The organism is Ralstonia sp. AU12-08 (assembly GCF_000442475.1).
GTDB classification, from domain to species: Bacteria; Pseudomonadota; Gammaproteobacteria; order Burkholderiales; family Burkholderiaceae; genus Ralstonia; species Ralstonia insidiosa.
This window is the reverse complement of the sequence record NZ_ASZV01000022.1, coordinates 1-56,715: the sequence shown is the minus strand read 5'-3', so window position 1 is coordinate 56,715 and position 56,715 is coordinate 1. Positions and strand designations below refer to the sequence as shown.

At 62.2% G+C, this 56,715-nt stretch carries 56 protein-coding genes and 1 pseudogene (1 of these 57 only partly in view); 33 read left to right on the top strand and 24 right to left on the bottom strand.

The window, feature by feature from the left end; all coding sequences use genetic code 11:
• A protein-coding gene (locus C404_RS41910) for an acyl-CoA synthetase (protein ID WP_021194773.1) crosses the window boundary here: on the top strand, window positions 1–568 show its end. Its footprint begins 1,373 nt before the window's first position; only the last 568 of its 1,941 coding nucleotides appear in the window; its start codon lies beyond the left edge, outside the window; its stop codon occupies window positions 566–568.
• A gap of 152 nt (window positions 569–720) precedes the next feature.
• Window positions 721–1,446 carry an OmpW/AlkL family protein gene (locus C404_RS41905; protein WP_021194772.1) on the top strand — a complete coding sequence of 242 codons (726 nt, stop codon included), beginning with the start codon at window positions 721–723 and terminating at the stop codon, window positions 1,444–1,446.
• A gap of 41 nt (window positions 1,447–1,487) precedes the next feature.
• Here C404_RS41905 and C404_RS41900 read toward each other — a convergent pair whose 3' ends face one another.
• Window positions 1,488–2,429 carry a LysR family transcriptional regulator gene (locus C404_RS41900; protein WP_021194771.1) on the bottom strand — a complete coding sequence of 314 codons (942 nt, stop codon included), beginning with the start codon at window positions 2,427–2,429 and terminating at the stop codon, window positions 1,488–1,490.
• A 248-nt stretch (window positions 2,430–2,677) separates the two neighbouring features.
• On the opposite strand from C404_RS41900, the gene C404_RS41895 reads away from it, so the two are divergent.
• The 11 genes from C404_RS41895 (at window position 2,678) to C404_RS41845 (ending at window position 13,653) form a co-directional block, all read left to right on the top strand.
• The gene (locus tag C404_RS41895) at window positions 2,678–3,994 is read left to right on the top strand and encodes a cation:dicarboxylate symporter family transporter (protein WP_021194770.1); all 1,317 of its coding nucleotides are present in this window, start codon (window positions 2,678–2,680) and stop codon (window positions 3,992–3,994) included.
• Between the two features lie 11 nt (window positions 3,995–4,005).
• Window positions 4,006–4,566 (top strand): carboxymuconolactone decarboxylase family protein, encoded by a 561-nt coding sequence (locus C404_RS41890; protein ID WP_021194769.1) that lies wholly within the window; start codon window positions 4,006–4,008, stop codon window positions 4,564–4,566.
• A gap of 16 nt (window positions 4,567–4,582) precedes the next feature.
• Window positions 4,583–5,416: an SDR family NAD(P)-dependent oxidoreductase gene (locus C404_RS41885; RefSeq protein WP_021194768.1), complete on the top strand. Its 834-nt coding sequence runs from the start codon at window positions 4,583–4,585 to the stop codon at window positions 5,414–5,416.
• A 2-nt stretch (window positions 5,417–5,418) separates the two neighbouring features.
• Window positions 5,419–6,240, top strand: coding sequence for an amidohydrolase family protein (locus tag C404_RS41880; protein ID WP_021194767.1), 822 nt, complete (start codon window positions 5,419–5,421; stop codon window positions 6,238–6,240).
• A 9-nt stretch (window positions 6,241–6,249) separates the two neighbouring features.
• A complete protein-coding gene (locus C404_RS41875) occupies window positions 6,250–7,551 on the top strand; it encodes an MFS transporter (protein WP_021194766.1) in 1,302 nt (433 codons plus the stop codon).
• Window positions 7,548–8,489: an SMP-30/gluconolactonase/LRE family protein gene (locus tag C404_RS41870; RefSeq protein ID WP_021194765.1), complete on the top strand. Its 942-nt coding sequence runs from the start codon at window positions 7,548–7,550 to the stop codon at window positions 8,487–8,489. Before C404_RS41875 ends, C404_RS41870 begins: the two co-directional genes overlap by 4 nt.
• Window positions 8,490–8,535: 46 nt before the next feature.
• Window positions 8,536–9,333 (top strand): substrate-binding domain-containing protein, encoded by a 798-nt coding sequence (locus C404_RS41865; RefSeq protein ID WP_021194764.1) that lies wholly within the window; start codon window positions 8,536–8,538, stop codon window positions 9,331–9,333.
• A gap of 109 nt (window positions 9,334–9,442) precedes the next feature.
• A complete protein-coding gene (locus C404_RS41860) occupies window positions 9,443–10,324 on the top strand; it encodes an alpha/beta fold hydrolase (RefSeq protein ID WP_021194763.1) in 882 nt (293 codons plus the stop codon).
• A 70-nt stretch (window positions 10,325–10,394) separates the two neighbouring features.
• Window positions 10,395–11,294 carry an alpha/beta fold hydrolase gene (locus C404_RS41855; protein WP_021194762.1) on the top strand — a complete coding sequence of 300 codons (900 nt, stop codon included), beginning with the start codon at window positions 10,395–10,397 and terminating at the stop codon, window positions 11,292–11,294.
• Window positions 11,295–11,519: 225 nt separating this feature from the next.
• The gene (locus tag C404_RS41850) at window positions 11,520–12,815 is read left to right on the top strand and encodes an MFS transporter (protein WP_021194761.1); all 1,296 of its coding nucleotides are present in this window, start codon (window positions 11,520–11,522) and stop codon (window positions 12,813–12,815) included.
• A 55-nt stretch (window positions 12,816–12,870) separates the two neighbouring features.
• Window positions 12,871–13,653, top strand: a complete 783-nt coding sequence (locus C404_RS41845; protein ID WP_021194760.1) for a substrate-binding domain-containing protein — start codon at window positions 12,871–12,873, stop codon at window positions 13,651–13,653.
• Window positions 13,654–13,689: 36 nt separating this feature from the next.
• Here C404_RS41845 and C404_RS41840 read toward each other — a convergent pair whose 3' ends face one another.
• The 3 genes from C404_RS41840 to C404_RS41830 form a co-directional block, all read right to left on the bottom strand.
• Complete coding sequence (locus C404_RS41840) at window positions 13,690–14,607, bottom strand: LysR family transcriptional regulator (protein WP_021194759.1); 918 nt, start codon at window positions 14,605–14,607, stop codon at window positions 13,690–13,692.
• A gap of 242 nt (window positions 14,608–14,849) precedes the next feature.
• Window positions 14,850–16,352 (bottom strand): GGDEF domain-containing protein, encoded by a 1,503-nt coding sequence (locus tag C404_RS41835; protein ID WP_037011631.1) that lies wholly within the window; start codon window positions 16,350–16,352, stop codon window positions 14,850–14,852.
• Between the two features lie 207 nt (window positions 16,353–16,559).
• Complete coding sequence (locus C404_RS41830) at window positions 16,560–17,480, bottom strand: LysR family transcriptional regulator (protein WP_021194757.1); 921 nt, start codon at window positions 17,478–17,480, stop codon at window positions 16,560–16,562.
• An 81-nt stretch (window positions 17,481–17,561) separates the two neighbouring features.
• On the opposite strand from C404_RS41830, the gene C404_RS41825 reads away from it, so the two are divergent.
• The 6 genes from C404_RS41825 to aroQ are packed head-to-tail and all read left to right on the top strand — an operon-like array spanning window position 17,562 to window position 21,931.
• Window positions 17,562–18,542 carry a ketopantoate reductase family protein gene (locus C404_RS41825; RefSeq protein ID WP_021194756.1) on the top strand — a complete coding sequence of 327 codons (981 nt, stop codon included), beginning with the start codon at window positions 17,562–17,564 and terminating at the stop codon, window positions 18,540–18,542.
• Entirely contained in the window at window positions 18,539–18,940 is a 402-nt protein-coding gene (locus tag C404_RS41820) for a VOC family protein (RefSeq protein WP_021194755.1), read from the top strand. Before C404_RS41825 ends, C404_RS41820 begins: the two co-directional genes overlap by 4 nt.
• Before the next feature lie 2 nt (window positions 18,941–18,942).
• Window positions 18,943–19,401, top strand: coding sequence for a MaoC family dehydratase (locus C404_RS41815; protein ID WP_031329323.1), 459 nt, complete (start codon window positions 18,943–18,945; stop codon window positions 19,399–19,401).
• Entirely contained in the window at window positions 19,401–20,627 is a 1,227-nt protein-coding gene (locus C404_RS41810) for a CaiB/BaiF CoA transferase family protein (protein WP_021194753.1), read from the top strand. The genes C404_RS41815 and C404_RS41810 overlap by 1 nt, the downstream gene beginning before the upstream one ends.
• On the top strand, window positions 20,620–21,453 hold the full coding sequence (aroE, locus tag C404_RS41805; RefSeq protein ID WP_021194752.1) for a shikimate dehydrogenase: 834 nt from the start codon (window positions 20,620–20,622) through the stop codon (window positions 21,451–21,453). Before C404_RS41810 ends, aroE begins: the two co-directional genes overlap by 8 nt.
• A gap of 34 nt (window positions 21,454–21,487) precedes the next feature.
• On the top strand, window positions 21,488–21,931 hold the full coding sequence (gene aroQ, locus C404_RS41800; RefSeq protein ID WP_021194751.1) for a type II 3-dehydroquinate dehydratase: 444 nt from the start codon (window positions 21,488–21,490) through the stop codon (window positions 21,929–21,931).
• Between the two features lie 178 nt (window positions 21,932–22,109).
• On the opposite strand, the gene C404_RS41795 is transcribed toward aroQ, so the two are convergent.
• The 4 genes from C404_RS41795 to C404_RS41780 form a co-directional block, all read right to left on the bottom strand.
• Complete coding sequence (locus tag C404_RS41795; protein ID WP_021194750.1) at window positions 22,110–22,610, bottom strand: Dps family protein; 501 nt, start codon at window positions 22,608–22,610, stop codon at window positions 22,110–22,112.
• A 76-nt stretch (window positions 22,611–22,686) separates the two neighbouring features.
• Window positions 22,687–24,126, bottom strand: a complete 1,440-nt coding sequence (locus C404_RS41790) for a catalase (protein ID WP_021194749.1) — start codon at window positions 24,124–24,126, stop codon at window positions 22,687–22,689.
• Window positions 24,127–24,213: 87 nt separating this feature from the next.
• Window positions 24,214–25,269, bottom strand: a complete 1,056-nt coding sequence (locus C404_RS41785; RefSeq protein WP_232317479.1) for a porin — start codon at window positions 25,267–25,269, stop codon at window positions 24,214–24,216.
• Window positions 25,270–25,405: 136 nt separating this feature from the next.
• On the bottom strand, window positions 25,406–26,113 hold the full coding sequence (locus C404_RS41780) for a YoaK family protein (protein WP_031329321.1): 708 nt from the start codon (window positions 26,111–26,113) through the stop codon (window positions 25,406–25,408).
• 242 nt (window positions 26,114–26,355) lie between these two features.
• Between C404_RS41780 and C404_RS0129920 the strand changes: the two genes are divergently transcribed.
• Window positions 26,356–27,261: a helix-turn-helix domain-containing protein gene (locus tag C404_RS0129920; protein WP_031329320.1), complete on the top strand. Its 906-nt coding sequence runs from the start codon at window positions 26,356–26,358 to the stop codon at window positions 27,259–27,261.
• A gap of 9 nt (window positions 27,262–27,270) precedes the next feature.
• On the opposite strand, the gene C404_RS41775 is transcribed toward C404_RS0129920, so the two are convergent.
• The 7 genes from C404_RS41775 to C404_RS41745 form a co-directional block, all read right to left on the bottom strand.
• On the bottom strand, window positions 27,271–28,965 hold the full coding sequence (locus C404_RS41775) for a GAF domain-containing sensor histidine kinase (protein WP_021194745.1): 1,695 nt from the start codon (window positions 28,963–28,965) through the stop codon (window positions 27,271–27,273).
• Between the two features lie 5 nt (window positions 28,966–28,970).
• On the bottom strand, window positions 28,971–29,363 hold the full coding sequence (locus tag C404_RS41770; protein ID WP_021194744.1) for a response regulator transcription factor: 393 nt from the start codon (window positions 29,361–29,363) through the stop codon (window positions 28,971–28,973).
• Window positions 29,364–29,496: 133 nt separating this feature from the next.
• Window positions 29,497–29,775, bottom strand: a complete 279-nt coding sequence (locus tag C404_RS41765) for a DUF1427 family protein (RefSeq protein ID WP_021194743.1) — start codon at window positions 29,773–29,775, stop codon at window positions 29,497–29,499.
• Window positions 29,772–30,206: a DoxX family protein gene (locus C404_RS41760; protein ID WP_021194742.1), complete on the bottom strand. Its 435-nt coding sequence runs from the start codon at window positions 30,204–30,206 to the stop codon at window positions 29,772–29,774. Before C404_RS41760 ends, C404_RS41765 begins: the two co-directional genes overlap by 4 nt.
• Before the next feature lie 13 nt (window positions 30,207–30,219).
• A complete protein-coding gene (locus C404_RS41755) occupies window positions 30,220–32,073 on the bottom strand; it encodes an amidohydrolase (RefSeq protein ID WP_021194741.1) in 1,854 nt (617 codons plus the stop codon).
• Window positions 32,074–32,156: 83 nt separating this feature from the next.
• On the bottom strand, window positions 32,157–32,978 hold the full coding sequence (locus C404_RS41750; RefSeq protein ID WP_031329317.1) for an alpha/beta fold hydrolase: 822 nt from the start codon (window positions 32,976–32,978) through the stop codon (window positions 32,157–32,159).
• Between the two features lie 210 nt (window positions 32,979–33,188).
• A complete protein-coding gene (locus C404_RS41745; RefSeq protein WP_021194739.1) occupies window positions 33,189–33,875 on the bottom strand; it encodes a hydrolase in 687 nt (228 codons plus the stop codon).
• Window positions 33,876–34,199: 324 nt separating this feature from the next.
• On the opposite strand from C404_RS41745, the gene C404_RS41740 reads away from it, so the two are divergent.
• From C404_RS41740 to C404_RS41725, 4 genes are all read left to right on the top strand, one after another.
• Window positions 34,200–34,871, top strand: a complete 672-nt coding sequence (locus C404_RS41740; protein ID WP_021194738.1) for a response regulator transcription factor — start codon at window positions 34,200–34,202, stop codon at window positions 34,869–34,871.
• Window positions 34,872–35,040: 169 nt separating this feature from the next.
• Window positions 35,041–40,608 (top strand): trifunctional serine/threonine-protein kinase/ATP-binding protein/sensor histidine kinase, encoded by a 5,568-nt coding sequence (locus C404_RS41735; protein WP_049286178.1) that lies wholly within the window; start codon window positions 35,041–35,043, stop codon window positions 40,606–40,608.
• Window positions 40,605–41,009, top strand: coding sequence for a hypothetical protein (locus tag C404_RS41730; RefSeq protein WP_021194736.1), 405 nt, complete (start codon window positions 40,605–40,607; stop codon window positions 41,007–41,009). Before C404_RS41735 ends, C404_RS41730 begins: the two co-directional genes overlap by 4 nt.
• Window positions 41,010–41,144: 135 nt before the next feature.
• Entirely contained in the window at window positions 41,145–41,711 is a 567-nt protein-coding gene (locus tag C404_RS41725) for an antibiotic biosynthesis monooxygenase (RefSeq protein WP_021194735.1), read from the top strand.
• A 111-nt stretch (window positions 41,712–41,822) separates the two neighbouring features.
• On the opposite strand, the gene C404_RS41720 is transcribed toward C404_RS41725, so the two are convergent.
• Together C404_RS41720 and C404_RS41715 are read right to left on the bottom strand one after the other, a co-directional pair.
• Entirely contained in the window at window positions 41,823–42,449 is a 627-nt protein-coding gene (locus C404_RS41720; protein ID WP_021194734.1) for a hydrolase, read from the bottom strand.
• 273 nt (window positions 42,450–42,722) lie between these two features.
• Complete coding sequence (locus C404_RS41715; RefSeq protein WP_021194733.1) at window positions 42,723–43,421, bottom strand: hydrolase; 699 nt, start codon at window positions 43,419–43,421, stop codon at window positions 42,723–42,725.
• A 175-nt stretch (window positions 43,422–43,596) separates the two neighbouring features.
• On the opposite strand from C404_RS41715, the gene C404_RS59970 reads away from it, so the two are divergent.
• Window positions 43,597–43,887 carry a hypothetical protein gene (locus C404_RS59970; RefSeq protein ID WP_152524440.1) on the top strand — a complete coding sequence of 97 codons (291 nt, stop codon included), beginning with the start codon at window positions 43,597–43,599 and terminating at the stop codon, window positions 43,885–43,887.
• Between the two features lie 79 nt (window positions 43,888–43,966).
• Here C404_RS59970 and C404_RS41705 read toward each other — a convergent pair whose 3' ends face one another.
• The 6 genes from C404_RS41705 to C404_RS41680 all read right to left on the bottom strand — a co-directional run bounded on the left by C404_RS41705 (window position 43,967) and on the right by C404_RS41680 (window position 48,557).
• Window positions 43,967–44,347, bottom strand: a complete 381-nt coding sequence (locus C404_RS41705; RefSeq protein WP_021194731.1) for an OsmC family protein — start codon at window positions 44,345–44,347, stop codon at window positions 43,967–43,969.
• A 217-nt stretch (window positions 44,348–44,564) separates the two neighbouring features.
• Window positions 44,565–44,912 (bottom strand): cupin domain-containing protein, encoded by a 348-nt coding sequence (locus C404_RS41700; protein WP_021194730.1) that lies wholly within the window; start codon window positions 44,910–44,912, stop codon window positions 44,565–44,567.
• A 10-nt stretch (window positions 44,913–44,922) separates the two neighbouring features.
• Window positions 44,923–45,918: a quinone oxidoreductase family protein gene (locus C404_RS41695; protein WP_021194729.1), complete on the bottom strand. Its 996-nt coding sequence runs from the start codon at window positions 45,916–45,918 to the stop codon at window positions 44,923–44,925.
• A 54-nt stretch (window positions 45,919–45,972) separates the two neighbouring features.
• Complete coding sequence (locus C404_RS41690) at window positions 45,973–46,863, bottom strand: 3-keto-5-aminohexanoate cleavage protein (RefSeq protein ID WP_021194728.1); 891 nt, start codon at window positions 46,861–46,863, stop codon at window positions 45,973–45,975.
• Between the two features lie 11 nt (window positions 46,864–46,874).
• Window positions 46,875–47,645, bottom strand: coding sequence for an SDR family NAD(P)-dependent oxidoreductase (locus C404_RS41685; protein WP_021194727.1), 771 nt, complete (start codon window positions 47,643–47,645; stop codon window positions 46,875–46,877).
• Window positions 47,646–47,675: 30 nt separating this feature from the next.
• Window positions 47,676–48,557 carry a dioxygenase family protein gene (locus C404_RS41680; protein WP_031329315.1) on the bottom strand — a complete coding sequence of 294 codons (882 nt, stop codon included), beginning with the start codon at window positions 48,555–48,557 and terminating at the stop codon, window positions 47,676–47,678.
• Between the two features lie 165 nt (window positions 48,558–48,722).
• On the opposite strand from C404_RS41680, the gene C404_RS41675 reads away from it, so the two are divergent.
• Together C404_RS41675 and C404_RS41670 are read left to right on the top strand one after the other, a co-directional pair.
• Window positions 48,723–49,733, top strand: a complete 1,011-nt coding sequence (locus tag C404_RS41675) for a LacI family DNA-binding transcriptional regulator (protein ID WP_021194725.1) — start codon at window positions 48,723–48,725, stop codon at window positions 49,731–49,733.
• Between the two features lie 35 nt (window positions 49,734–49,768).
• Window positions 49,769–50,308 carry a gamma carbonic anhydrase family protein gene (locus C404_RS41670; RefSeq protein WP_021194724.1) on the top strand — a complete coding sequence of 180 codons (540 nt, stop codon included), beginning with the start codon at window positions 49,769–49,771 and terminating at the stop codon, window positions 50,306–50,308.
• A 78-nt stretch (window positions 50,309–50,386) separates the two neighbouring features.
• On the opposite strand, the gene C404_RS41665 is transcribed toward C404_RS41670, so the two are convergent.
• The gene (locus tag C404_RS41665; protein WP_021194723.1) at window positions 50,387–51,445 is read right to left on the bottom strand and encodes a LacI family DNA-binding transcriptional regulator; all 1,059 of its coding nucleotides are present in this window, start codon (window positions 51,443–51,445) and stop codon (window positions 50,387–50,389) included.
• A 565-nt stretch (window positions 51,446–52,010) separates the two neighbouring features.
• On the opposite strand from C404_RS41665, the gene C404_RS41660 reads away from it, so the two are divergent.
• The 6 genes and pseudogenes from C404_RS41660 to C404_RS0129905 form a co-directional block, all read left to right on the top strand.
• Window positions 52,011–53,225, top strand: a complete 1,215-nt coding sequence (locus tag C404_RS41660; protein ID WP_160170175.1) for a porin — start codon at window positions 52,011–52,013, stop codon at window positions 53,223–53,225.
• 202 nt (window positions 53,226–53,427) lie between these two features.
• On the top strand, window positions 53,428–54,729 hold the full coding sequence (locus tag C404_RS41655) for a dicarboxylate/amino acid:cation symporter (protein WP_031329313.1): 1,302 nt from the start codon (window positions 53,428–53,430) through the stop codon (window positions 54,727–54,729).
• Between the two features lie 41 nt (window positions 54,730–54,770).
• Window positions 54,771–54,947: a hypothetical protein gene (locus C404_RS60665; protein ID WP_021194720.1), complete on the top strand. Its 177-nt coding sequence runs from the start codon at window positions 54,771–54,773 to the stop codon at window positions 54,945–54,947.
• Window positions 54,948–55,048: 101 nt separating this feature from the next.
• Window positions 55,049–55,252 carry a hypothetical protein gene (locus C404_RS60660; RefSeq protein ID WP_021194719.1) on the top strand — a complete coding sequence of 68 codons (204 nt, stop codon included), beginning with the start codon at window positions 55,049–55,051 and terminating at the stop codon, window positions 55,250–55,252.
• Complete coding sequence (locus tag C404_RS60655) at window positions 55,222–55,608, top strand: site-specific integrase (RefSeq protein WP_306303178.1); 387 nt, start codon at window positions 55,222–55,224, stop codon at window positions 55,606–55,608. The genes C404_RS60660 and C404_RS60655 overlap by 31 nt, the downstream gene beginning before the upstream one ends.
• A 514-nt stretch (window positions 55,609–56,122) precedes the next feature.
• A pseudogene (locus tag C404_RS0129905) lies at window positions 56,123–56,715 on the top strand (site-specific integrase); the annotation flags it as partial.

Sequence of the window (56,715 nt, the reverse complement as noted above, 5' to 3'; positions counted from 1 at the left end):
CGATACGGGCGATGGCCAGCGCTGGCTCAATACCGGTGATCTGGCTCGGCAGGACGAACAAGGCTACTTCTGGCTCACGGGCCGCAAGAAGGAGCTGATCATCCGGGGCGGCCACAACATCGATCCGCTCACCATCGAAGCGCCACTGCATCGTCACCCTGCGGTGCAGATTGCGGCTGCCGTTGGGCGCCCGGATGTGCACGCGGGCGAGCTGCCGGTTGCGTACGTGCAACTGCGTGCGGGTGCGTCTGCCACGGAAGCCGATTTGCTGGCCTTCCTGAAGGCGGAGATTGCTGAACGCGCGGCGCTGCCCCGGCAAGTCAACATCATTGAGACGATGCCCCTGACTGCGGTGGGCAAGATCTTCAAGCCGGCACTCAAGCACCGTGAAACGCGTGAAGCCTTGTCTGCGGCACTCAGCGATGCGGGTATCGCGTTTGACGCGCTGGAGGTTGCCGAGGACAAGACCAGAGGCCTCGTTGCGTCGGTCAAGCTCGACGCATCGGCATCGATTGCTGCCGCGCGTGAGGTGCTTGGCCGTTTTCCATTTCCCTTTTCCGTCAATTGAAGCGCGGGTGAGCCGAGCGTTTTTTTGACTCACCTGATCGAAGGAGGAATTCCTCGCCTGCCCACCACCGCGTGAGCGGGCGAAGTGCCCCGCGCCGCATGGCGGCGCATTCCTGCAGTTGCAGTTCCTACATTAGAAAAATCGGAGACAACATGAAGTACTCACGCGCGGCAATGCTCTTGTCGATCGCGGCGACCTCGTTCGCCCATGCGCAGTCAGCAGGGCAGTGGGTCGTCAACGCAGGCTGGATGCATCTTGCCCCTCAAGATTCCAGCCAACCGCTGACGGTGAATGCACTCGGGCAATCGGCCGTGGTGCCCGGCAGCGGGTCGACGCTGGCCAACGCCAATACCTTTGCACTCACCACGCGGTACTTCGTCACTGACCATGTGGCGCTCGAAACCGTGCTCGGCATTCCGCCCAAGCTGCACCTGAGCGGGACCGGATCGCTGGCGTCCGTCGGGGAGATGGGCACGGCGCGGGCATGGAGTCCGGCCGCGCAAGTGCAATACCACTTTGGCGAGCCGACCGCGCGTGTCAGACCGTATCTCGGCGCCGGGCTGGCCTATGTCTGGTATCGCGATATCGAGTTGAGCCGACCGTTGGCAACCGGGCAGATTCTCGCCTCGCCAGCTACCGGCTCCATGCTGGTCGGCCCGACCACGGCATCGCTCAGCAAGTCATGGGCGCCGATCGTCAATGCAGGCCTGACGTACAACATCGACGCCCATTGGTCGATTGGTGCGTCGGTGTCGTACATGTGGCTATCCACCACGGCGACGCTGACGACGCAGGCACCGGTTGGCACCGTGACGACGACATCGAAGGTGCGGATCAACCCGTTGGCGAGCTTTCTGTCGGTGGGGTACCAGTTTTAGCGGTGACATCTGTGCCGGGCGAGCCGGACGAGTCGGCTTAGTCACCGCCCATCGTCATTCGGCCACACCACATCCGCCTTCCACGATTCCGACGCAATGAATTGCTTGAGCCTGTCTTGCAGCAGGGCGGTCCAGGCAGCGGCGAAGCGGGAAGGCGGATTCTCGCGCAAGGTCGTGATCGCCACACTCGAACGGATGCCGGGACGGCCAATGCGATGCGCCACAAGTTCACCGCGCGCGATCTCCTCCTTGATCGCGATGTAGGTCAGGATCGAATAGCCAGCACCGGACTTCACCAGTTGCTTGGTCAGCGACACGCTGTCGACTTCCAGGGCGACGCGCAGGCGCACACCGTGCTGAATCGCCGCCTGTTCGACCAGGCGGCGATTGCTGTGCGGCAGGCCGGGCAGGATCAGCGGAATGCTGGCGAGGTCTCGAATCTGGTATTCGCGCTGATCGGCCTCTGAGCCGGGCGGCCCCACAAGAATCATGGGCTCGCTGAACAATGGGCGCACGTGGAACGCATCCAGCGGCGGCTGGTTGTAGACGACGGCTAGGTCAACGCGCCGATCCAGCACCCACTCCTGTAGCGAGCTGCTCAGGCCTTCTCGCACATGCAGCGATACCCGGGGCCATTGCGCCCGAAAGTCTTGGACGAGATCGGCGCCGATCAGTGCACCTATGGTCGGGGGCAGGCCAACGGCCAGATGGCCACGCTCCTCGTCCGCGCTGGCGCGTACGTCCTCACCGGTTTCGCTGAGGAGGTGCGTGATCATTTCAGCGCGCTCCAGCAGACGCGAGCCGGCTGAGGTGAGCCGAACGCCACGGCCGTGCCGAACCAGCAGCGGCACACCAATCTCCGCTTCCAGTTTTGCGATCTGTCGACTCAGCGCAGGTTGCGCGATGTACAGCTCGGCCGCCGCGCGGCTGAAACTGCCGGCACGCGCCACGCGGATGAAGCTCTTGAGTTCGCGGATGTCCATGCTTGTGTTCAGATATGCCGTAGAAGCATAGCTTTGTATGTTCACATGGTCTTTGTCAAGAAAAGGCCGTCAATCTATGCTTTCCACAAATAACAAATCACCAAACTCGTGCAGGAGACGGCTCGCCCCTCAGGCCAACAGCCAGCGGCGTTCACGTCCGGTGACGACCGACTTTCAAGCAAGACAAGTCCAGCAAGCAGGTGCCGGTGGTAACGCAGAGCCCTGAACGACTGGACGCAGGAGACACCATGAAACATCTGAAGAAGCTGCACGTGCAGGTCTTGATCGGCCTGGCGTGTGCGGTCGTTCTCGGCATCGCTGCACCCCAGTGGGCCGTTGCCATGAAACCCATCGGGCAGGCGTTCATCGCGCTGCTGAAGATGATGCTGGCTCCGATCATCTTCTGCACGCTGGTGCAGGGCTTGGCGCACGTGCGCGACCTGCGCATGCTCGGCCGCATGGGCGTGAAGTCGCTGGTGTACTTCGAAGTCGTCAGCACGGTGGCCATGGTGCTGGGCTTTGTGCTCGTCAACGTGTTCGAGCCCGGGGTGGGGCTGCACGCCACCAACCTCGCGGAAAGCGCTGATGCAGTGAAGGCCACGAGCAACGCTGGCGGCATCTCGGCCGTCAACTACTTGCTCAGCCTGATTCCACACACGCTTGTCGACGCCTTTGCTAAAGGCGACATCGTGCAGGTGCTGATCATCTCGATTCTGGCGGGCTTGGCGCTCAACTTGTCGGTGGGGCCGGATTCTGTGCTGCTGCGCGGTATGGATGAAGCGCAGAAGGTGCTGTTCCGCATGCTCGGCTTCATCATGAGGCTGGCACCGCTGGGCGCGTTCGGTGCCATGGCGGCGGCTGTGGGCAGCTATGGCGGCGTGACGCTGCTGTATCTGCTCAAGGTCATCGTGCTGTATTACGCCGCCTCGCTGCTGTTCGTGTTCGGCGTGCTCAGCTCGATCAGCTGGATGATCGGTCTGCCTTACTTCAGCGTGCTCAAGCTGATTCGCGACGAGATGCTGCTGATCTTCGGCACGGCATCAAGTGAGGTGGCCTTCCCGCGTCTGGTAGAGAAGCTGCAGCGTGCAGGCTGTGATGAAGCCGTGGTCGGCTTCGTTCTGCCCGCGGGTTATAGCTTCAACCTCGACGGCACCTCCATCTATATGGCCATCGCGGTGGGCTTTATTGCGCAGGCTACGGATACGCCATTCTCGCTGTGGCAGCAACTTGGGTTGCTCGCCATCCTGAGCCTGACCTCCAAGGGTGGCACCACGGTTGCCGGCGGCGCATTCGTCAAGCTGGCGGCCACGCTGCAATCGGTGCGCTCGCTGCCTGTGGCTGGGCTGGGCTTGCTGTTCGGCATCGACCGCGTCATGGCCATCGCCACAGCACTCGTCAACGTGGTGGGCAACACCATGGCTGTCTTCGCCATCGCCCGTTGGGAAGGCGCGTTCGATGCAGAAGCCTTCCATCGCGAGACCGGCGGACAGGCCCGTTCTTCTCTCCTCAAGCTGCAGAAGCCCGCCGCACAAGCTGCGGTCGCGCAAGACGCACTGACTCACTGAGCAAACCCAACATGCAACGCATTCCCGCCCCCGATCCTGATGCGCTGGACGCAGACCAGCGTGCCGTCTACGACGCCATTGCCAATGGCCCCCGCAAGGGTGTGCGCGGCCCGTTGGCCGTCTGGCTGCATCGCCCCCTGCTGGCCGATCGCGCGCAGGCGCTCGGACGCTACTGCCGCTACGACAGCAGCCTGCCGCCGCGCCTGTCCGAACTGGCCATCCTGTTCATGGGCCGCTACTGGCTGGCGGAGTACGAGTGGGCCGCGCACAAGCCGTTCGCGCTCGAGGCTGGTGTGTCACCAGCGGTGATCGACGCCATTCGTGACGGCAGGAAGCCCGCGTTCGAGCAGCGCGACGAGGCACTCGTCTTCGCCTTCCTTACGCAACTGCATGCAAGCCGCGAGGTGGACGACCGCCTGTACGCCGAACTGCTGGACGCCATCGGGCAGGACGGCGTGGTCGATCTGGTTGGCATCGCGGGCTACTACACGCTCATCTCCATGACCATCAAGGCATTCAACGTGCCGCCGCCTGTCGGCGCCACGCCCGAACTGCCCACGAATCTGCAATAAGCAAAAGGAATGCACTGTGCAAGCAACGACCGAATTTGAACAAACCACGGCTGCAGGCCGACTGGCAGGCAAGGTGGCCATCGTGACCGGCGCGGGCTGCGTCGGCCCGGGCTGGGGTAACGGCCGCGCCGTGGCTGTGCTGTTTGCGATGGCAGGGGCGCGCGTTTTCGCGGTCGACAAGAACCTCGATGCCATGGAGGAAACGGTGCGCCGCGTCCGCGAGGCCGGTGGTGACGTTACGCCGTACACCTGCGACGTGACTGACACCGCCGCCGTGAAAGCCATGGTCGATGCGTGCGTGGAGCAATACGGCCGCGTCGATATCTTGGTGAACAACGTGGGCGGCTCTGCTGCTGGCGGCCCTGTGGCGTTGTCGGAAGACAAGTGGGATGCGCAGGTCGCATTCAACCTCAAGAGCGTCTATCTGACCTGCAAGCACGTGCTGCCCGTGATGGAAGCGCAAGGCAGCGGCGCCATCGTCAATACGGCGTCCACGTCGGGCATCCGCTGGACGGGCTCGGCACAAGTGGCTTACGCCGCGTGCAAGGCCGGCGTGATCCAGCTCTCCAAGGTGGTGGCGGTCGAGTATGCGAAGAAGGGCATTCGCGTGAATACCGTGGTGCCGGGGCAATTGCATACGCCTATGGTGGAAGTGCGTCTGGCCGGCCAGCGCTCCGGCGGCGATGTCGACAAGCTGTTGGAAAGTCGCCTTGCTCGCATTCCGCTCGGCTTCATGGGCGACGGGCGCGATACCGCGCATGCCGCGCTGTTCCTCGCTTCGGACGAGGCGCGCTTTATTACCGGTACCGAAGTCGTGGTCGACGGCGGCATGACGGCGCGGTGCGACTGATCATGCAAGGCGAATTGAACGGCGGCGTGTGGGATTGTCATACGCACATCTACGGGCCGTGGGACGCGTTTCCGCTGCCGGCCGATGCGTCGTATCGCCCGGCGGAAGCCCCGATGACGCAACTGCTTGCGCTGCATGAGCAACTGGGGGTCACGCACGGCGTGCTGGTGCAGGCGGCGTGCTACCAGTCGGATCACCGCGCGCTGCTGGCAGCGCTGGCCATGACGAAGGGGCGTTATCGCGGCATCGCGCTGATCGACCACACCACGAGCGACGATGCCCTGCGCGAACTGCATGCGGGCGGCGTGCGTGGCATCCGCTTCAACTTCATGGGCCATCTGCCGGGCGACCGTGATCTGGGCCGCTTGCACGAACTCGCCGAGCGCGTCGGGCCGATGGGTTGGCACGTGCTGCTCCATGGGCAACTGGATCAGCTTCTGCCGGTGCTCGACGCGTGGGAAGACCTCGACGTGCCGCTGGTGATCGACCACATGGCTCGTCAGGATGCAACCCGTCCGCTGGACGAAGCTGCCATGCGCGAGCTGGAGCGTCATCTGCGTCAAGACAATAGGTGGATCAAGTTGTCTGGGGTCGACCGCGTCATGCAAGGCGCGGCACCGCCGTGGGAGGCAGCATTGCCGCTGATGAAGCGCCTGGTGCAAGCGGCACCCGACCGTGCCATCTGGGGTACCGACTGGCCCCACCCCAACATCAAGGGAGACGTGCCGGACGACAGCAGCCTGCTTGCGTTCGTGCAGGAAGTCTGCGGTCCTGAAGCCGCCGAAGCTGTGCTGGTCCATAACCCGCAGCGGCTCTATTTCTGAGGCATCGTCATGCAAGCCACCCTTATCGATGCCGCCCAGGCAGAGCGTACGGCTGAGCAAAGCGCCTGCCGCAAAGCCGCGTGGCGTCTGGTCCCGCTGCTCGCGCTTGCCTACTTCGTCAACTACCTCGACCGGACCAACGTCGGCTTTGCCGCGCTGACCATGAACCGCGACCTGGGTTTGAGCGCCGCCCAGTTTGGTCTGGCTGCCGGCATCTTCTACGTTGGCTATTGTCTGTTCGAGGTGCCGAGCAACCTGGCGCTGTATCGCTACGGCGCGCGCCGCTGGCTGGCGCGGATCATGATCACGTGGGGCCTGTTTGCCGCGGGCACCAGCCTGGCTGCCGGCCCTAATAGCTATGCGGCGATCCGCTTGCTCGCTGGTATTGGCGAGGCGGGTTTCTTTCCGGGCGTCATCTTCTATCTGACGCTGTGGTTTCCGTCGCGGTACCGCACACGCATGATGGGGTGGTTCCTCGCCGCGATTCCACTCTCATCGGTGTTCAGCGGGCCGCTGTCGGTGTCGATGCTGGAGCTGGACGGTTGGCTTGGGCTGCACGGCTGGCAGTGGCTGTTCATCCTGCAAGGGTTGCCGGCCTGTGTGCTAGGCGTGCTGTGCCTGCGCATGCTGACCGACCGTCCGGATAACGCAACGTGGCTGACAGAGGAAGAGCGCGCCGCCCTGGCGTCGGCCATCGAGCGGGAGCGCAGCACAGCGGTCGAGCATCGCCTCGGGCCCGCCCTCAAAGACGCGCGTGTCTGGCTGCTGACGGGCATCCTGTTCAGCTACATCATCGGGATTCTCGGCATTGGCGTGTGGATGCCGACCATCCTCAAGACGCATCATCTGTCGAACACGCAGGTGGGCTTTGCCACGGCGCTGCCCTATGTTGTTGGCGCCCTTGTGATGCTGGGCTGGGCACGCGTGGTGGCGCGCACGCAGCGCTACGTTCTGCATCTGGTCATGACCTGTGCGGTGGCGGCGCTGGGCTTCTTTGCGTCGGTGGCGTCCGATGCACTGGTGCCGGCCATGCTCGGGTTGACGGTGGCGGTGGTCGGGCTGTCGTCCGTGCGCACCTGCTTCTACAGCATTCCAGCCACGTTCCTCGATAAGCAGGCCGCTGCGGGCGGGCTGGCGTTCATCAACTCGGTTGGGAGCCTTGGCGGGTTGTTCGGCCCGTATATGGTGGGCTGGCTCAAAGATGCGACAGGCTCGTTCAAGGCAGGGCTGATCGGCATGGGTGCCATGTTGGTGCTGGCAACGCTGCTGTCTCTGGTGCTACTGACGCGCGTCAAGGAGGGCCAGCGATGAGCAACGATGGATGGCAACCGAGCCTGCGCACACCTGACCCGGCGGTGCGCATCCTGGACCCAAGGTTCGAGCACTACCGTTTGCCGCACGCCAAGGTCGAACGCTTGTGGACGGGCTGCCGTTGGGCAGAAGGCCCCGTCTGGTTTGGCGATGCCGGGGCGCTCTATTGGACCGACCTGCCGAACGATCGCATCCTGCGTTGGGACGAAGCGTCCGGTGCGGTGGCGACATACCGTGCGCCTTCGGACAAAGCCAACGGCCTGACGCGCGACCGGCAGGGCAGGTTGATTGCGTGCGAACACGGCCAGCGCCGCGTCACGCGCACGGAATACGACGGCAGCATCACCGTGTTGGCCTGCGAGTTCGAGGGCAGGCCGCTCAATTCGCCCAACGATGTGGTGGTCGCCAGTGATGGTGCAGTGTGGTTTACCGATCCGCCGTTTGGCCTGGTGAGCGACTACATGGGCCAGATTGCCGAGCCGCAGTTGCCGGCCAGCATTTACCGCATCGACCCACGCGATGGGCGATTGGACTGTGTTGCTGACGATGTGCTCGGGCCCAACGGGCTGGCGTTCTCGCCGGATGAGCGCACGTTGTATGTGGTTGCATCGCGTGCGCGGCCGCGCGAGATCCTCGCATTCGATGTGGTCGATGGCAAAGCGCTGGCTCATCGCCGTGTGCTGATCGATGCCGGGGACGGGGCGCCCGACGGCTTTCGCGTCGATGTGCACGGCAACCTGTGGTGTGGCTGGGGCACGGGCACGGCGGAGCTTGATGGCGTGCGCGTGTTTGCACCCGACGGCACTGCGATTGGCCACATCGCACTGCCGGAGCGCTGCGCCAACCTGTGCTTCGGCGGGCGGCACCTCAACCGCCTTTTCATGGCGTCCACCACATCGCTTTACGCCCTGTACGTGAATACACGCGGGGCGGTTTAGTTCTGCAACACCAGAAACCAAACGAGAACGACTTAGGAGACAAGACATGCCGTTCCAATCCAGAGTGCGCCGGTTTGCGGCGCATACGCTGTGCGCAGTGCCGTTGATCGCCACAAACGGTGCGGCCTGGGCCGCCGATATTCACGTGCTGGCGACGGGTGCGTTGCACGCAGCGTTCGAGCAGGTCGTACCGGCGTACGAGCGGCAGTCGGGCAATCACCTGATCATCGCGTGGGGACCGTCCTACGGCACCTCACCCGACGCCTTGCCGATGCGCATCAAGAACGGCGAATCGATGGATGTCTGCTTCATGATCGGCGCCGCGCTGACGGAGCAGGTCAAGCAGGGGCGCTTCATCCCGGAGTCGCGTGCTGATCTGGTGGGGTCGGGGGTCGGCGTGGCGGTACGCAAGGGGCTGCCCGTGCCAACGATCCGCACGGTGGACGACCTGCGCAACGCGCTGCTCGCCGCCAAGTCCGTGGCCTTCTCCGAGGGGGCCAGCGGCACCTACATCACCGGCACGCTGTTTGAGCGGCTGGGCATTGCCGAGCAGATGAAAGCCAAGAGCGTGCTGATCCGGGGCAAGGAGCTGGTGGGCTCGGCGCTGGAGCGTGGCGATGCCGATCTGGGCCTGCAGCAGATCAGCGAGCTGCGCGCGTTTAGCGGCATCCAGTATGTCGGCCCGTTGCCTGCCGAAGTGCAGAAGACGAGCGTGATTGCGGCTGCAGTGGCCAAGGATGCCAAGGAGCGCCAGGCCGCCGAAGGTCTCATCGCCTATCTGCGCTCGCCCGAAGTCGCTGCCAAGCTGGTCCAGACCGGGCTCGACCCGATTCCCGCTAAATAGCCCGATCCACTGCCGCTGTTTGACGCGTCGCGGTTGGTTTTCAGCCGCGCGGGCAACTGCTGCCCGAAACAAGAACAAACCGGGCCACATCCCCGAAAAAGGAGACTCCATGACGTTGCAGAAGTGCATTCTGGGCGCCGCTTTGACGTTGATGATGTCCGCCTGCGCCACGTCCGTACAAAACGGCGCAGACGTGCAGCGAACGCTCGTCCGCTATGGCGATGTGCAAATTGAAGCACTCAGCCAAGGCGTTGGGCCGACGGTTGTCATCCTGCCTTCGCTGGGCCGCGGCGCGGAAGACTACGACGAGGTCGCGCGTCTGCTTGCCGCCGATGGGTTGCGTGTCCTGCGGCCGCAACCGCGCGGCATTGGCCAAAGCAAGGGCCCGATGGCCAATCTCGACATGCATGCGTTTGCGGCCGATGTTGCCGCAGTGCTCGACCAGGAAAAGACCGGCCCCGTGGTTGTGGTGGGGCATGCCTGGGGCAGCCAGCCGGCGCGCATGCTGGCGGTGGATCGGCCTGACCTGGTGCGCGGTCTCGTCATGGCGGCAGCCTCTGCTGGCAAGCTGCCGCCCGGCTCCAACGAGAAGCCTTATGGCCGGTTGCGCGAGGCAATTGACGGGTCCGGCAATCTCGCGCTGCCCGAGGCAAAACGCCTGGAGTATCTGCGCCAAGCGTTCTTCGCACCGGGCCATGATCCCAGGCCTTGGCTGGGTGGTTGGTATCCCGATACCCACCATGCACAGGCCCATGCCCGCAATGTCACGCCCGTGGATGCGTACTTTGCTGGCGGCACCGTGCCCATGCTCGATCTCCCGGCGCAGTACGACGCGGTGGTCGTGCCCAACGTATTCAAGCCCATGCTGGGCAACCGCGTGACGGTGGAGGTGATTCCCGATGCCGGGCACGCCATGGCGCCGGAACAGCCCGTGGCGATGAGCCGCGCGATTGCCCGCTTCGCCCGACGTGTCTATGCGGGCGCGTCCTGATTCAGTTCGCACAACAACGCGCATGTCGGCACATCCGCCCGGCATGTCTATCCACACCAAGGAGAACACCATGAAGTTGATCAAGTACGGCTGTACCGCACTGGCTGCGGTCATGCTTTCCTTCTCTGCACTGGCGGCCACGGATGCCGGTCAGATCGATCGTGAACTGGTCAAATACAGCAACGTGCAGATTGAGGTGATGCGGCAGGGCAAGGGACCGTTGATCGTCATCCTGCCGTCGCTGGGCCGTTCGGGACGCGATTACGACCAGGTTGCGGACAGGCTCGTCGCCGATGGCTTCCGCGTGCTGCGTCCCGAGCCACGCGGTATCGGGCAAAGCAAGGGACCCATGGCCAACCTGGACATGCACGCCTTCGCCGCCGATGTGGCTGCGGTGATCGAGCACGAGAGGCAGGGACCGGCAGTGGTAGTGGGCCATGCCTGGGGCAACTTCCCGGCGCGTATGGTGGCCGTGGATCGGCCCGAGTTGGTGCGCGGCGTTGTTCTGGTTGCCGCTTCCGCCGGAAAGGTACCGCCGGGCTCGACCGAGAAACCCATCAACGCGGAGATGCGCAAGGCCATCGACGGCGCAGGTGACATGCATCTGTCGGAAGCGCAGCGGTTGGAATACCTGCGCAAAGCCTTCTTTGCACCGGGCAATGACCCGCGCGTCTGGCTCGATGGCTGGCATGAAGAGACGCATGAGGCGGAGTCCCACGCCCGCAACGTGACGCCGGTCGATGCGTACTTTGCGGCGGGGAACGCGCCGATACTGGACTTGCAGGCAGAACACGATGCGGTGGCACCGCGCCGGTTCTCGCAGGTGCTGAAATCAATGCTGGGCGATCGTGTGACGGTGGTTGTGGTGCCCAACGCAGGTCACGCCTTTGCGCCGGAACAGCCCAAGGCGATGGCGGATGCAATCGCAACGTTCGCGAAGCGGGTGTACGTAGAACCAATCAAGCAGTAGTCGAGATTGGTCTGCCACGTGGAGGCGTGCCCTGGGGCCGCCTCCACCGTCTGCCCGTGACGCGGCAAGAACGTGGCGTAGTCGGGCAGGGAAGATTGATAACCAAAGAACATCAATCGTTCCGAAAATTGCACTTCTCGTTTGTCGGTCTCCCGGCGAACATTGCCAAAACCACAAACGCCGTTCAACGGCGTATTCTTTTTTTGGCTTCCAGGAGACACCTCGATGCACCCCCCGTCCAGCCTTTCGACCGGGCAATCCAAGGCCGCTGCGGTCTTCCGCGTTACCGCCGGGAATTTCCTGGAACAGTTCGACTTCTTCCTGTTCGGCTTCTACGCCACGCAGATTGCCAACGTCTTCTTCCCCACCGAGAGCGAGTTTGCCTCGCTGATGATGACGTTCGCTGTTTTTGGCGCCGGCTTCCTGATGCGGCCGCTGGGCGCGGTCGTGCTGGGTGCGTACATTGACGATGTCGGCCGCCGCAAGGGGCTCATCGTCACGCTGTCCATCATGGCAAGCGGAACTGTGCTGATCGCGTTCGTTCCTGGCTACGCCACGATCGGTCTTCTGGCACCGGCACTCGTGTTGCTGGGGCGTCTGCTGCAGGGGTTCTCGGCGGGCGCGGAGTTGGGCGGCGTATCGGTGTATCTGGCCGAGATGGCAACGCCCGGCCGCAAGGGTTTCTTCACGAGCTGGCAGTCCGCCAGCCAGCAGGTGGCGATCGTCGTGGCGGCAGGCCTGGGCTTTGCGCTCAACCAATGGCTGAGCGCACCGGCCATCGCCGCATGGGGATGGCGCGTACCGTTCTTCGTCGGTTGCATGATCGTGCCGTTTATTTTCGTGCTGCGACGCAATCTTGAGGAAACGCAGGAGTTCAAGGCGCGCAAGCATCGTCCGAGCATGAAAGACGTATTCGGTACGCTGGTGCAAAACTGGGGCGTCGTCATCGCCGGCATGATGCTGGTGGCGATGACCACGACGAGCTTCTACCTCATTACCGTCTATGCGCCGACATTCGGCAAAACGGTGTTGCATCTGAGCACGGCCGACAGCCTGCTCGTCACGCTCTGCGTCGGGGTATCGAACTTCGTGTGGCTGCCGATTGGCGGTGCGCTCTCCGACCGGATCGGCCGTCGGCCGCTGCTGATCAGCATGACGGTGCTGACCATTGCTACCGCCTACCCGGCGCTTTCGTTCCTCGCTCACGCACCGAGCTTCATGAACATGCTGCTCGTGCTGCTGTGGCTGTCGTTCATGTACGGCATCTACAATGGCGCGATGGTCGTTGCGCTCACGGAAGTGATGCCCGTGCAGGTGCGCGTGGCTGGGTTCTCGCTTGCCTATAGCCTTGCCACGGCTGTGTTTGGCGGCTTTACCCCCGCCATCTCGACGGCTGCCATTCACATGACGGGCGACAAGGCGGCCCCTGGCTACTGGATGAGTTTTGCCGCCGTGTGCGCTCTCCTGGCGACGTTGACGCTCTATCGCCGCCGCGCGGTGACGCTGGCTCCGGCGCTCTGACGCACAGCACTTTCCGCATCTTCATAAACTCGTACGACCTGGCATGCCCCTCACCATGAAGACTCTGTTTCTGAAACTGTGTGCAGCCGCACTCGTTGCAACCTCGGCAATTGCAGCCCCCGTCCATGCAGCCGAGCTGTACGTCATGAGCTCCGGTGGCTTTACCGCAGCCTATAAGGTGCTCGGCCCGAAGTTCGCAGCGCAGACGGGCAATACGCTCAATACCGCGCTTGGTCCCTCGATGGGCAAGTCGCCCGAAGCGATTCCGAATCGGCTTGCGCGCGGTGAGCCGGCAGACGCCGTCATCATGGTCGGCTATGCACTCGACGATCTGATCAAGCAAGGCAAGGTCATCCCGGATTCGCGCGTGGAGCTGGCCGACTCGCGCATCGGCATGGTGGTGCGCGAAGGTGCTACCAAGCCCGATATCAGCTCGCCCGAGGGGCTCAAGCAAGTGCTGCTGCATGCCAAGTCGATTGCCTACTCGGACAGCGCAAGCGGCGTCTATATCGAGCGCGAGCTGTTCAAGAAGCTTGGCATTGAAGAGCAGGTCAAGGCGAAGGCGAAGATGATCCCGCGCATTCCGGTGGCGTCGGTGGTGGCCACCGGCGACTACGAAATCGGCTTCCAGCAAGTGAGCGAGTTGCTGCCGGTGCAGGGTGCCGCCTTCGTCGGAAAGATTCCGGAGTCGCTGCAGTCGGTCACGCGATTTGCAGCGGGCATCCCCGTTGGTGCACAGCATCCGAAGGAAGCCAAGGCGCTTCTCGACTATCTTGCTTCGCCCGGGGCGCAGCCCGACGTGAAATCGACTGGCCTGGATTCCGTACCTGCGCATTGAGACACTGCGCCCCCGTGGCAGGGCAAGCGGTGCTTGCTATGCATCGCTTGTCGCCACGCCGCCGCGCTTCGCTTCAAGGATCATCCGGTGAAATTCCTCGGCGGCCGGTGTGAGTGCACGGCCGCGCCGCTTCACGATCCCCACGCGTCGGTTCACGACCGGCTGCACCAGTGGAACGCTCGTGAGGATAGGGTGGTCATGCCCCGGCATGGCCATCGATGGCACCGCGGCAACACCAAGCCCCGCTTCAACCAACCCCAGCATGGTCGTGACGTGCCGCGTCTCGCAAACGCTTGGCGCAGGCGGTGCCACGGCCGACAGCGCCTGATCGAGCAGCAGGCGGTTGCCGGAGGTCTTGTCCACTGACACGTAATCGTGTGCGTAAAGCTCGTTCCACGTCACCCGCTTCTTTCGGGCGAGCGGGTGATCGCGTCGGCAGGCTGCAACAAACCGCTCCTGCAGCAGCATCTTGAATTCGATCTCGGGCTCCTGGCTGCCCATAAAACTCACGCCAAAATCTGCCTCACCGCTGATGACTGCACCCAGCACTTCGTTCGCGCTCGCATCGATCAGCTTGACTCTGATGCGTGGAAAGCGGCGGTGATAGGTCGCAATCAGGTTCGGCAGAAAGTAATAGGCCACGGACGGCACGCACGCGATGGTCACGTGCCCCAGGCGGCTCGATGAAATATCACGGATACCCAGCAGGGCGACGTCGAGATCGTCGAGCAGTTGTTCGGCACTGCGGGCAAACACGCGCCCGACCGTGGTGAGCGTGACGCTGCGTGTGGTGCGTTCAAACAAGGGCACGCCCAGTGCGCTTTCGAGCTTGTCGATCCGACGGCTCAACGCGGGCTGCGAAATGCTGATCGCCTCGGCGGCCTTTCGGAAGTTGCCCAACTCCACCACCGCGCGAAACGCCTGCAAGTCCGTCAAATCAAAGTTGATACCCACCGGCTAGCCTCCCCATCTCAGATGCGGAGCATTTTGCGTGATTTATCACCTGTGTGACACGTATCCAGTGGCAACGGGCAGATGTCGCGCAGTTTGGTGTTGTGTACCGATAGCGGCGTAAACACCGGAGGCGGTACGCCCAGCCTGCCGCCTAGCGCCGCCCAGTGCCGCGCTCGTGGCGAAGACGGGCAAGCCTTCGCGCGTGCTCGCCGGCTTGGGGCCTGGGTTCGGGCCATGCGAGGCTACGCAGTTGCTGCGTAGTCAACGCGGTTTCGCCCTTTGCGCTTGGCTTCGTAGAGCGCATCGTCCGCTGCCTTGGTCAATGCATTCAATGACGGGAAGCTCGATCGGCGTGCGGTAGCGCAACCGATGCTCACGGTGAAGGGTGCCACGCCCGTATTGCCGATTGCGGTGCGGGGCGCTTCGACTTCGGCACGTATCGCTTCTGCGATCTGCATGGCGCCTGCTTCGTCGGTGTCGGGCAACAACACCACGAATTCCTCTCCGCCATATCGGGCCGCGAGATCGCCGCGTCGTCGCGCATGCTTGGAAATGCAGTTGGCGAGGTACTGGAGCGCAGTGTCGCCCTGGGCGTGTCCGTGCTCGTCGTTGTAGCGTTTGAAGTGATCGGCATCGACAAAGAGCACGGATAGGTGGCTGTCATTCCGCTGCAGCCGATCCCATTCGTTTTCCAGTGCAACGTCCAATGCGCGCCGGTTCTTCAGCCCGGTGAGCGGGTCGGTTTGCGTCAGCTCCCGCAGGTGGCTTTCGGCCATCACACGCCCGCGCAGCGCAAAAGCCAGGAGCCATACCCCTGCACAGAAAGCGAGACTCACCGACAGCGACGACAGCCCTACGATCCATGACAGCCGCTGCCAGGCAGCAAGTGCATCGCCCATGGCCGGAGCCACCACGGCGATGAAGGGTGTGCCCGGCACGCGTTGAAACGTATAGAGGCGCAGCACGCCGTCGCTGGCAGAGGGCGCCACATAGAAGCCGGACTCCTGATTCACCATGCGCGGGAACGTCAACGATTTGCTGAAATTGAGCGCGCGGGCTGCGCCGGGTGGCGGATTTCGCGCCACCAGCGTTCCGTCGGTACGGACGATGGCCGTGACGCCGCGCGGCCCGACATCGAGCTTTTCAAGAAGCTGCTTGAAGTAATCGAGGTCAATTGCCACCAGCGCGGTGCCCGCAAACGTCCCATCCGGTCGATTCATCCTTCGGCTCAGCGCAATGGCCTCCACGCCTGCGCGTGACCGGGCCTTATAGACTGCGGACACATAGAGCCCAACGTTTGCGTGGTCGCGATGGACGAGAAAGTAGTCGCGGTCGCTGAAATCCCAGCGGTGCGTCACGGAGCAGCAACCGTCGACGAGTTGGCCCTTGTCGTCGGTGACGCCCATGCCCGTGAGATAGCGGGCGGAGGCCGTCGGGCTGAACAGCAGATCGTGCCGGACCTCCGGATCGAGGTTGCGGATGCCAGGCTTGTCGAGTGCGGCGATCAGCACCTGCAGCGACTGGTCGGCTGAGTCGACGGTGCGTGAGATGTGGCTGGCCAGAACGGCGGCGACATTCCTTGAGGTTTCGTGCGCGTGCTCGACGGCCGTTTCACGGTTGGTCCACAGCGTCAGCACGCTAATTGCCAAGACAATGAATGTGAGCAGCGTCCCCAGTGCACCAACGATCAAGGGATGGTGGCCTGCCGATGTGGCCAGCCGTCGGGCAAAGGGGCGGAGGGGCATGTCGTGGTCTTGGGCGACGACAAACCGCATCTCTGCCTGTTCGACGAGGCATCGTGCGGTCGATCTTGGGGGACGGTATTGATGCGTGTGGGGCACGCCGTCACCGCTGGTTATCGGCACAAGACACCAAAACTGCAGTCCAACGGGCGGTTTTGGTTGCAAGCTTTTCCTGAAAGTGGTCGTCTGCGTGCCGAACAACGCCATCGGCTAGTTCGACGCCCCAAACAGTTGACTGACCACGCCGCGCAGCCAGCGGTTGCCCGCTTCATGGTGATACCGCGCATGCCAGTGCTGCCGCACGGCAAAGCCTTCCACCGGGAACGGGCATGCACGCACGGCCAGGTCATTGGCCTGGGCGAGCGTCTCCCCAATGTGGCGGGGCAGCGTGGTAATCAGGTCGGTCGTCTGGATAATCGCACCCAGCCCCAGGAAGCCCGGCAGTTCCAGCACGATCTGACGCTCGATGCGCTCGCGCGTCAGGGCCTGCTGGAGCAGTTGCGCTCCGGTGCCCGCCGTGACGGCGACGTGTCCCTCCGCGCCGTATTGCTTCACGCCAAACCGGGTGCGGATTCTCGGGTGGTGGCGGTTGGCCAGGCAGACCCAATCCTGCTCGTACAACTGCTGCTGATAGATGCTGCCGCTCAGCCAGGGCACGTAGCCGATCGCGAGGTCGGCCTCGCCGGATTCCAGCGTGCGCTCCGTATTGCCGTCAATTCTGGCGGCCTCGAGGCGGACACCGGGCGCCTGCGCACGAACATGCGCCAGAAGACGCGGCAGCAGCGTGATATGGCTCGCATCCGTCATGCAGATGCGAAACCGCCGCTGCGCCGTCGCGGGGTCGAATGCAATCTCCCAGGCCGCGAAACGCCTGAGCGATTCGAGGATTTCGCGGCACGGCCCGATCAGCGCATCCGCCTGCGGCGTGGGCGCCATGCCGCCGGGCGTGCGGATGAACAGCGGATCCCGTATGTAATCCCGTAGTTGCCCGAGCCAGATGCTGACCGTCGGCTGGCTCTGCCCGAGCTGCTCGGCAACACGGCTGACGTTGCGAACGTCGTATAGCAGGTCGAACAGTTGAAGCAGCTTCAGGTCGGGCAGGGCGGCAAGCGCCGCTGCATTATTGTCCATGGCAATAACGGTATTGTGATCATTGTATTGCCAGTATAAGGGCCTCCTCCTATCGTGCAACCACACGTGAAGGAGACGCCATTGAAGATTGCGATTCTGGGGGCCGGCGCACTAGGCTGCGCCATTGGGGCAACCCTCACTGAAGCGGGCCATGAGACCTGGCTGATGGTCCGCTCACCGGACCGCGTCGACGCCATGCGAAACGAGGGCCTGCGGGTGGACGATGCCCAGGGCACGCGATGCATCCAGGTGCGGGCGGCAACGCACGCTGCAGAGGTTGGGGTCGCAGAACTAGTGATCGTGCTGGTCAAGTCCTTCGAGACCGATGCCGCCATGCGCGGTGCCGTGGGTCTGGTTGGCCCCGATACGCTGGTGCTATCGCTGCAGAACGGCCTCGGGCACGAAGAGATCCTTGCCGACATCGTAGGCCGTGAACGCGTGCTGGCAGGCAAGACCTATGTTGGCGGGGTGATGCGGGGCCTCGCGCATATTCAATCGGGTGTGGTTGGCAAGGCCACCTACATCGGCGAACTGGATGGCCGTCTGACGCCGCGCGTGCAGGCCGTGGCGGATGCTTTCAATGCCGCCGGGCTGGCGACCACGGTCACCGACAACATCGTCGGCACGATGTGGGACAAGCTGCTCGTCAACGTGGCCACTGGCGCGCTCACTGGCATCACCCGCTTGACCTACGGCCAGCTCTACGACGAGCCGCAGCTCAAGGCGACCTCGCTTGCGGCCGTGGCCGAGGCCATTGCGGCGGCACAGGCCGCTGGCGTGAAGCTGTCGATGACGGACCCCGAGCAGGCATGGACCCTGGCCGCCGAGGGCCTGCCCGCCGCATTCAAGACCTCGATGCTGCAAAGCCTGGAGAAAGGGACGATCACCGAGATCGATTTCATCAACGGTTCCGTCGTGCGTTGCGGGCAGCGGTACGGTGTGCCGACCCCCGTCAATGCCACGCTGGTCGCCTGCATCAAGGGGATCGAGCGCAGTATGGCCGACCTGCGGGCCGACCAACCGGCTGACCAACAACGACAACACAAGGAGACCACCGCATGAGCACGCCCAAGGCCTATGTGGAACACGTCGCCATCTGGGTGAGGGACATCCACTGGCACATCCGCTTCTTCGAAGAGGTGCTGGGCATGACCCTGCGCGAGATCGACGGCACGCATGAAGCGCCCCGGCAGTACTGGACACTCGGTGGCCTGCAGTTCATCCATGCCCCCGAGTTCGAAGGCCCCGAAGGCCATGAAGGACGATTGGCCCACCTCGGCGTGATGTGCGAAGACCTCGAAGCTGCACTGGCGCTGGCGCAGGGCTTTGGCGTGACCGAAATGCCGCAGGGCCGCAACTGGCTGCGCTTGCCGGACGGTCTGGCGGTCGAACTCATTCAGGCCAAGCCCGCGTCGTGCGTGGCGCAGGCCTTAGCAATCAACCCCCGTGCGCAGGCATGAACATGACCATCGTTGAAAAATACTGGGATGACGCCCGCGAGGGCGACACGTGCGTAAGCCCGAGCTACACGGTCACGAAGGAACGCATTCTCGCTTACGCCGACCTCACCGGCGACCACACGCCCGTGCACGTCGACGAAGCCTATGCCAATGCCAGCCACTTCGGCTGCATCGTCGCGCATGGCTTGTTCGGCCTGTCGATTGCGGACGGTCTGAAGACGCAGAGCGACTATCGCTTTCTGCCCGGTATGTCGCTCGGCTGGACGTGGGATTTCCTGCTGCCGATCAAGGTCAACGACGTCTTGCATGTGAAGTTCCGGGTCGGGGCGATGCGCGAAAGCAAGAGCCGCCCGGGCTGGGGCATCGTCGTGCTGCCCTCGGAGCTGATCAATCAAGATGGCCAGGTTGTGCAACGCGGCGAGCACCGCCTGATGGTGCCGCGCCGGCCGGGAGCGTTCTGATGCAGGCGCGCCCACTCGAAGGTATTCGCGTTGTCGACTACAGCCACTTCCTCGCCGGCCCCTATGTTGGCCGATGCCTGGCCGCACTCGGCGCCGAAGTGATCAAGGTCGAACGCCCCGGCACTGGCGATGCCGGCCGTCAGCACGCCACCGTGCTCGACGACGAGCAAAGCGGCTATTTCCTGCAGCTCAACATGGGCAAGCGCGGCGTGAGCGTCAACATGAAGGACCCGCGTGGCAAGGCGTTCATGCAGCGGCTGTGCGACTCGGCGGATGTGTTCATCGAGAACTACCGGCCCGGCGCACTGGACAAGCTGGGGCTCGGTTACGCAGAACTGTCGGCGCGCAATCCGGGCCTGGTCTACTGCTCCATCTCGGCCTACGGACATACGGGGCCGGATGCACATCGCGCCGGCTTCGGCCTGATTGCCGAAGCCAAGAGCGGCATCATGCAAATGGTCGGCACGCCGGGCGAGCGGCCACCGTTGCTGCGCATCTCGCTCGGTGACATGTACACGGGCATCCACGCCGTGGCCGCCATCAACGCCGCGCTGTTGGGGCGCGTGAAGAGCCAACGCGGGCAGCACATCGACATGGCGCTGTACGACACGCTGGTGTCGATGCACGAATACGCTGTGCAGTGCTTCACCCTACAGGGTGTGCTGCCCGAGCAGACCGGCCATGACATGCCTACCTCGACCCTCTATGGCGTGTTCCGCGCAGCGGATGCGGACCTCGTGATTGCCGCGCAGGTCGACGATGCATGGAAGCGCTTCGCTGCACTGGTCGAAGCGCATGGCGGTCCCGCGGGCTTTGGTGCAGATAAGCGGTTCCATGACAGCGTCGGCCGCAACGCGCACCGGGCGGAGATTCTCTCCGTGGTCGAACCCTGGGTGGCAGCACGCCCCGTGGCATTGGTGCTGGAACTGCTGGATGGCATCGATGTTCCGTGCGCCAAGGTACAGCGCATCGACGAGGTACTGGCCGATCCGCAAATTCAAGCCCGGGGGATGGTGGTCGAACAGCAGCATCCGCGCTATGGGACGTTGCGCCTGCCCAACCTGCCGTTCAAGTTTTCCGATTGCGATACGACCATCCGCGACGTTGCCCCTGATCTGGGCGAGCACAACGTTGAAGTCGCGCGCACCCTGGGTTTCGACCCTGACGAGATCCAGGCGATGCAGGCCGACGGCGTTCTCTACTCGAAGCGAGCCAATGATGACTGACCACTATGCGGTGATCGGCAACCCGATCTCACACACCAAATCTCCGCTTATTCACGGCCTCTTTGCGCAGGCGGCGCAACAAGACATGCAGTACACGGCCATGGAAGGGCCGGTCGAGCCGGACACAGCGTTCGCTGAAGTCGTGCGTACGTTCGCCGCCGCCGGCGGCAAGGGTATGAACGTCACGGCGCCGTTCAAGCTCAAGGCGTTTGCGATGGCCGACGAGCGCAGCGAGCGCGCCACGTTGGCGGGTGCCGCGAATGCACTGAAGTTTGAAGGTGGCCGCATCCTGGCCGAGAACTTCGACGGCATTGGGCTGGTGCGTGACATCGAGATCAACCTGGCGCGGCCGATGGCTGGCAAGCGCGTGCTGCTGCTGGGTGCCGGTGGCGCGGCGCGTGGCGCCTTGCTGCCGTTCCTGGCGGCGGGGCCGGCGCAGTTGGTCATCGCGAACCGCGACGTGGCAAAGGCGCAGGCACTTGCCGCCCAGGTTGCCGGGCGCGGCCCGATCGTCGCTTGCGGGTATGCCGACCTGGAGACGACGGGGCGCTTCGATCTGGTGGTCAATGCCACCTCCGCCAGCCTCACAGGCGATCTGCCGCCCGTTCCACCGAGCATCTTCAGCCCCGATGGGCTGGCCTACGAACTGGCGTACGGCAAACGGCTGACGCCGTTCCTGCGGCTCGCGCGCAACGCGGGTGTGCGCAACATCGCAGACGGCGTCGGCATGCTGGTCGAACAGGCTGCGGAAGCGTTCGTCTGGTGGCGTGGCGTGCGTCCGGACACCCGCCCCGTGATCGATCGACTGACCGTTCCCCTCGACTGATCTGAGCTGATTTGAACTCACCACAGAGGTCTACATGAAGCGCATCCTGATGCTGCACGGCATCAATCACAACATGTTCGGCAAGCGTGACCCCGCGCAGTACGGGACCATCACGCTGGCCGAGATCGACGCAAGGTTGCAGGCCCTAGGCGACGAGCTGGGCGTGCAAGTGGAATCGTTCCAGACGAACAGCGAAGCGGCGATGTGCGAACGCATTCATCGCGCCTTCGAGGAAGGCCAAGACGCGGTGCTGATCAACGCAGGCGCCTGGACGCACTACAGCTACGGTATTCGCGATGCGCTGGCGATCCTGACGTGTCCGGTCGTCGAGTTGCACATGTCCAATATCCACGCACGCGAGCCCTTCCGGCATCACTCAGTGTTTGCTGACATCGTCAGTGGGCAGATATGCGGGTTCGGAATCCAGAGTTACCTCCTGGCCCTGCGGGCGGCGGCCTCCGCGGTCGATCATGCGTAGCAACCCCTAGACCGTTGCGAGATTTGGCCTGCACAGAGGGATTCGAACGCCCGACCGTCGGCTCCGAGCGTCCCTGGATCGGTGGTCGCACCCTCCTGTGGGGCGACATTCACGCAATCAGGGAAAGCGCCTGGACTGATAGAGGCGGGGCGCCAATTTGTCGCTCCGGCCGGGTGCGCTACACCAGCAACGAGCGCAGCATCCACGCGGTCTTTTCGTGCGTCTGCATGCGCTGGGTCAGCAGGTCGGCGGTCGGCTCGTCGGCGGCATTGTCGACATCCGGAAACAGGCTGCGGGCGGTGCGAGTGACAGCTTCGTGGCCGGCTACCAGCTCGCGGACCATGTCCATCGCTTCGGGCACCCCGTTTGACTCCGGGATGGACGTTAGCTTGGCGAACTCCGAATACGAACCCGGTGCCAGATAGCCAAGCGCGCGGATGCGCTCCGCCACTGCGTCGGTCGCGGTCCACAGTTCGTTGTACTGCGTCTCGAACATCAGATGCAGCGTGTTGAACATCGGCCCAGTGACGTTCCAGTGGAAGTAGTGGGTCTTCAGGTACAGCGAATAAGTGTCGGCCAGCAGGGTCGACAGACCGTCCGCGATCCTCTTGCGGTCTTTCTCGGCAATGCCGATATTGATCGGGGCTGCGGCGCTGGTGCCGCCAATTTTCTTTGCCATGTTGATCCTCGTAGCAAGTGGTGTGGCGCGCGATGCGGCTGGCTGATGCCGCGTTGATGTCGCGCGCCGTCGTCGATTATTTCAATCCCAGCGCCACTTTGACGCCCGCGCCGTAGGCCGGATCTGCCTTGGTGAAGTGCTCGATCTGCGCGCGCTGGATGTCTTCCGGTACCTGCGACAGACCGCCTGCGATGGTCGCAAACAGACGCTGGCGCTGACCCTCGTCAAACAGGCGGAACAAGGCGCCGGCCTGGCTGTAGTAGTCGGTGTCGACGCGGTGATCGTGGCGTGCCGCTGCACCTTCGAGTTTGAGCGGCGGCTCCTCACCCCGGCGGTCCTGGGCGAAGGCACCTTCGCGGTTCGGCTCGTAGTTGAGCTTGCTGCCAAGGTTGCCGTCGGTCCGCATCGCACCGTCCCGGTGGAAGCTGTTGTGGAACGGGCACTTGGGCGCATTCACTGGAATCTGGTGATGATTTACGCCGAGGCGGTAGCGCTGCGTGTCGCCGTACGAGAACAGGCGGCCCTGCAGCATCTTGTCCGGCGAGAAGCCGATGCCGGGCACCACGTTGGCCGGCGTAAAGGCAGCCTGCTCGACTTCGGCAAAGTAGTTGTCGGGGTTGCGGTTCAGTTCCAATACACCTACGTCGATCAACGGGTAGTCCTTGTGCGGCCACACCTTGGTCAGGTCAAACGGGTTGATGTGGTAGGTGGCCGCATCGGCTTCCGGCATGATCTGCACCTTCAGGTTCCAGCGCGGGAAATCGCCACGATCGATGCTTTCAACCAGATCGCGCTGCGAGCTTTCGCGGTCTTGCGCCACCACCTGTGCGGCCTCTTCGTTGGTGTAGTTCTGGATACCTTGCTGGGTCTTGAAGTGGAATTTCACCCAGAAGCGCTCGCCAGCCGCATTGATGAGCGAGAAGGTGTGCGAGCCGAAGCCATCCATGTGGCGCAGGGTCTTGGGAATGCCGCGATCGCTCATGACGATCGTCACCTGGTGCAGCGTCTCAGGGTTCTTCGAGAAGAAATCCCAGGCGGCGACAGCGCTGCGCAGGTTGGTCCGCGGGTCGCGCTTTTGTGTGTGGATAAAGTCCGGAAACTTGAGCGGATCGCGCAGGAAGAACACCGGCGTGTTATTGCCGACCAGATCCCAGTTGCCTTCGTCCGTATAGAACTTGATGGCAAAACCGCGCGGGTCGCGTTCGGCATCAGCCGCACCGCGTTCGCCGGCCACGGTGGAAAAACGCAGGAACAGCGGCGTTTGCTTGCCCACCTCGGCAAAGATCGAGGCCTTGGTGTATTGCGTGATGTCGTGCGTGACGGTGAAGGTGCCGAAGGCACCCGAGCCTTTGGCATGCACGCGACGCTCGGGAATCACCTCTCGGTCGAAGTGCGCGAGTTTTTCCAGAAACCACACGTCTTCGAGCAGCATGGGGCCGCGCGGACCAGCGGTCATCGAGTTCTGGTTGTCGACAACGGGTGCACCGGCGGCGGTGGTCAGGATATCTTTGCTCATGGGGCTTTCGTCAGGTATTGATGGGTCGAGAATCCGGCAACTGGATGCCGGTCAGGTTGCAGGGCTTCAGAACCGGTGCCCCGCGGACTAAAAGCTGTGCCGCATGCCGAGCACGAACGTTTCCGGATGCGCTCCGGCCTTTACGCCGATCTGGTTGATCGCGAAGTCGTAGATGGCGTTGCTGCGGTTGTTAATGCGGCTGTAATAGGTGTACAAGGCGGTCCGCTTAGACAGCGGGTAGTCGTAGCCGACTGTCAATTGAGTCGCACCGGTATCCACGCCGCTTCGGAAATAGCCGACCGTTTCCCGTGCGCTGCCCGAACCGTTGCTCGCCAACGCAAAGCCCACCCGCACGCTGCCCGGACCAAGCTGCTGGGTGAGGGAAACGTAGTAGCCGTTGCGGTACAGATCACCCGTGGCTGTCCGATAGTGCAGCCGCTCATACAACAAGGCGATCTTCGTTGTCGGAAACTGGTAAGCCACCCCGATCTTTGCGGCCTCGTCATTGCGTCCGGCCGTCTGGTAGTGCTGGTGGATCTCGTAGGCGGCCGTGATGTTCAACGGCCCGCGATCGTAAGCACCGGCGAATGAATACAAGGCCGGATTGCGCGGCACGCTGATCTTCTCTTCATTGACGCCCCAGGCCATGCTGCCGCTCAGGCCATTCCAGACCGGGCTACGGTATTGGATGATGTTCTTCTGGCGTCGATCGAACGAACTCGTGTCTTGAACGTTGTCGGAGCTGGACGTTGAGCCGTTGCCGATCAACGCCATATAGCCTGCTGTGGTGGGGTAGTAGGGGTCATAGCCGGCAGTCGATTCGGTATAGGGCGTCTGCCAATGGCCCATGAACACCTTGCCGTAGTTGCCTTCCAACCCGATGGCGGTATTGCGGCCAGCTAACTGGCCTTGCCCCGTGTCTACCGAAACAGCGCTTTCAATCTGCCAGAAGGCCTTGGTACCGCCTCCCAGGTCCTCTTCGCCCCGGAGGCCAAAGACCGAGCGGTTGTTCGTCAGCCGCGTGACTGAACCGAGGTCAGCGCCATTGGTTGTGGCTGCGCCACGGGCGTACTCGATGGAGGTATTGAGGCGACCGTACAGCGTGACGGATGTCTGCGCGTTAGCCTCAACGCAACACGTCATTGCGGCACAGATGGACAGAACCCAGTGCTTTGCGGTGCTCCGCATCAGGGGAGGCATGTTGTTCCTTGTTCCTGCGATGAGTGGATGAACCAATTCGCGCACAGGTCGGCGGTCGGCGAATTGAACTGTGGAAGAGCTAACGGCTCGCGGCGGCCAGCCCAGTGAGAATGAATATCGGCGGCAACACGCACCAGAACGACACGGCAGAGAACGCCAGGGCTCCCAGCATTGCACCGGTCGCAAAACCGATGAGCGGCGGCACCATCTTGCGCAGGCGCGCGCGGGAGGCGCTCTTCTGTGTGCTACCCGGTGTGGCCAATTCCACCAGGTCGATGACGACCTGGGTTGTATTGCCGGTCATGATGGTGGTGGGCGCGTGATCGGAGAGTACGATGCGCGCCTTGGCGTTCTGTACGCCCATTGCCGCGACGCCGATCAGGCCGACGACGATGGTTGCAGGGTTGTCTGCTGACTGGATGGGTAGCGCCAGCAGGCCAGCCGTCATAAACGTCACCAGCAGCAACGCTTCCGCCAGGAGCAGCAGGCGCGTAGGCTCCCTTCCGTGGCGTACAACGGCCTCCACCGTCAGCTTGGTAGACGCCACGGCCAGCACGAACACAGGCAGCGCCAGCAGCTTGGCGAGTACACCTTGGCCGGAGCCGGCCAGTTCCACGCCAATCATGACGAAGTTGCCGGTAACGTGTGCCGTGAATAGCCCAAACAGCGCGCAGAATCCAACGACGTCCACGAGGCCGGCGGTGAAAGCAAGCAGGCAGCCTTGCACCAGATGGAACATCCCAAAAGAGGGTGCAGCAGGCAGGGTGGACGAGACGCTAGAGGACATGGCATGGACGTTGGACTGGGCGTCTGAACGTCGAGGCGCCCGCCTCTCATGAGGTGTACGAAGCGTACTGGGGGGTGTCTCTAGCAACCATTGTCAAATGGTATTAACCACCATACCAATTGGTCGGAGCCGTGCACCAAGTTGGCGGATTTGTTAATATTTGTGACGCACTTGGAATGTCACTTCGGCCCCCTCAATAGGCTTGCGAATCCCTGCGGTCAGCATGCAGAGCAATCAAAATCATGTCTCCACCGGTGCCCGCACAAACCTCTTCGCAAGACTCGCTCGGTTGCTCGTCGGAAAAGCTCCGGCGCGACGAATCGCTACATGGAAGCGATTTCGTCTTCTTTCGGAAAAGTTCTGGCAATGACCAGCTCAGTCAGGTTTTAACGCCTGCGTCGGAGAGAGGCTTCCTGGCCGGTGTGTCGCTGGCCACCGGACACCGTCGTCGGATCTTTAACAGCGTGCATGCCAGCACGCATCAGTTTGAGACCGGTTCGATCTACATCCGAAATTTCTTTGAGGACTACAAGGCAGATTTTTACGGCGCCTTTGACTTCGTACTGCTTGAGTTGTCGCCAGGTTTTGTCGAGCGCACGAGTCTGGAGCTTGGACGTCCGGCCTGTGCTTCGCTTCCTTCGTTGGCTGGGCAGTTGGATCCGGTCTTGTCCCATCTTGCTCAGGCAGTGGTGCCCGCGCTGGCACAACCGCAATACGTGAGCCGCCTGTTCGTTGACCAGGTTGGGCTGGCAATTGCCACCTATCTGGTCGAGCGTTACGACGGGCGCCATGAGACCACGCCCAGGGGCGGGCGCGAGCGTTTGAGTCCGGGAATGCTTGAGCGTGCCAAAGAAGTGCTCATCTCTCGATTGGACGGCGACGGATCGATTGCTGAAGTGGCAGATGCCTGTGGGCTATCACGCAGCCACTTCTCGCGTGCGTTTCATGCTTCGACCGGTGCGACGCCGCACCAATGGCTTTCAACGCAGCGGCTTGAGCGCGCCCGTGGCTTGCTTCGCGACACCGATGCGCCGATCGCGACCATCGCGACAACGTGCGGCTTCTCTGATCAGAGCCACTTCACCCGCTGCTTTGCCCGTGCCTTTGGTGCCACGCCCGCGAGCTGGCGGCGCGCGGTGCGCAGCTGAGCGACCGCGCTACGACAGGGCGATCGGCGTCAACGGTAGGCTGAACACGAACATCGCGCCGAACGGCAGGCGCGGTGCCGCCAGGATTTCTCCTTTGTGCGCTTCCACGATGGATCGGCAAATCGCTAACCCCATCCCCATGCCGTTGGCCTTGGTCGTGTAGAACGGTTCGAATATGCGCCCAGGCGCATCGCTGGCCAGCCCCTGGCCGTTATCCTCAACGCGCACCTGCAACTGGGTTTCCGCGACAACCGCAGTGGTCAGACGCAGGGTGCGAGGGCGGTCGTATACCGACGCCATCGAGTCGATCGCGTTGAGCACCAGGTTCAGCAGGACTTGCTGTAGCTGCACGGCGTCACCATGCACCTGACTGCGCGATGCGTTCAGATCGAGCTCAAGTGAAACGTCACGGCAGTTCAGTTCGCTACGCGCGATTTGCAGGATGTCGCGAATTGTTTGATGCATGTCGAGCGCGGCGAAGGCCCTGGGCGCGTTGCGCGTGAGGGCCTGCAGGCCGTGAATCATGTCGCCCGCGCGCTGGCCTTCGGAGACGATCGCTGCCAGCCCCTCGCGCGCCTGCATTAGCGCAGGAGGCGTTCGATCGAGCCAGCGTAGGCTGGCGCTCGCATGGGACACGATCGACATGAGCGGTTGATTCACTTCGTGTGCGATTGCTGCGGTCAGTTGGCCGACCGTCGTGGCACGCGCCACCCGCGCAACGTCGGCCTGGGCGTTGCGCGCCGCATCCTCGGCTTGGCAACGTGCGGTGATATCACTCACGATGCCAACATACTCGACGTCACGACCGGCGATGTGGATGGGCTTGCCTAGTGCCACCACATGTCGCGTCGTGCCGTCTTTGCGGACAATGCGGTATTCGAGCTCGAAGGGCTCGCCTGCGTTTGCTTGGTGCTCGGCGGTCTGCCGTACGTACTCCCGGTCCTCTGGGTGAATGCACGCAACCAGCACGTCCCGCGTCACCACCGGCCCATCCTCTGGGAGATCGAAAATGCGGCGTAGCTCTTCCGAGCACAGGCAAATGTCGCGTTGAAGGTCCCAGCGCCAACTCCCTGTCTGGCTGACGCGCTCACCCAGCGCCAGTGTCTCTTCGCTGACGCGCAGGGCTTGCTCGACGCGGCGGCGGTGTGCGTTTTCTTCGAGCAGATTCTGATAGAGCCGTGCGTTATCCAGCGAGACGGCTGCGTGTCCTGCAATCAGTTCGAGCAAATCGGCGGGTTCCCCAGCAAACTTGCCAGGCAGTTGGCTGTTCTCGATGTAGAGCAAGCCGACCGTGTGGTTGCCTTTGAGCATCGGAAGACTCATGGCGGAGGCGGTGCCGCGTTGGCTGAAGTAGGGATCATGCGCAAACGGGCTCGAGGCAGCGTCGTGGACGACCAGGCGCTTGCCTGAACGCAGCGTCGAGTTGAGCATCGTGAGCGGCAGATCTTGCGGCGCCACCGGGTGGGGGGTCATGTCGATGCCAATACTGGCCGGGGTGGCGTGGGCATGGGCCTCGATCATCGGTGTCTCCCCAGCCATGCGTATCAGCAGCGCGCGCTGTGCACGGGCGAGCACGAGAACGATGGTCATCAGCCTGTCGATGAGTCGATCGAGCTGAATCTCCTCCGTCAGTGCGCGGGTGCAGCGCACGATGGCGTCGATGTCATGCACCGGGTGGCCCGCCTGGTTGTTCTGCGCATGCATTGGAATCAGGCATCCGGCCAAGTGCCAGGTGTGTGACCGAGCGCAAGCGCAATGCAGGACATGATCTCAGCGTCGCTGAAAGGCTTGCTGAGTAAAGAGATGGCGTGACGAACCTCGGCCTGTTGACGTGCACTGTCGCTCTGGAATGCGGTCATGAAAATGATGGGCAGATTCACACCTCGGCCACGCAGCGAATCGCAGAGTGCGAATCCACTCATCTGAGGCATCTGGATGTCCGTCAGAACGCAGGAGAGCGAGGTGAGGTCATCGTAGCCGAGCAGCTCGGCGCCACTGCCGAAAAGCGCAACATTCAGGCCACACGATTGCAGGAGATTGCCGAGGGCCAGTCGGACAGAGGCATCGTCATCGACCACGGCGATGACCGGTTGTGCATTCACGCGGGATTCCTCGGGGCATGCCGGAGACCTACGTTGGCACGGACGGCTCTGGCGACGGAGCGTTGAGGATACCGTTGCACAGGCACTCGCGAAATCATACTGAGGTATGGATTCGCTCATGCCGTGCCCAACATCAGTGCTGCGTGTCGTCCGGCGCTTGCCGGAGCGCACTGACTTGAATCACCGGCGGCAGGCCCGTGATCTTGGGTGTGCACTCACGGTGGAACCAGGTAGCCGTGACGGGTTGGCCCGCAAGCAGGCGCTTGATAGGCGGGACCGCTTGCTCACCGAGCAGCATGCCCAGCAATCCGATCAATGCGATGGCGGGTGGGGCCGGCGAGCGCACCTGCATGAGTGCGTAGATGATGCCGATCAACATGCCGGCGCCGAGCGAGATGAAGTAGGGTTTCATTGTCCAGTCCAGGTGCGCGCATCGGCTTCCCGACGCGAAATCCAGTCTTGCAGTGCGACGAGCAGAAAGCCGCCGACCAGTCCGAGGTGTTCAAAGAAGGCGTTGGCCATCATTGGGCGGGTGTCAGCCGGGGCCTGCCAGAAGCGGTTGGCCAGCAGCGAGGCAACCAGGGTGAACGCGGCCAGCGCGAGTGCTGCAATCCATCGCAGTCGGCCGCTGATCACCAGCGCCGAGCCGACCAGCTCCAAGACGATCACCGCTGCGGCCATGGGCATGGCCGGCGCCATGCCGAAGTGCTGCATCTCTGCAATGGCCCCCGGGAAGTCGAAGAGCTTGACCAGCCCGCCCTGCAGGTAGGCCGCGCACAACAGCACCAGCGCCGCGCGGTACAGGAGTCCGCCGCGGGCGGACGTCGAAGGTGTTGGATGCATGGCTAGCGCGGTATCAGAACGCCCAGCACGAGCAGCCGAACGCACCCCAGAATGCAGCGGCGTCACCGGCAGGCGTCTGGTCTAGGTAGGCGCGCGCGTGTGCGTGTCCATGTACCCCGCAAGCGGTAGCACATCCGCAACTGACTTGAAGGGCGGGATTGCGCGGGGCGAAGCCCAAATGATGCCGCGCGGGCGACCAGTCTGGCATCGCAGGCGGTAGCGCGGGGGCGAGGGGGCCGAAATCCCCATCCCCAAACACGACCTTGCCGCCCAACACCGTCAGGACCGAGGTGATGTCCTGAATATCGTCCTCGGGCACGGCGAAGTAATCGTCAGAGAGGACCGCCAGATCGGCGAGCTGCCCGGCGCGGATCTGCCCCTTCTTGCCCTCTTCGGACGAGAACCACGTATTGGCCTCAGTCCAGAGGCGCAAGGCCGTTTCGCGATCGAGCAGGTTGGCCTGCGGATACAAACGCAGCCCGCCCACGGTCTTGCCGCTGACAAGCCACGACAGCGATACCCACGGGTTGTACGACGCGACCCGTGTGGCGTCCGTGCCCGCGCCCACCTTGACGCCGCGTTCCAACATGCGTTTGATGGGCGGGGTGGCTTCTGCCGCCCGCGAGCCATAACGCTCGACAAAGTACTCGCCCTGGTAAGCCATGCGGTGCTGTACAGCGATGCCTCCGCCAAGCGCGGCAATACGGTCGATGTTGCGGTCGCTGATGGTCTCCGCGTGGTCGAAGAACCAGTGCAGGCCATCGAACGGCACGTCACGTGCGACCTTCTCATACACGTCCAGTGCACGCGAGATTGTCTCGTCATAGGTGGCATGCAAGCGCCATGGCCAGCGTTGCTCGGCAAGCAGGCGGATCACCGGCTCGAGGTCGCTTTCCATGTTCGGCGGCATCTCCGGGCGCTCGACGCGGAAGTCTTCGAAATCCGCGGCGGAATAGACGAGCATCTCTCCGGCACCATTGTGGCGGTAGAGATCGTCGCCCTGTCCGGGGCGGACCTGCCCAGACCATGTGCGGAAGTCATTGAGCTCCTCACGCGGCTTCTGCGTGAAGAGGTTATAGGCCAGGCGCACCGTGAGTTGCCCCTCGCGGTGCAGCTCCTCAACGATGTTGTAGTCCTCGGGGTAGTTCTGGAAGCCGCCACCCGCATCGATGACACCGGTGACGCCGAGTCGATTGACCTCGCGCATGAAATGGCGCGTCGAGTTTTTCTGATACTCCGCCGGCAGCTTCGGTCCCTTGGCCAGCGTGGCGTAGAGGATCGTGGCGTTGGGTTTGGCCAAGAGCAGGCCGGTGGGCGTACCGTTCTTGTCGCGGACAATCTCGCCACCCGGCGGGTTCGGCGTGTTCTTGTCGTAGCCGACGACACGCAGCGCTGCGGCATTGAGCAGTGCGCGGTCATATAAATGGAGGATGAACACCGGAGTGTCTGGTGCGATGGCATTGAGCTCATCGAGCGTGGGCAGGCGCTTCTCGGCAAACTGATGTTCGGTGAAGCCACCCACCACGCGCACCCATTGCGGCGCTGGCGTGCGTTCGACCTGGGCCTTGAGCATGCGCAACGCTTCGGCCAGCGAACGTACGCCGTCCCAGCGCAGCTCCATGTTGTAGTTCAGGCCACCCCGGATGATGTGCATGTGGCTATCAATCAGGCCTGGAATGACGCGCCGGCCTTGCAGGTCGACCACACGGGTGGCGGGGCCAGCCAGCGGGAGAATCTCGTCGCGACGCCCGACTGCCAAAAACTTGCCGTCATGGATGGCAACGGCCTCGGCCTCAGGGTTGGTTCGATCGAGCGTGGTGACCTTGGCGTTGGTCAGGATCAGTTCGGGTACGCGCACTGGATTCATTTCATCCCTTCATGGTTGTGACCCTGGCCCAGCGGGTGGCTGGGCCAGGGTGAGTCGGACAATCGCGGTGGATTCGCGGGGCCTTAAGCCGACAGGAAGGCGAGCAGGTCTGCGTTGACCTGATCGGCGTTGATCACGCACATGCCATGCGAGGCGCCCGGATAGATCTTCAGCGTCGCGTGCTTGACCAGCTTGGCCGACAGCTTGGCGGAGTTGTCGATCGGCACGATCTGGTCGTCATCGCCGTGCAGAATCAGCGTGGGCACGTCGATCTTCTTGAGATCTTCCGTGTAGTCGACTTCCGAGAACTCCTTGATGCACTGGTACTGGCCGTGGATACCACCCGCCATGCCTTGTGCCCAGAATGCGTCGATCGTCCCTTGCGAAATCTTTGCGCCCGGTCGGTTGAAGCCGAAGAACGGCGTGGTCAGATCCTTGTAGAACTGCGAGCGGTTTTCGGCAACGCCCTTGCGGATGCCATCGAACACTTCGATCGGCAGGCCGTTCGGATAGGCTGCGGTCTTGGCCATGATCGGCGGCACGGCACCGATCAGCACGGCCTTTGCCACGCGCTTGGTGCCGTGACGGCCAATGTAGTGGGCCACCTCGCCGCCACCGGTCGAGTGGCCGACCAGGGTTGCACCCTTGATGTCCAGCGTGTCGAGCAGCGTCGCGAGATCGTCGGCGTAGGTGTCCATGTTGTTGCCCTTGGACGGCTGGTCAGAGCGACCATGGCCACGGCGATCGTGCGCGATCACGCGGTAGCCGTGCTGCAACAGGAAGAGCATCTGGGAATCCCAGGCATCGGCGGACAGGGGCCAGCCGTGCGAGAACACGACCGGGCGGCCGCTGCCCCAGTCCTTGTAGAAGATGCGGGTGCCGTCTTTGGTCGTGACGAAGGACATGTTGTGGTCTCCGGAATATGGGTGCGATGTTTTGGGGTTGGCCGCTTGGGCTGAACTTGCTGTGCCGGCCACCAGCGCGCCAGCGGCGGCCGCAGCCATCGTGCTCGCGCCTGAGACGAGCAGTTTGCGGCGCGACAGGTCGTGCGGCGCAGGCAGGGATGTGTCTTGCGTACTCATGTTTGAAATGGGGCGAGTGTTGTGGGCTGGTGTTCAGCGAGCCGGGATCGGTGCAAGCGACTCGTGTGCGGATGTGGTGCGCTGCGGTGCCTTGTGCACCATCGTGTAGGCGTAGTCCACGCCCATGCCGTAGGCGCCGGAGTGCTCCTTCACCAGCTTCATCACGGCGTCATACGTATCGCGGTGCGCCCAGTCACGCTGCCATTCCAACAGCACTTGCTGCCACGTCACCGGCACCACGCCGGCCTGCACCATGCGCTGCATGGCGTAGTCGTGCGCTTCCTTGGAGGTGCCGCCCGAGGCGTCGGCCACCATGTAGATCTCGTAGTCGGCATCGTGCATGGCCGACAGCGCGAAGGTGCAGTTGCACACCTCCGTCCACAGGCCAGCGACGACCACCTTCTTGCGGTTGTTCTTGGCCAGGGCGTCGCGTACCTTCTGGTCGTCCCACGAGTTCATCGAGGTGCGCTCGAGGGTCGGCTGGCCAGGAAACACATCCAACAGCTCCGGGTACGTGTAACCCGAGAACGACGCGGATTCGACCGTCGTGATGGTCGTCGGAATGCCGAAGATTTTGGCTGCCTTGGCAAGACCGACGGTGTTGTTCTTCAGGGCTTGTCGGTCCATCGACTGCACGCCGAAGGCCATTTGCGGCTGGTGGTCGATGAAGATCAGCTGGCTATTGTGCGGTGTCAGAACTTCGAGCTTCGGATTGCTCATCGTGGGTTCCTCTAGAGATGGTGAATTGAGACAGACGCAGGCGCACCATTGCGCCCGCGATCGGGGCGCGGTCCTTACACGGTGTCGAACACATGCGGGATGAAGCCTAAGTTCTGCACGACAGGGCCGCCATTGTTTCTTGGTATGACCCGCCTTACCGGAGGTCTGGTAGCAACTGTCGGATCGATGGGCCGAAATCGCTGGTGACGTTCATTCACCGCACAGGCAATCAAGAAATTCGCACAGCCGTGCAAGACAGCGCTCAGTGCTCTGACTACGATGGCCATCAAAAAAGAGCGATAAGGCCATCTTCAGGGAGCCCCCATGACCACCGTAGCGAACCCTCTCTCGGAGCCACTACCACTGCACGATGCGCTGGTTGTCGTCGTCGACGACGATGCGATGGTCAGAGACGCGCTTGGAAACCTCTTCCGCTCGGTGGATCGGCGTGCGGTGCTGCTGGAATCAGCAGGTGAGCTGCTCGCGTTCCAGTTTCCGGATGTGCCGTGCTGCCTGGTGCTCGATGTTCGTCTGCGGGGCCCGAGCGGGCTCGACCTACAGGCGAAGCTGACCCAGATGAATGTGCATGTGCCCATCATTTTCGTGACGGGTTATGGCGACATTCCGATGACGGTGGCTGCGATGAAAGCCGGCGCCGAGCACTTCTTGGCAAAGCCCTTTCGCGATCAAGACCTGCTTGACGCAGTGGCTGCTGCTCTGGAGAAGGATGCCCTGCGACGCGCGCATGCCCTGAGAAACAACGCCCTGCGCGATTGCTTCGGTACGCTGACGAAGCGCGAGTCGGAAGTGATGACGCTTGCGACTTCGGGTTTGATGAATAAGCAGATTGCCGACCGCATGAGCATTAGCGAGGTGACCGTCAAAATCCATCGCGGCCAGGCCATGCGCAAGATGCGTGCGCGTACCTTTGCTGAACTGGTACTGATGGCGGAACGTCTTGGGCTGAGTCCTGTGGAGCCCTGGGCTCTGGGCTAACGCTGGTGTAACAGGCGGCCTGGGCGCCTGCAGCGCGCGTCACCACACACCATCAGTAGGTTCCATTGCTGTCGCGGCGACTCCGAGAAAGGCGAGGGCCGTTGGTTGCGGATTGCCTGTGGCGCCGCTGGTCCGAAAGCAGTGACCGATTTAAGAGCCAGGCACGCAGATGAATGCACTATTCCTACTCGGTGCCGAGAAGGGTACGAGGTTTGAGATTCAGTGGGAGGATGGCGAATGCATCCTCGCCAGGGGAGCACGTGTCACTCCAGACGGCCGACAGGAAGCGGTGTTGGCGGTTTGGTCTGCCGCAGAGCGCCCGACGCCGTTGAGCCTCGCCCGCCTTGCGCATGAATATGATCTAAGGGGCCAGTTGGAAGCACCTTGGGCATTGCGCCCCCTGGAGCTTGTTCAGGAGCGCGGTCGGACCGTGCTGCTGCTGGAAGACCCGGGCGGCAAGTCGCTCGCCAGCGTCGTTGGCGCAGCCATGGATGTGGGGCGCTTCTTGCGGTTGGCCGTCAGCATTGCCGGGGCGCTGAGCCAAGTGCACCGACGTGGCCTGGTTCACAAAGATATCAAGCCCGCTCACATCTGGGTGAATGGTGCCCTCGATGTGGCACGGCTCAGCGGATTCGGCCTCGCGTCTCGCTTGCCGCGTGAGCGGCAGGTGCTCGCGCCACCCGAAGAAATTGCCGGCACGCTGGCCTACATGGCGCCCGAACAGACCGGGCGCATGAATCGTTCGATCGACGTGCGTAGCGATCTGTACTCGCTCGGCGTCACGTTCTATCAGATGCTCACGGGTGTGCTGCCGTTCACAGCCCGTGATCCGATGGACTGGGTGCATTGTCACCTTGCGCGACAGCCGGTGCCCCCCGCTGTGCGGGTGCCCACCAATCCTGCAGTGCTCTCTGATCTGGTGATGAAGCTGCTGGCCAAGACGGCCGAAGAGCGCTACCAGACGGCAGCTGGGCTCGAAGCCGACCTGCGGTGCTGCTTGGCAGCGTGGGAACGCGAAGAATGGATAGCCCCATTCCCGCTTGGTGAGCAAGACCGGCCAGACCGGCTGCTCACGCCGGAGCGCCTTTACGGGCGCGAGCGCGAGATCGAAATCCTGCTCACAACGTTCGATCGGGTTGTCACTGAAGGCACGCAGGAGTTCGTGCTGGTCTCGGGCCACTCGGGCATCGGCAAAACGTCGGTGGTGCATGAGTTGCAGCGTGTCCTGGTGCCGGCGCGCGGCCTGTTCGCATCCGGCAAGTTCGATCAGTACAAGCGCGATATCCCCTATGCCACGCTCGTCCAGGTTTTCCAGGTCTTGATTCGTGCTTTGCTGGGCAAGAGCGAAGTTGAGCTTGCACCGTGGCGCGTCGCGCTGGCGGAGGCGCTGGACCTGAACGCTGGACTCATGGTGCCGTTGATTCCGGAACTTGAGCTCATTCTCGGCCCGCAGCCGCCGGTTTCCGAGCTACCGCCAAGAGACGCACAACACCGGTTTCAACTGGTGTTTCGTCGTCTACTCGGTGTCTTTGCGCAGGCGGATCATCCGCTGGTGCTGTTTCTCGATGACCTGCAGTGGATGGATGCGGCAACGCTGAAGTTGGTGGAGCATCTGGCGACGCATCCGGAAGTGCGCCATCTGCTGCTCATCGGCGCCTATCGCAACAACGAGGTCAAGCCTGGGCACCCGTTGCTGCAGCGCTTGAAGACAATCCGCCAGTCTGGCGCGCGGGTACACGAAATCGTGCTGAGCAGCCTTGAAAGCGACGACATTGGCCGGCTCGTTGCTGATGCATTGCACTGCGCACCGTCACAGGTCGAGCCCTTGGCCAGCTTGGTACAGGAAAAGACGGCCGGCAATCCCTTCTTCGCCATCCAGTTCCTGGCTGCGTTGGGGGAGGAGGGGCTGCTTGCATTCGATCAGCGCACTGGTTGGTCCTGGAATCCCGAGCAGATCCAGGCCAAGGGTTTCACTGACAATGTGGCGGACCTTATGCTGGGCAAACTGGGGCGTCTGCCACTGCAGACCCAGGGTGCCCTGCAGCAACTGGCTTGCTTGGGCAATCAGGCTGCGATCCCTATTTTGTCGATCGCCTTGGGGAGAAGTGAGGCCGCACTGGAAGAGGTGTTTTGGGAGGCGGTGCGAGCCGGACTCGTTCTGCGCTCGGAGGGTGCCTATGGATTTCTCCATGACCGCGTGCAGGAGGCGGCTTACGCGTTGATCCCAGAAGGCATGCGGCCGGGCGTGCACTTAGCAATCGGACGACGGTTCGCCGCAGGCTTATCTCCGGAATTGATGGCGGACAACGTTTTCGAGATTGTTGGTCAATTCAACCGTGGCGCGGCTTTGATCGACACGGCCGAGGAGCGGTATAGGCTTGCCGAATTGAACTTGCTCGCAGGCCAGCGTGCCAGGGCAGCGACAGCGTACGCGTCGGCGCTCACCTATCTCACCGCAAGCGCGGCGGTCTTGCCGGACGGCGCCCGCCAGCGCTGGCCCGAGCTCGCTTTCGCGCTGGATCTATGTCGAGCGGAATGCGAGTTCCTGACTGGCGCATCATCTGCAGCAGATGCGCGTTTGGCGGATTTGGCGCCGCGTGCCGCGAGTCTTCCGGATTTGGCCGCTGTCACTCAGATGAGGCTGGAGCTCTTCATGGCCCTTGGCCAGCGCGATCGCGCCGTCGAGGTGGGCTTGGAGTACCTGCGCATGGCGGGTGTCGAGTGGTCGGCTGAGCCAACAAAAGAAGAGGTCCAGCATGAGTACGGCCAACTGTGGCGGCGACTCGATGACCGACCGATCGAAGCGCTGCTTACGCTCCCGGAGATGGTTGACCCGGTGGCGTGTGGAACGATGGACGTCCTCACCGGGTTCATGCAACCGGCCTGGTATTCGAGCGAGAATCTGCGCGCGCTTGTCATCTGCCGGATGGTCAACCTTAGCCTTGAGCACGGCAATAGCGATGCGTCGTGCCTCGGCTATGTCTGGCTTGGCATGATTCTGCCGCCCGAGTTTGGCGAATATGCGCTCGGATACCGCTTCGGTCAGCTTGGTTTGAACCTGGCGCAGCGATGCGCGCGCGACCGCTTCAAAGCGCGCGTCTACCAGGTTTTCGGCGGCTACGTGATGCCATGGGCGCGCCCCATCCGCACCGCCCGCAGTCTAGTTCAACATGCCTTCGAGGTCGTCAACAGGTTTGGCGATCTTACCTACGCATCATTCGCTCGCAGCAACAACCTGATTGCCCATCTGCTTGCGAGTGGGGAGTCTCTGGCAGAAGTCGAGCGCACGGCTGACAGTGCGATCGATTTCGCGGTGCAGGCGCGGTTTGGCTTGGTTGTCGACCAAGTGACCCCACAGCGGCAACTGGCGCGAACGCTGCGTGGTCTAACCCCGATCCTCGGTTGTTTCGACGACGCCGGTTTTGACGAGGCCCGGTTCGAGCAGCACATGGAGGAGACCTCGGGTTGCACGCTACCCAGATGCTGGTACTGGATTCGCAAACTGCAGGCGCGTGTTCTCGCCGGTGACCACGCTGCCGCCCTTATTGCTGCGGAAAAGGCGCAACCGCTTCTCTGGACATCGCCGTCGTTCTTCGAGCAAGCGGAATACCATTTCTATGCCGCGCTCGCACGGGCCGCGGCGTCCGACGCTACCGTTGCGGAGGAACAAGCTTTCAATGTGGAGGCCTTGGCAACCCATCACCGACAGCTCCAGATTTGGGCGGAGCATTGCCCGGAGAACTTTGAGAACCGGGCTGCGTTGGTGGGGGCCGAGATCGCGCGCATCGACGGGCGTGAGACTGATGCCATGCGCCTCTACGAGCTCGCCATCAGTTCTGCGCGCGACAACGACTTCGTCCATAACCAAGCGCTTGCCAACGAGTTGGCCGCACGGTTCTATGCTCGGCGCGGTTTTGACAAGATTGCTCGCGTGTACCTGCAGGATGCGCGACACGGTTATCTTCGCTGGGGTGCGGACGGCAAGGTACAGCAACTCGATGCGCTGTATCCGCATCTTGGTGAGGAAGTACGGACGGCCGCGCCGACTGCCACGATTGGCGCGTCGGTCGAACACCTGGACCTTGCTACGGTGATCAGCATGTCGCAAGCAGTGTCAGGCGAGATCATCTTGGATAAGCTGCTCGACACGCTGATGCGCACCGCGATTGAACAGGCTGGCGCGCAACGGGGCGTGTTGGTACTGCTTCGTGGCGATGAGCCGCGTATCGCGGCAGATGCAAGGACGCAGGGCGATGCGGTCACTGTCCAGTTACACGACGAAGCCATGGCGGCAGGTGCGTTACCGACATCGATTGTCCACTATGTCCTGCGAACTCGCGAGAATGTCGTCCTGAACAATGCGGTGACTGAGGCGCCGTTTTCTGGCGATTCCTATATCCGGCAGCACAACGCACGTTCGATTCTGTGCCTGCCGTTGCTGACCCAAGCCAAACTGATCGGGGTGCTCTACCTTGAGAACGAGCTGGCCGCCAGTGTATTTGCCCCCAGACGGATCGTGGTGGTGAAGCTGCTCGCCTCGCAAGCAGCCATCGCGCTGGAGAATAATCGTTTGTACCGTGACCTCGATCAGCGTGAAGCGAGGATTCGGCGCTTGGTCGAAGCCAATATCATCGGTATCTGCATATGGCACATCGATGGCCGGATTCTCGATGCGAACAACGCGTTTCTTCGCATGCTGGGCTATGAACGGGACGATATTCTCACCGGTCGTCTGCTTTGGACCGAGCTGACGCCGTCGGAGTGGTGGGGGCAGGATTCGCGGTTGGTGCAAGAATTTAAACGGACCAAGAGCCTGCCGCCGTTCGAAAAGGAGTACTTCCGCAAGGACGGCAGTCGAGTACCCGTATTGGTCGGGTGCGCAAGTTTCGAGGATACCGAGGCCCAGGGGGTCTCCTTCGTACTTGACTTGACCGAGCGGAAAAACGCCGAGGATGCGCTACAACGCGCACGGGCCGAATTGGCACAGGTGACACGTGTCACCTCCTTGAGTGCGCTGACTGCTTCGATCGCGCATGAGGTCAATCAGCCGCTGGCGGCGATTGTCACCAACGCCAATGCGGCGGTCCGCTGGCTGGCCCGCCAGCCGCCCGACATCGCCGAGGCGCGGGAGAGAGTGCGGCGCATTGTTGAGGATGGGCACCGGGCAGGTGCCGTGATTGCCGGTGTCCGGGCACTGTTCAAGAAGTCCGCTTCGGTTACGGCGCGGCTGGACATGAACGATCTGATCCAAGACACAACCTCCCTCATCCAAGGAGAGCTTCTCCGCCACCAAATCTTGCTGCGGACGCTGCTTGCGAATGACCTCCCGGCCGTGGTTGGTGACCGAGTGCAGTTACAGCAAGTGCTACTCAACCTGATGATGAATGGCATCGAGGCGATGAGGGAACTGCGTGAGCGACCACGAGAGCTGCTGATCCGATCGACGCTCGATGCATCCGGAAGCTTGCTGGTCGCCGTGCAAGATGCGGGTACCGGGTTGGACCCGCAGACTGCCGAGCGGGTATTCGAAGCGTTCTACACAACAAAAGAAGAGGGCCTCGGTATGGGCTTGGCAATATGTCGGCTCATTGTTGAAGCGCACGGAGGCCAGCTATGGGCAGATGTGAACGCATCCCGAGGCGCCGTGTTCCAGTTCACCTTGCCGATCAGTCAGGATGCGTGGCCTCTGCCTCATGGGCCAGAGCCGATCAGCGTTGATGCCGCAAAGCCAATATGAAAATGCAAGCCTCCCACATCGTTTCTGAACACTGCACGCGCGTCCGCACTGCCTTACTCAATCTGCACAGGGTGTTGATTGATATCGAGCGTCGCGACTATGAAAAGGTGCATGGCCGCCAGTCAGCGGGAGATTTCCTTCAGGTGATGGCCTATGATGAATCGATGCAGTGGCTCGAGCCGCTGAGCCGCCTGATTGTCATGCTCGACGAAGCGCTGGATGAAAAAAGCACGATTGATGTGGCGCCGCATGTCGTGGCGGCAAGGGCGCTTGAATTGCTGAAGCTGGATCGCGAACGCACCGACAGCTTCGCGTCTCGCTATCTGCATCATTTCGATCGCTCTGCCGATTTGGCCGTCGAGCACGCTGCGCTAGTACAACTACTTAATACCGTGGTGTGACGAGGGTGCACCTAGGTCGGGTTTCACGATCGTAGTACGGCAACCATACTGCGCGGAGATTGCCCCGCGTTAGCTAGCCGCAGGCTGTTTTTCCACCGCAAGGTCTATTGCGTAACCTTTACCGACTGGGTGCCGATGAGCTCGACCACCATCAATCCACAGAGCATTGTTACGAGCGTCATCGTTCACGAAGTCGCGCCCGATGCTGTCCAAGAATACGAAGCCTGGCTTGCGGACATTCGTGTCGCCTGCGAAGCGTTTCCCGGCTATCTCAGCACCGACGTGATCCGTCCGGTCAGCCCCAGCCGGGAGTACGCGACGATTCTCCGCTTTGCCGATTTCGAGAGCCTAAGTGCGTGGATGGAGTCTGATGTCCGCCACCGTTTTATCGAACGGATGCAATCGTCGCTGCAGCGGGGTGACCGCTATGAAATCAAGACCGGCCTCGATTTCTGGTTCACACCGAAAAGCACACCGGTTAAGGTGCCGACCGCTTGGAAGCAATGGCTGGTTACGTGGAGCGCGATCTTTCCGCTCAGCATCGTCGTGCCATGGGTCGTTGTCCCGGTACTCTCGCACCTGGGCTTGGCGCACGATTCGATCATCCACAAGGCTGCTGTGACTGCAGGGATCGTGTTCCTGATGGTCTACGTGGTGATGCCGCGCTATACGCGGCTGGTGGCGTCGTGGTTGTTCAGGTGAGGATCGGGTGAGCAGTCGAATTCGATTCGATGGAGCTTGATCGCCAGAAAGCCGGGCCGCCATCGGGGTGCCCGGCGTGTCGTCAGCTTCAATGACGCGAGGGCGGCTTGCTCACGTCGGTTTGATCATGTCCCGCGCATAGGCGAGGCCAGTGCCATATCCGCCGCCATGCTCCACCACGATCGCCCGGGCCTTTTCGTAGGTCTCATGACGGGTCCAGTCTCTTTGGAATTCGAGAAGGAGTTGGAGCCATGAAGTCATGACGGCGCCGGCGGAAGCCATCCGCCGCAATGCAAGGTCATGGCTTGTGGGTGTCAGCCCACCGCACGCGTCGGCGACGACGTGAACCTGATACCCCTCGGATAGCGCTGAGAGCACCGGAAAGCTCACGCAGGCCTCGGTCAGCAGGCCCGCGATGATCAGGGTGCGCTTGCCGGTCGCCGCGATCGCGGCACGTGCTGCGTCATCCTCCCAGAGATTCATGTTGCGACGTTCGATAGGCGTAACGTCGGGCAACACGTCGCGAAACGCTGGCATCAACGGGCCGCTGTATACCTTCGAGGCAGAAGTGGAGACCACAACCGGCACGTCAAAGGCGATTGCCGTCTTTGCGACCGCAAGACCGTTATTGCGCAAAATCTGCGGGTCTTGAGAACCTGCAGCGAAGGCAAGGCCTGCCTGTTCATCAACGAGAATCAACGCGCAATCGGCGGGTTCGAGCAACGGTAGCGTGGGCATGAGAGTTCTCCTGTTCATTTGAGACGGCGAGCTTGATTCAGGCTGTGGTCTGCGACCAATCCCCCCACCGCCAGCGTGCCAGCGAGGATGCCGAGAGATGACGACGTATGAGCATGCTTCAAGAATCCGCTCGCAAACGCAATTGCTGCGAGCTCGCACTTGCTGACAATCTTCTTTATGCGGTTCATCGTTGGACAAGATCGGAGTGGGTGGTTGTCCCGGTGCCTGAAGTGACTGGACGTTCCGCGGAACGTCCAGCTCCCGAATACAGAATTAGCGTTCGATGACCGGCGCGTGGATCGGCGCTAGCGATTCGTGCCTGGTGGCGGTACGTTGCTCAGCCTTGTGGACCATCGTGTAGGCATAGTCCACGCCCATGCCGTAGGCGCCAGAGTGTTCCTTGGCCACCTTCATCACCGCGTCGTACGTGTCGCGGTTCTTCCAATCGCGCTGCCATTCCAGCAGCACCTGCTGCCAGGTTACCGGCACTACGCCGGCTTGCACCATGCGCTGCATCGCATAGTCGTGTGCTTCCTTGCTAGTGCCGCCCGAGGCATCGGCCACCATGTAAATCTCGTAGTCGCCTTCGAGCATTGCGGACAGCGCGAAGGTGGTGTTGCAGACCTCGGTCCAGAGGCCAGCGACGATCACCTTCTTGCGGCCATTGGCAGCCAAAGCGTCCCGCACCTTCTGGTCGTCCCAGGAGTTCATCGAGGAGCGTTCAAGCGTCGGCTTGCCAGGGAACACGTCGAGCAGTTCGGGATAGGTGTAGCCGGAGAACGCCTCCGATTCGACCGTGGTGATGGTGGTCGGGATGTCGAAGATTTTGGCCGCTTTGGCCAAGCCAACCACGTTGTTCTTCATGGTCTGACGGTCCATCGATTGGACGCCGAAGGCCATCTGGGGCTGATGGTCGATGAAGATGAGTTGGCTGTTGTGCGGGGTCAGAACTTCGAGCTTGGCGTTGGTCATGGTGTTCTCTCTGATTAAGTTAATTCAATTTGATTGAAGTATATTGTGGGCGGTAATTCTTTGTTCCGCCGGCATGGAGAGAACTATAGCGACGATAACTTCACTCAAATAGCTCGTTGTGTGGATATGTTATTCAAAATAATTGAATGTGAGCCGGTTGGTTTGGCACGTAGCCGTGATTGAAGCTGATATGCAATGGCGAAGGAGGATTGCACTGAGATGGTTCGAGGCCGCCCCCCCGAATCAATGGCGATGGCGGCAAACATCAAGAGAGCGGGGCACCGCTGCACTGAACCAGCTATCGCGCAACGATGCCGACGAAATGTGTGCTGTGTTCAGCCAACTCGTCGGGCAGCCGATCAAAACGAGCTTTGTCCTGATCCCGCCTTTCTATGCCGACGGCGGGGACGAAATTCGCGTGGGGCGGAATGTCTTCATCAATCAGAACTGCACCTTCTACAACTGAGGCGGCCTGCACATCGCAGGCGATGTGATGATTGGGCCGAATGCCTACATCATCTCTGTGTTGCGTCCGGGTCTGCAACTCACGCCAGGTGCGTGTCGATCGGCAGCCCGGACTTCAACGTCAGGGTAACGGGCGTGCGCTCGGCAACCTCCGCAAGCCGGGCCTTCTGTTTCTCGTCAAGACCCACGATGGAGAGCGTTCGCTCGATCCGCCGATCGTCGATTCCGACGAGCCGCAGGGAGACGTCGAGCGATTCGAGAGGCCACTCCTTGCGGGCGGCATACATCTTGAGCGTAATCGCCGTGCACGCCCCCAGGCTTGCGAGCAACAGGTCGTACGGGGCAGGTCCAACGCCTTGGCCTCCCAAAGCCGGAGGTTCGTCGGCAGTGATTGCATGGCCGCCTACAACGATATCCGTGCGATAGGGCGTCGATCCGATATGCGCAGTGCCGTGGGTCATGGTTTCAGTTTCCTCTGCGTGACGATATGGGCGCGTCAGCGCTCAGTTTGGTAATTCGTTGGGTGTTGATCGTCATGCAGTCAATGCGGTGCGTCAAGCAACCAGTCGCAACGTGCTGGCGCAGGTGGGGATGCTGCTGAAGTTCTGGAGTGGAGCAGGCAGTCGAGAAGGCGGGGCCATTGCGGTCCCGCCATTCAAGTCACAGCGGTCTCCCGCTTTACGGGTTGGGCATCACCAGCAACACCGAGCAAGGTTCGCCGGACTCGTTGAGAAGCTGCCTGGCTTCCCCCGGCTCGATGCGTATCGAATCGAACGGATGCAACTGCGCGACCGAACTGCCCGCATCCCCCATGGTTGAGATCTGCAGCGTCCCTTCGAGAACGACATAGAACTTCTCGACGGGAGAGGCTGTCAGCGTGGTGCCGCCGCCGGGCTGGATGATCGAGACGCCCATCCATACCGAGTCGGTCTTGCCGGCTGCGCGCCCCTGAATCTGACGCATCGCCATGTGCGTGTGCCCGGGCGCCTCGTAGCTTGGGGCATCGGAGAATCGAACCAGTTGCATGGGCGTGTCCTCAGGGAGCCAGCACAACACGCTCGGTCGAGCCCGCGAGCACCTTGCGATAGGCGTCCGATGCCTGCTCAAGCGGAAGGAGCGTGGACGCATCGACGTCGAATGCCTTCAGCGAACCATCCTTGAACCCGGGGAGGAGCTCGTTCAGGATGGCGGCGCATTGCACGGCGGTCAGCTTCAGGCTATCGACGCCCAGCATCTGCAGGTTCCTGCGGTAGAACGCCAGGATGTCGAACGGAACGTTGCGCTCGATGGTCGAGATGAGGATCTGCGTACCGCCCACGGCAAGGGTCTCAAGTGCCAGCCCGAAGTATGGCGACCCGACCGTGTTGTAGGCGATGTCCGCGCCACGGCCACCGGTCGCGGCCATGATTTTCTGCGCCAGATCCGGGTCTTCCGAATGGAACACCTGGACGTTGCTGGTTGCGTGGCCGATGTAGCCCGTTGCGCCGCGCTCGACGCCGATCACGCGGGCTCCGGCGCGTGTCGCCAACTGCGTGGCTGCCTGGCCGACCTTGCCATTGACGCCCAGCACCAGAACGGTTTGGCCTTGTCCATTCAGGCCAGCGCGGCGCAGGCCTTCGTAGGCGGTGATGAAGGGCACGCCGATCGTGGCGGCTGCGGCAATTCCCATCGTCGAGGGTTTACGGGTCAGAGCGCTGACCGGCAGAACCAGGTAGGTGGAATGCGTGCCGTCGCGCGTCATGCCGAGATCGCCGCCGGTGCCCCACACCTCGGCGCCAAGCCATTCATCCGGCCCGGCAACCACCACGCCGGCAAAGTCGCGACCCGGGGTACGTGGCCAGATGGCGTGCGGCATCATGCCGAGCGCCGCCTTGACATCGCTTGGGTTGACAGCAGCAGCCTGCACATGGATCACCGCATGCCCTTCGGGCGGTTGGATCAGGTCGAGTGGAACAATCGCGGGGGCAATCGATTCTGCGTTGGATGCTTTCTCTGCAAGAACAAGCTTGCGAGCCAAAGTCGTGGTGCTCATGGAGTGGTCAATTCAAGAGGTTGTGAAAGAAAGGGATACAAGGCGGCAGAAGCTTCAACGCCGGTTGGTCGGCGCGAGGTTCCAGCGTCTGCGCGCTTCAGCGGGTGAAGCCAGTTGACCGCCCAGGTCTTCAACAATGCGGCGCGCCTTGTGGACCAGCGCAGCGTTGTTCGGTGCAAGCACGCCACGGTCTAGATAAACGGTGTCCTCCAGGCCGATGCGCACGTTGCCGCCCATCAGAAACGACTGGGCGACCGCCTGAAAGGCCTGACGTCCGATCGCAAAGGCGGACCACTGCGCGCCGGCCGGCAGCAGTGAGCGTGCAAACGCAACAGCCTCGGGAGAAAAGGGCAGGGCGTACCGAACGCCCATCACGAACGTGTAGAGCCCCGGGCCATCGAGCGCGCCGTCGCTGATGAGCTTGTTGGCAAGGACCAGATCGCCGCTGTCAAAACATTCGAGTTCCGGAACCGAGCCGGCTTCTTGAATGATGCGCGCCATGCGTGCGACGTTCTTTGGCGTGTTCATGACCACCTGGTCGCCCGAGTTCATGGTGTTCAGGTCCAGCGAGCAGATGTCAGGCTTGAGTGCCGCGATGTGCTCCACGCGTCGTTCCGGGGGCAGAAGCGTCGTTCCGGGGCCGGCGATGCTCGGATTCTCGTCGCTCGGTACATAGCGGCCCCCGGGGCCGGTGGTCAGGTTGATGATGAGTTCGGGATTGTGGCGACGGATCGCGCTGACGACTTGCTCGTAGAGATCAAGCTCCATCGAGGGTGCGCCGGTTTTCGGGTCCCGCACGTGGATGTGTACCGCGGCAGCGCCGGCTTCGGCAGCAGCCAGGCATTCGTCCGCGATGTGGTTGGGCGTGATCGGCAGGTGAGGCGTCTGCTCCGGCTTGGTGAGATTGCCGGTCACCGCGCAGGTAAGGATGGTGGCGTTGTTCATTTTGATGAGGCTTATCCGAGGTGGCGGCCGCCGTCGACGACCAGAATGCTGCCGGTGGCATAACGCAGCGTGGTCGCACAGGCCACGATGGCCGAGGCGACGTCATCCGCTACACCCACCCGCTTGAGTGGGATCGTGGCACCGACCCGTTCGTTGAACTGGGCATCCCGCCCGGACACAAAACCGGTGTCGACGATGCCGGGCGATACCGCCAGTACCCGGATGGCCGGGGCGAGCGTCTTGGCCAGCGCTTTCGTCGTGGCGTCGATTCCCGCCTTGGCCGCGGCGTAGGCAAGGTTGCTGCCGAGCCCAGTGAAGGCGGCAATTGACGAGACATTGACGATCAGACCATCGCCGTGCGCCTTGAGCTGCGGGGCGAAAGCACGGATGGCCGCGAAGGTGCCGCGCCAGGTGGTGGCGAAGATGTCGTCGATCAGTGCGTCGTCCAGGCCATCGAGGTCAGCCGCCGGCACAGGCTTGGTGAAGCCGGCGCTATTCACCAGGATGGTCGCGCCGCCGGTTTTTTCCACCACGGCCTGCGCGGCCCGCGCCAGGCTGGCACTGTCCGTGACAGAGGCCTCGATGGCGAAGTGCCCGGCGCCTGGCAGCGACTGGATCAACGCCTGGGAAGCCTCTGCAGGGGCCCGCTGCAGCAGTACCACGCGCGCGCCCAGCGCTGCGAGACGGCAGGCGGTTGCGTTGCCAATGGCGCCGTTGCCTCCGGTAATGACGGCCACTTCGCCATCCAGTCGGTCTTGAGGTGCAAATGTTCGTTCGTTCATGGTGAGGTCGAGCTGTTCGCTCGCGTGTAGTCAGGGCAGGGGGCAGTGCGGCAGGCGGGTTTCGCCGGGTTCGAGTCTCAGTTCGATGTCGAGGACATAGCCGCCATCACCGTCCGGCTCGAACTTGCGAAGCAGGGAGCCGACCGCGCCAAACACCACGTCTTCAAAGGCATTCGGGTCTTCAATGTCGAAGATCTGCGTGGCCAGCACCTTGTAGCCCTCTGCGGCCACGATGAAGTGCAGATGCGCCGGCCGCATGACCTTGCGGCCTTGTGCGGCCAGCAGTTCGCCACATGGGCCATCTGTAGGGACGGGATAACCGGCGGGGCGCACGCTGGTGAACCAGAAGCGCCCTTGCGCGTCGGTTTCCAGGCGGCCACGCAGGTTCATGTGCTCTTGCGCCTCGTCCTGGTTTTCATAAAGGCCCTCGGGGGATGCCTGCCAGGTTTCGATGCGCGCGCCGGCCAGCGGTTTGCCGTCCAGGCTGAGTACGCGGCCGCGAACCTCGAAGCGCGGCCCTGGTGTGGCGTCCGATGCAATGTGTGCACCGTTCTCCCGCAGCGGCTGGTTTTCGCGCCAGAAGGGCCCGACCAGCGCGGGTTCTGTGCCGCCCGCTGCCACGGCGTCGCGGGCATTGCGCAGTTGCACCAGGGTGGCTAGGCCAAGAATGTCGGCCAGCAGAATGCCCTCGTGCTTCTTGGGGCCGGTGGCCTTTCCGATGGCTACCAGGAAATCGAGCCCTACCTGCAACTCGTCAGGCGTCAAGTCGACTTCGATTGCGAATGCGTGGAGATGGCGGATGGCGGCGGCCATCACTTCCTTGAGACGTGGGTTGCGCGTCGTCTCGTTGGTTTGCAAAACGGCTTCCAGCAGAGCCGCGGGGTTGGACGCTGGTAAAGGTTGTTTCGTCATGTTTGTGCAATTAAATGGGCAATCGATTGCCCAAAGGTTAGGCCAGCATCCCGTTGCGGTCAAGGCGAAATTTCCTGACGTTGTTGATTTTAGCGGGGCGGCCGGCTTGCTGATTGGTGCTAAATCGTTGTAATCTAAGGACAATCGTTTGTCCTTGAGGTGCTTATGTCAATCGAGCCAGTGACGATCGACGACATCGCTCGTGCGGCCGGCGTGCATCCGGCAACCGTGTCCCGTGCCTTGCGTGGGGTCAGCGGCAAGGTGTCGGCGGAGAAGCGCGCGGAAATCGAACGCATAGCCCGCGATATGGGCTACCAACCCAATTTTGTCGCCGCGTCGCTCAGAACCAAGCAGTCGAACATGGCGGCCATCGTCGTGCCCGACTTGAACAACCCCGTGTTCGGCCCGATCGTCCAGGGGCTCGAAAGGGCGTTGCGTCAGCATCAGATGCTCAGTCTGGTGGTGCAGACGCCGGCGGCGCCGGAGGAGCGCCGCGATCTCATCCTCGCGCTGGCCAATCGGCAGGTAAGCGGGCTGCTGATCCTTGCGGCGGAGAGCGGTGACCCCATGCTCGAGGCGGCCAAGTCGAGAAAGCTCCCCGCAGTGCTCGTCAACCGCGGTAGCGGCGATCGTGACTACCCCAGCGTGGTCAATGACGACCGTGAGAGCGTGCGGCTCGTGCTGGAACATCTCACGTCATTGGGGCATCGCTCGATTGCGCACATTGCGGGGCCATCGACTTCGTCAACCGGCCAGGCGCGGCGCGATGCGTTTGTCGACATCGCGCGTGCGATGGGTCTTGAACACAGCGCCGTGGTCGAGGCCTCGGCTTTTACGCGCGTTGCCGGTCAGGAAGCGACTGAGAAGTTGTTGCGTTCCGGGACCAAGCCAACTGCGATTTTTGGCGCTAACGATCTGATCGCGCTCGGCGCCCTGGATGTCCTCAATGCGAAGGGGATTGTTGTCCCGAGGGAGATGTCTTTGGTCGGGCACAACGACATGCCGCTCGTCGATCTGGTCAGCCCACCGCTTACCACGGTGCGCGTTGCGGTCGAGCAGATGAGCGAGCATGCCGCCGCGCTATTCCTTGAGACGCTGCGCAAGCCGGAGCTGGCGCCGTCTACGCGCGTCCTGATGCCTTCGCTTGTCGTGCGCAAGTCCACCGCTGCCATCTAGGCGGCGTGAAATATGTCCTCATGAGGTTGAGTGAAATGGAAGTCTTGCCAGAATTCTTGTCGGTTGAGCCACGCGTGGACGAAGCGGCGTTCATCGCGCCAGGTGCATGGGTCATCGGCGATGTCGATATCGCGGAGGGGGCCTCGGTCTGGTTTGGCGCAGTCGTGCGGGGGGATGTTCAGCAGATCGTCATCGGCCCGCGCTCCAACCTGCAGGATGGGGTGATTGTCCATGTCAGTACCAATGGGCGGCCGACGGTGATTGGTGCCGAAGTGTCGGTCGGGCACGGTGCCATCTTGCATTCATGCACGATCGAAGACGGTGCCCTGGTGGGTTTCGGGGCTCGGGTACTCGATGGCGCGCGCGTGTCGCGTGGCGCCATGCTGGCCGCTGGCGCCGTGTTGACCCCTGGTAAGGTCGTGCCGGCCGGGCAGTTGTGGGCGGGTAACCCAGCCGCGCCGCTTCGCGACTTGCGCGAGGATGAAATCGCCAACCTGCGCACCACCGCACTGCGCTATGTTGCGCTTGCCGAAGCATATCGGTCGGGGCGGGCGCGTATCTATCAGGCGGACTGACCTTCGGGGTGGTGGGGCGGGCTGGTCAGCGCCGCCAGCAGTCGCGGTTCGTGCCCGCGGATTCTGCACGGCAATCCGCTACTTGTGCGGGGCAGCCGTCGAGCCGCGCACGATCAATTCTGGCGGCAGCATGATGCGCAGTGCCGCTGCGCTGGGCGTCGTCAGCATGCCCATCAGCAGCCGGGCTGCCTGCCGGCCCATTTCCCGGTGCTGAATGCGCAGTGTCGTCAGTGGCGGATGCAGCATGTCAAGCAGCGGCATATCGTTGTGCCCGATCAGCGAAATGTCCCCCGGACACTTGATGTGCTGCGCATTGAACGTGTCGTAGCACCCCAACGCAATCAAGTCGTTACCCGCAACGATCGCGGTCACGTTCTTGTGCCGCTTCAGGAGTTGGCTGCAGGCTTCCCTGCCGGCTTCGCGCGTAAATTCTGCAGACTCCACAATCGCCGCTCCTGACAGCTGATGCTGTTGGGTGGCCATTTGGAAACCCTGAATCCGCGAGAAGCCCGTTGCCAGATGCGCCGGCCCGGCGAGGTGGGCAATGTGGCGATGGCCAAGTTTCACCAGATGGTCAACCGCGAGCTTCATGGATAGGAAGTCGTCGTTGACCACCTCCGGAACCTGGCCGCCTTCCTCCGCACGATTCACCAGCACGACGGGCATGCCGTCCAGCATGCAACGCCTGACCAACGGATCATGGCGGGCCGCGGTTGCGAGCACCAGCCCGTCCACCCGGCGCGCCAGCATTTGCTCGAGCACACGTTCCTGGTCTTTCGCGGTTCCGGTTGTGTTGGCGATCAGGACACCATAGCCATCGGCTGCCAACTCTTCTTCAATGCCGCAGATGATCGGCGGGAAGACGGGGTTTTCGATATCGGGCAAGCAGATCCCGATCACTCGCGACTGTCCGTGCCGTAGCGCGGACGCAAGCTTGTTCTGCCGATAGCCGAGCGCCTTTGCGGACGCCAGCACTCTGCGCACGACTTCATCGCCGATCAGGTGGCGGGTTGCCGGATTGAGTGCACGCGAAACGGTTGACGCGTTGACCGACGCGTGCAGCGCCACCTCGCGAATCGTGACGCGGCCAGAGCCGGGCTTTTGCGGTGCGTTTTCCATGTAGTTGATTGTATCCATGCAAAGGATTGCAAACAACGCTGCAAGTGCAAACCCCTAGTTCAAAGCCGTTGACAAGGTTCTTGTGCAGCGTAGTATCTGCAAACGAATGCATTGAATTTGCAGTTCCTTTGCAGGTGCACTAAGAAGCGTGGAAAGTTGCTGGCGTGCTGGTCTGCTTCGCCAGTTGGACCAGGGCGGAATTGCTTTGCGAATGGCGACGAGTGTTGCAGAAAGGGGTTGGCGCGGGGATTGCGCGCGAGCCATTCGACACTGCTTTGGTTCACCCATAGGGCATCGCTTGCGTGGATGGTTCGCTTGCGCGGGAGAGCGTGAATGCTTTGTCCTGCGCGTCGGGGCGAGGCCGTCGCATCGCTGACGGCAATGCGACAGTGCAATTGGGTGTGCAAAAAAAATTTTACTCGCCTATGCAAACGAATGCATAGATGTTGCATAAAAACGTGGGCGAATGATTTTGACTCGGTTGCCGGCCGATTGGCGGTCCAGGTTGGCACCAGAAACCTCGAAGGACCCCAGGAACCATGGAACGGAGACAATCTTGAAAAGGAAACTCGCAACAATCCTCGTGTTGGCATCAGGCACAACTGCGGCCATCGCTGAGCCAAAAATCAACTTTGGCGATGCCGCGAGCCTGGAGATCTACGGGCGCGTCCAGGTCGGGCTGGAGTATCTCCATACCGGCACGACATATATTCCGGACAACACGTTCAGTCCAAACCAAGGCAATCCGGTCCTAGATGACAACGGGCGCTTTATCTCGACCAACACGCCTTCGCATTTCCGCCTCAGAAACCAGCGCTCAGTGATCGGCTTCCGCGGCGACGTCAAGATCAACGATGACCTGAAGGCGGTCTGGCAGATCGAAAGCAGCGCGGCGGCGGATGGTGGTGGCGGGTTACACGTGCCTGTGCAGACGTGGGCCAACCGGGATTCCGGCGTCGGTATCGAGAGCCAGACCTTCGGGCGCATCATTTTCGGCAGCTGGCAGACGCCATATACGCATGCCACCTTCGGATATGACCCGTACTACACGACGACGGGCGCGTACATGGGCATCATGGGGAACGGCTCGGGCGCATCAAGTGACCCGATCAGCGATCCGGCCACGTTCGATCGTCGCGAGCACAATCTGATCCAGTATTGGTCGCCCGACATCAACGGCTTCAAGATGCGCCTTGGTTTTGAGGTCAATGAATTCAAAACCGGCCAACAAAACGCGAATCCTGCTCTAAACATCGCAGCCGCCCCCGCACAAAACCCTTACATGGTGTCGTTGGAGACCACCTACGACAAAGGGCCCTTGAATGTCACCTTCGCGTCCGAAGCGCATCACCAGTATCAGGTTGGCGGTGGTACCGATCTGGGGGTGAAATTCGGTGCAGCGTACTGGTTCCATAACACCACCAGACTCGCAGGGATCGTGCAGCGCCTGCATTACAAGGCTGCGGATGGTGACCTCGCGCAAAACCAGTACTACCTCTCCCTGATTCACAAGTTCACTGCACAAGATCAGTTCAAGTTGGGATACGCCGTTGGCAGCCAGGTGAGCGGTTCCTCCAAGCAGATCATCGGCTACCTGCGTGCGGGCCCGGAAAGCGCGTCGAAGATCCTCACGATTGGCGTTGAGCACCAGTTCAACAAGTATTTCGCGCTCCTGACGTACTGGTCGAAGACGTTCAACCAAGCCAACGCCTTCATGGATTTCCCGATCAACGATACGGCGCCGGCGATGGGCACGAGCCCATCCGTTTTTGCGCTGCTCGGGCGCTTCTCGTTCTAGCGGCTACGGATCGCCTTTGGCGTGCAGAGCCTGCAATGCGCGGGCCGCGTCGCTGGCGATCCAGTCTGCAGCCAGCCCAGGCTCTCCCTTGCCACTGGGCACCGGCTCGCCTCGAGACATGCGTGCCGGTGCCAGCCGACCCATTTAGGAGTCAGTCAACATGATCCCCAACACAGAAGGTGCGTCCTCTGCCGGCATCGATATGCCGGTGCCGCGCGCTGCCAGGAAGCCCTGGTACAAAGTCCTCTACATTCAAGTGCTGATTGCCGTTGCGCTCGGCGTCATCCTGGGTGTGTTGAGCCCATCTATCGCAACCGCAATGAAGCCGCTCGGAGATGGCTTCATCAAGTTGATCCGCATGGTCATCGCGTTGATGGTCTTCTTCACGGTTGCCACCGGTATCGCTGGCATGAAAGACATGAAGAAGGTCGGCCGTGTCGGCGGAAAGGCGCTGCTGTACTTCGAAGTGGTATCGACGCTGGCGCTCTTCATCGGGATGGTTGTGGCCAACTGGCTGCGCCCGGGCGATGGCTTCAATGTTGACCCGTCCACCCTGGATGCCAAGGCGGTCATGGTGTACGCAGGCAAGGCGAAACAGCAGAGCGTGGTGGATTTCCTGCTCCACGTCATTCCCGAAACCGTGGTGGACGCCTTCGCAACCGGCGATATCCTGCAGGTCATCGTCGTGGCGGTGTTGTTCGGCTTTGCCCTGTCGGCCTTGGGGAATCGCTGTAAGCCTGTCATGGACCTGTTTGACGGGATGTCGCACGCCGTGTTCGGCGTGGTCAACATCCTGATGCGGTTTGCTCCGCTGGGCGCATTTGGGTCGATGGCGTTCACGATCGGCAAGTATGGTATCGGCGCGCTCGGGCCGCTGGTCAAGCTGATCGGCGCGTTTTACCTGACCTCCGGCTTCTTTGTGTTCGTCGTCCTGGGTCTGATCGGTTGGGCGGTCGGCTTCAGTATCGTGAAGTTCCTGCTTTACATCCGGGAAGAGGTCCTGATCGTGCTTGGCACCAGCTCATCCGATCCGGCCTTGCCGACGCTGATGCACAAGCTTGAACGCATTGGTTGTTCCAAATCCCTCGTTGGCTTGGTGGTGCCTACGGGCTACACGTTCAATACCGACGGCAGCAGCATCTACATGACCATGGCTGCACTGTTTGTCGCGCAGGCGACGCACACCGACCTCACGTTGACGCAGCAGCTCACCGTGCTGGCAGTTGCCATGTTGACATCGAAGGGGGCGAGTGGAGTGCAGGGCGCATCGTTCGTCGCGCTAGTGGGGACGCTGGCCGTGGTTCCAACGATTCCGGTGGCGGGCATGGCATTGATTCTCGGCATCGATCGATTTATGAGCGAAGCGCGTGCGTTGGTGAACGTCATCGGCAACGGAGTCGCGACGCTCGTGATGGCGCGCTGGGAAGGAGAGTTGACCCGCGAACAACTCCAGCAGAACCTGGCCAACGCATCTTTGCCTGGTGGTGTTGATCCCGCCGTGTAACGTAGTCGCTGACGGCTGTTCAGATGCGATAGAGCCCACTGATGCGAATCAGCGGGCTCTATGTACTTCGTTTCGAGTTTCCGCCACGCACCAAGACTTTTGAAACCCGTGCCGATGCTGTCGCATGGGGCCGTATCGTCGAATCCGAGATCGAACGTGGCGTGTTCGTCAACCAAGAGGAAGCCGAACGACCACGCTGGCTGCCTTTGGTGCGATGAGCGAATCGATGCGGCTGTAAAGCAGCCTCGGATGGCGGTTTGCGGGGTGCCTGGAAGAAGTCTCCCCGAAGAAGCGCAGCGGGAACAGTGACAAGAGCCGCGTGGCGGCAGTCATCAAGCGCTTGGGAGCATACAAGCTCACTGCCCTGAAACCGAAGCTGCTGGCCGAGTATCGCGACGAGAAGCTGCGCACGCTTGGCCCGCAGACAGTCATCCATCACCTTGCGCTTGTCAATCGTGCGCTGACGCTGGCAAAACGCGAGAGTGGGGCATCGTGCTGCCCGGCGGCGTGCCAAAGGTCGTGAAGCCGAAGCTGCCGCCAGGACGTGACCGGCGTGTCCACCAGGGCGAGATAGAGGCTATCGTTGCTACCACGCTGTCCCCTGTGCTAGCAGACCTAGTGCCGTTCGCTGTCGAGACCGGAATGCGCCGAGGCGAAGTGCTGGCCGTGGACTGGGAGTACATCGACTTCCGCCGCCGCACCGCCTACATCCCCAAGACCAAGACCGACACGCCGAGGACAGTCCCGCTATCCAGTAAGGCCCTTGCCATCCTCCAGAATCGTCAAGATGCGGGTGAGGGCGTTCCGTTCGCTATGCAGGAGGGATGCGGCCACCACGGCATTCATGCGTGTTGTGCGACGCGCCAGTGCTGTTTATGAGGCTACCTGCGTGGAAGAGGGGAAGTCGCTATCTGCTCGCTGGCTTGTCGGTAAACGCCCCTGACGGGTGGATTCTGATTGATGCTAGGGGATACGAAGCAAGGGTGGAGATGGGCGAGGAGTCTGGAAAGCTTCGGCTAGCCGCATTCACATCTCTTTCACGCGCCGAGGTGTCGCGCGCCGGGGGCCCACGCCTACCCAAGCTAACCTAAAGCGGGTTGGGTTGTTCTGGGCAACATGAAGGGCGGGGGGGGCGGTAGAATCCGGGCACACTGTGGGCACATTGAAAGTGTGCCCAGGTGGTAAATCCAACGAAACCGCCACATTGTCAATTGCAGCTAAGTCTTTGATTTTATTGGGGGTCTTTGGCCTGCCCAGAGGGATTCGAACCCCCGACCGTCGGCTTAGAAGGCCGATGCTCATGGGGCGCCGCGCCTTTGCTGGCGCGGACTTTATCCAACTGAGCGCGGTTTAGTCACACGATAGTCACACCAACGGTTCCACCAGGAACCGTATGGCAACGATCACGAAGCGCGGCGGCGCATGGCTGTGTCAAGTACGCAGAAAGGGCTTTCCGCATCGGGCTAAGGCGTTCAGCTCGCACGCAGATGCGGCGGCATGGGGACGCTCCCTTGAGGCCGAGATGGACCGTGGCATGCATGTGTCGAGCAGGCGGGCCGAGGGCACCACGCTTGCTGACATGCTGGATCGCTACCTCACGGAAGTCTCCCCGAAGAAGCGCAGCGGGAATAGCGATAAGAGCCGCGTGGCGGCGATCACCAAGCGCCTGGGCGCATACAAGCTCACGGCCCTTACACCGCAGCTCTTGGTCGCGTACCGCGACGAGAAGTTACGCACGCTGAACCCGCAGACCGTCATCCACCACCTTGCACTCATCAACCGTGCGCTGACGCTGGCGACGCGGGAGTGGGGCATCGTGCTGCCCGGTGGCGTACCCAAGGTCGTGAAGCCGAAGCTGCCGCCTGGGCGTGACCGCCGTGTCCAACAGGGCGAGCTGGACGCCATCGTGGCTGCCACGTTGTCCCCTGTGCTGGCCGACCTGATCCCGTTCGCTGTCGAGACAGGCATGCGCCGTGGCGAAATGCT

Coding starts and splice junctions, on each gene's coding strand:
- C404_RS41765 (WP_021194743.1), bottom strand. CDS start 29,775: ATGAAACCCTACTTCATCTCGCTCGGCGCCGGCATGTTGATCGGCATC.
- C404_RS41865 (WP_021194764.1), top strand. CDS start 8,536: ATGCCGTTCCAATCCAGAGTGCGCCGGTTTGCGGCGCATACGCTGTGC.
- C404_RS41785 (WP_232317479.1), bottom strand. CDS start 25,269: ATGACGTGTTGCGTTGAGGCTAACGCGCAGACATCCGTCACGCTGTAC.
- C404_RS41905 (WP_021194772.1), top strand. CDS start 721: ATGAAGTACTCACGCGCGGCAATGCTCTTGTCGATCGCGGCGACCTCG.
- C404_RS41745 (WP_021194739.1), bottom strand. CDS start 33,875: ATGAGCAATCCGAAGCTCGAAGTTCTGACACCGCACAATAGCCAGCTG.
- C404_RS41845 (WP_021194760.1), top strand. CDS start 12,871: ATGAAGACTCTGTTTCTGAAACTGTGTGCAGCCGCACTCGTTGCAACC.
- C404_RS41760 (WP_021194742.1), bottom strand. CDS start 30,206: ATGCATCCAACACCTTCGACGTCCGCCCGCGGCGGACTCCTGTACCGC.
- C404_RS41715 (WP_021194733.1), bottom strand. CDS start 43,421: ATGACCAACGCCAAGCTCGAAGTTCTGACCCCGCACAACAGCCAACTC.
- C404_RS41655 (WP_031329313.1), top strand. CDS start 53,428: ATGCCGGTGCCGCGCGCTGCCAGGAAGCCCTGGTACAAAGTCCTCTAC.
- C404_RS41730 (WP_021194736.1), top strand. CDS start 40,605: ATGAAAATGCAAGCCTCCCACATCGTTTCTGAACACTGCACGCGCGTC.
- C404_RS41835 (WP_037011631.1), bottom strand. CDS start 16,352: ATGCCCCTCCGCCCCTTTGCCCGACGGCTGGCCACATCGGCAGGCCAC.
- C404_RS41810 (WP_021194753.1), top strand. CDS start 19,401: ATGCAGGCGCGCCCACTCGAAGGTATTCGCGTTGTCGACTACAGCCAC.
- C404_RS41735 (WP_049286178.1), top strand. CDS start 35,041: ATGAATGCACTATTCCTACTCGGTGCCGAGAAGGGTACGAGGTTTGAG.
- C404_RS41850 (WP_021194761.1), top strand. CDS start 11,520: ATGCACCCCCCGTCCAGCCTTTCGACCGGGCAATCCAAGGCCGCTGCG.
- C404_RS41705 (WP_021194731.1), bottom strand. CDS start 44,347: ATGACCCACGGCACTGCGCATATCGGATCGACGCCCTATCGCACGGAT.
- C404_RS41665 (WP_021194723.1), bottom strand. CDS start 51,445: ATGGATACAATCAACTACATGGAAAACGCACCGCAAAAGCCCGGCTCT.
- C404_RS41720 (WP_021194734.1), bottom strand. CDS start 42,449: ATGCCCACGCTACCGTTGCTCGAACCCGCCGATTGCGCGTTGATTCTC.
- C404_RS41780 (WP_031329321.1), bottom strand. CDS start 26,113: ATGTCCTCTAGCGTCTCGTCCACCCTGCCTGCTGCACCCTCTTTTGGG.
- C404_RS41700 (WP_021194730.1), bottom strand. CDS start 44,912: ATGCAACTGGTTCGATTCTCCGATGCCCCAAGCTACGAGGCGCCCGGG.
- C404_RS41895 (WP_021194770.1), top strand. CDS start 2,678: ATGAAACATCTGAAGAAGCTGCACGTGCAGGTCTTGATCGGCCTGGCG.
- C404_RS41875 (WP_021194766.1), top strand. CDS start 6,250: ATGCAAGCCACCCTTATCGATGCCGCCCAGGCAGAGCGTACGGCTGAG.
- C404_RS41820 (WP_021194755.1), top strand. CDS start 18,539: ATGAGCACGCCCAAGGCCTATGTGGAACACGTCGCCATCTGGGTGAGG.
- aroE (WP_021194752.1), top strand. CDS start 20,620: ATGACTGACCACTATGCGGTGATCGGCAACCCGATCTCACACACCAAA.
- C404_RS41725 (WP_021194735.1), top strand. CDS start 41,145: ATGAGCTCGACCACCATCAATCCACAGAGCATTGTTACGAGCGTCATC.
- C404_RS41680 (WP_031329315.1), bottom strand. CDS start 48,557: ATGACGAAACAACCTTTACCAGCGTCCAACCCCGCGGCTCTGCTGGAA.
- C404_RS41870 (WP_021194765.1), top strand. CDS start 7,548: ATGAGCAACGATGGATGGCAACCGAGCCTGCGCACACCTGACCCGGCG.
- C404_RS41775 (WP_021194745.1), bottom strand. CDS start 28,965: ATGCATGCGCAGAACAACCAGGCGGGCCACCCGGTGCATGACATCGAC.
- C404_RS41740 (WP_021194738.1), top strand. CDS start 34,200: ATGACCACCGTAGCGAACCCTCTCTCGGAGCCACTACCACTGCACGAT.
- C404_RS41795 (WP_021194750.1), bottom strand. CDS start 22,610: ATGGCAAAGAAAATTGGCGGCACCAGCGCCGCAGCCCCGATCAATATC.
- C404_RS41790 (WP_021194749.1), bottom strand. CDS start 24,126: ATGAGCAAAGATATCCTGACCACCGCCGCCGGTGCACCCGTTGTCGAC.
- C404_RS60665 (WP_021194720.1), top strand. CDS start 54,771: ATGCGAATCAGCGGGCTCTATGTACTTCGTTTCGAGTTTCCGCCACGC.
- C404_RS41815 (WP_031329323.1), top strand. CDS start 18,943: ATGACCATCGTTGAAAAATACTGGGATGACGCCCGCGAGGGCGACACG.
- C404_RS41900 (WP_021194771.1), bottom strand. CDS start 2,429: ATGGACATCCGCGAACTCAAGAGCTTCATCCGCGTGGCGCGTGCCGGC.
- C404_RS41860 (WP_021194763.1), top strand. CDS start 9,443: ATGACGTTGCAGAAGTGCATTCTGGGCGCCGCTTTGACGTTGATGATG.
- C404_RS41750 (WP_031329317.1), bottom strand. CDS start 32,978: ATGTCCTTCGTCACGACCAAAGACGGCACCCGCATCTTCTACAAGGAC.
- C404_RS41880 (WP_021194767.1), top strand. CDS start 5,419: ATGCAAGGCGAATTGAACGGCGGCGTGTGGGATTGTCATACGCACATC.
- C404_RS41675 (WP_021194725.1), top strand. CDS start 48,723: ATGTCAATCGAGCCAGTGACGATCGACGACATCGCTCGTGCGGCCGGC.
- C404_RS41670 (WP_021194724.1), top strand. CDS start 49,769: ATGGAAGTCTTGCCAGAATTCTTGTCGGTTGAGCCACGCGTGGACGAA.
- C404_RS41830 (WP_021194757.1), bottom strand. CDS start 17,480: ATGGACAATAATGCAGCGGCGCTTGCCGCCCTGCCCGACCTGAAGCTG.
- C404_RS41890 (WP_021194769.1), top strand. CDS start 4,006: ATGCAACGCATTCCCGCCCCCGATCCTGATGCGCTGGACGCAGACCAG.
- C404_RS41685 (WP_021194727.1), bottom strand. CDS start 47,645: ATGAACGAACGAACATTTGCACCTCAAGACCGACTGGATGGCGAAGTG.
- C404_RS41695 (WP_021194729.1), bottom strand. CDS start 45,918: ATGAGCACCACGACTTTGGCTCGCAAGCTTGTTCTTGCAGAGAAAGCA.
- C404_RS41855 (WP_021194762.1), top strand. CDS start 10,395: ATGAAGTTGATCAAGTACGGCTGTACCGCACTGGCTGCGGTCATGCTT.
- C404_RS41755 (WP_021194741.1), bottom strand. CDS start 32,073: ATGAATCCAGTGCGCGTACCCGAACTGATCCTGACCAACGCCAAGGTC.
- aroQ (WP_021194751.1), top strand. CDS start 21,488: ATGAAGCGCATCCTGATGCTGCACGGCATCAATCACAACATGTTCGGC.
- C404_RS0129920 (WP_031329320.1), top strand. CDS start 26,356: ATGTCTCCACCGGTGCCCGCACAAACCTCTTCGCAAGACTCGCTCGGT.
- C404_RS41690 (WP_021194728.1), bottom strand. CDS start 46,863: ATGAACAACGCCACCATCCTTACCTGCGCGGTGACCGGCAATCTCACC.